Annotated in this window: 39 protein-coding genes (2 of these 39 only partly in view); 19 read left to right on the top strand and 20 right to left on the bottom strand. The window is 44.5% G+C overall.

From position 1 onward, the window contains the following. From AC0J5Y_RS06600 to AC0J5Y_RS06585, 4 genes are all read right to left on the bottom strand, one after another. Window positions 1-466: the 5' portion of an MFS transporter gene (locus tag AC0J5Y_RS06600; protein WP_475129951.1), read on the bottom strand. Its footprint begins 953 nt before the window's first position; 466 of the gene's 1419 nt are visible here — the first part of the coding sequence; its start codon is at window positions 464-466; the stop codon falls past the left edge of the window. Window positions 467-475: 9 nt separating this feature from the next. Beyond that, window positions 476-2647 carry a Fe(3+)-hydroxamate ABC transporter permease FhuB gene (gene fhuB / locus AC0J5Y_RS06595; RefSeq protein WP_475129950.1) on the bottom strand — a complete coding sequence of 724 codons (2172 nt, stop codon included), beginning with the start codon at window positions 2645-2647 and terminating at the stop codon, window positions 476-478. Continuing rightward, window positions 2644-3651: a TroA family protein gene (locus AC0J5Y_RS06590; protein WP_475129949.1), complete on the bottom strand. Its 1008-nt coding sequence runs from the start codon at window positions 3649-3651 to the stop codon at window positions 2644-2646. Before AC0J5Y_RS06590 ends, fhuB begins: the two co-directional genes overlap by 4 nt. A gap of 68 nt (window positions 3652-3719) precedes the next feature. Next, complete coding sequence (locus AC0J5Y_RS06585; RefSeq protein ID WP_475129948.1) at window positions 3720-4484, bottom strand: ABC transporter ATP-binding protein; 765 nt, start codon at window positions 4482-4484, stop codon at window positions 3720-3722. A 149-nt stretch (window positions 4485-4633) separates the two neighbouring features. Between AC0J5Y_RS06585 and AC0J5Y_RS06580 the strand changes: the two genes are divergently transcribed. Continuing rightward, on the top strand, window positions 4634-5860 hold the full coding sequence (locus AC0J5Y_RS06580; protein WP_475129947.1) for an SIP domain-containing protein: 1227 nt from the start codon (window positions 4634-4636) through the stop codon (window positions 5858-5860). A 37-nt stretch (window positions 5861-5897) separates the two neighbouring features. Here the strand turns inward: AC0J5Y_RS06580 and cobA are convergent, their stop codons facing one another. The 5 genes from cobA to AC0J5Y_RS06555 all read right to left on the bottom strand — a co-directional run bounded on the left by cobA (window position 5898) and on the right by AC0J5Y_RS06555 (window position 15722). Further along, a complete protein-coding gene (cobA, locus tag AC0J5Y_RS06575) occupies window positions 5898-6716 on the bottom strand; it encodes a uroporphyrinogen-III C-methyltransferase (protein WP_475132114.1) in 819 nt (272 codons plus the stop codon). Between the two features lie 189 nt (window positions 6717-6905). Beyond that, window positions 6906-10319 carry a molybdopterin-dependent oxidoreductase gene (locus tag AC0J5Y_RS06570; protein WP_475129946.1) on the bottom strand — a complete coding sequence of 1138 codons (3414 nt, stop codon included), beginning with the start codon at window positions 10317-10319 and terminating at the stop codon, window positions 6906-6908. Further along, on the bottom strand, window positions 10316-11914 hold the full coding sequence (locus AC0J5Y_RS06565) for an NAD(P)/FAD-dependent oxidoreductase (RefSeq protein ID WP_475129945.1): 1599 nt from the start codon (window positions 11912-11914) through the stop codon (window positions 10316-10318). Before AC0J5Y_RS06565 ends, AC0J5Y_RS06570 begins: the two co-directional genes overlap by 4 nt. A gap of 68 nt (window positions 11915-11982) precedes the next feature. Next, window positions 11983-13944, bottom strand: coding sequence for a bifunctional protein-serine/threonine kinase/phosphatase (locus AC0J5Y_RS06560; RefSeq protein WP_475132113.1), 1962 nt, complete (start codon window positions 13942-13944; stop codon window positions 11983-11985). A gap of 260 nt (window positions 13945-14204) precedes the next feature. Then, window positions 14205-15722 (bottom strand): NarK family nitrate/nitrite MFS transporter, encoded by a 1518-nt coding sequence (locus tag AC0J5Y_RS06555; protein WP_475129944.1) that lies wholly within the window; start codon window positions 15720-15722, stop codon window positions 14205-14207. A gap of 559 nt (window positions 15723-16281) precedes the next feature. Here AC0J5Y_RS06555 and nirB point away from each other — a divergent pair. The 5 genes from nirB to AC0J5Y_RS06530 all read left to right on the top strand — a co-directional run bounded on the left by nirB (window position 16282) and on the right by AC0J5Y_RS06530 (window position 21807). Next, window positions 16282-18885, top strand: coding sequence for a nitrite reductase large subunit NirB (gene nirB, locus AC0J5Y_RS06550; RefSeq protein WP_475129943.1), 2604 nt, complete (start codon window positions 16282-16284; stop codon window positions 18883-18885). A 45-nt stretch (window positions 18886-18930) separates the two neighbouring features. Beyond that, window positions 18931-19338 (top strand): nitrite reductase small subunit NirD, encoded by a 408-nt coding sequence (gene nirD, locus AC0J5Y_RS06545; RefSeq protein WP_475129942.1) that lies wholly within the window; start codon window positions 18931-18933, stop codon window positions 19336-19338. 126 nt (window positions 19339-19464) lie between these two features. After that, a complete protein-coding gene (locus AC0J5Y_RS06540; protein WP_475129941.1) occupies window positions 19465-20151 on the top strand; it encodes a hypothetical protein in 687 nt (228 codons plus the stop codon). A 176-nt stretch (window positions 20152-20327) separates the two neighbouring features. After that, a complete protein-coding gene (locus tag AC0J5Y_RS06535; RefSeq protein ID WP_475129940.1) occupies window positions 20328-21290 on the top strand; it encodes an acyltransferase in 963 nt (320 codons plus the stop codon). 175 nt (window positions 21291-21465) lie between these two features. Next, on the top strand, window positions 21466-21807 hold the full coding sequence (locus AC0J5Y_RS06530; RefSeq protein WP_149408271.1) for a DUF3817 domain-containing protein: 342 nt from the start codon (window positions 21466-21468) through the stop codon (window positions 21805-21807). A 19-nt stretch (window positions 21808-21826) separates the two neighbouring features. Here the strand turns inward: AC0J5Y_RS06530 and AC0J5Y_RS06525 are convergent, their stop codons facing one another. Then, entirely contained in the window at window positions 21827-22864 is a 1038-nt protein-coding gene (locus AC0J5Y_RS06525) for a hypothetical protein (RefSeq protein WP_475129939.1), read from the bottom strand. Window positions 22865-23089: 225 nt separating this feature from the next. Here AC0J5Y_RS06525 and AC0J5Y_RS06520 point away from each other — a divergent pair, with 225 nt between their 5' ends. The 6 genes from AC0J5Y_RS06520 (at window position 23090) to AC0J5Y_RS06495 (ending at window position 31458) form a co-directional block, all read left to right on the top strand. Further along, window positions 23090-24115: a LysR family transcriptional regulator gene (locus AC0J5Y_RS06520; RefSeq protein WP_475129938.1), complete on the top strand. Its 1026-nt coding sequence runs from the start codon at window positions 23090-23092 to the stop codon at window positions 24113-24115. Window positions 24116-24407: 292 nt separating this feature from the next. Next, the gene (locus AC0J5Y_RS06515) at window positions 24408-25685 is read left to right on the top strand and encodes an NRAMP family divalent metal transporter (protein WP_475129937.1); all 1278 of its coding nucleotides are present in this window, start codon (window positions 24408-24410) and stop codon (window positions 25683-25685) included. A 372-nt stretch (window positions 25686-26057) separates the two neighbouring features. Continuing rightward, window positions 26058-26948, top strand: coding sequence for a methylisocitrate lyase (prpB, locus tag AC0J5Y_RS06510; protein ID WP_475129936.1), 891 nt, complete (start codon window positions 26058-26060; stop codon window positions 26946-26948). A 115-nt stretch (window positions 26949-27063) separates the two neighbouring features. Continuing rightward, window positions 27064-28191 (top strand): bifunctional 2-methylcitrate synthase/citrate synthase, encoded by a 1128-nt coding sequence (gene prpC, locus AC0J5Y_RS06505; RefSeq protein ID WP_475129935.1) that lies wholly within the window; start codon window positions 27064-27066, stop codon window positions 28189-28191. Between the two features lie 233 nt (window positions 28192-28424). Continuing rightward, window positions 28425-31070: a Fe/S-dependent 2-methylisocitrate dehydratase AcnD gene (gene acnD / locus AC0J5Y_RS06500; RefSeq protein ID WP_475132111.1), complete on the top strand. Its 2646-nt coding sequence runs from the start codon at window positions 28425-28427 to the stop codon at window positions 31068-31070. 127 nt (window positions 31071-31197) lie between these two features. Continuing rightward, on the top strand, window positions 31198-31458 hold the full coding sequence (locus tag AC0J5Y_RS06495) for a type II toxin-antitoxin system Phd/YefM family antitoxin (RefSeq protein ID WP_475129934.1): 261 nt from the start codon (window positions 31198-31200) through the stop codon (window positions 31456-31458). Here the strand turns inward: AC0J5Y_RS06495 and AC0J5Y_RS06490 are convergent. Further along, entirely contained in the window at window positions 31442-31732 is a 291-nt protein-coding gene (locus AC0J5Y_RS06490) for a type II toxin-antitoxin system RelE/ParE family toxin (protein ID WP_475129933.1), read from the bottom strand. The genes AC0J5Y_RS06495 and AC0J5Y_RS06490 overlap by 17 nt on opposite strands. A 17-nt stretch (window positions 31733-31749) precedes the next feature. Further along, complete coding sequence (locus AC0J5Y_RS06485) at window positions 31750-31971, bottom strand: TA system antitoxin ParD family protein (protein ID WP_475129932.1); 222 nt, start codon at window positions 31969-31971, stop codon at window positions 31750-31752. 112 nt (window positions 31972-32083) lie between these two features. Here AC0J5Y_RS06485 and prpF point away from each other — a divergent pair, with 112 nt between their 5' ends. The 3 genes from prpF to AC0J5Y_RS06470 all read left to right on the top strand — a co-directional run bounded on the left by prpF (window position 32084) and on the right by AC0J5Y_RS06470 (window position 35870). Next, window positions 32084-33325: a 2-methylaconitate cis-trans isomerase PrpF gene (prpF, locus tag AC0J5Y_RS06480; protein ID WP_475129931.1), complete on the top strand. Its 1242-nt coding sequence runs from the start codon at window positions 32084-32086 to the stop codon at window positions 33323-33325. A gap of 17 nt (window positions 33326-33342) precedes the next feature. Continuing rightward, on the top strand, window positions 33343-35196 hold the full coding sequence (locus AC0J5Y_RS06475; protein ID WP_475129930.1) for an ABC transporter ATP-binding protein: 1854 nt from the start codon (window positions 33343-33345) through the stop codon (window positions 35194-35196). 83 nt (window positions 35197-35279) lie between these two features. Then, a complete protein-coding gene (locus tag AC0J5Y_RS06470) occupies window positions 35280-35870 on the top strand; it encodes a GNAT family N-acetyltransferase (RefSeq protein WP_475129929.1) in 591 nt (196 codons plus the stop codon). Window positions 35871-35961: 91 nt separating this feature from the next. On the opposite strand, the gene AC0J5Y_RS06465 is transcribed toward AC0J5Y_RS06470, so the two are convergent. Both AC0J5Y_RS06465 and AC0J5Y_RS06460 read right to left on the bottom strand, forming a co-directional pair. Continuing rightward, entirely contained in the window at window positions 35962-36753 is a 792-nt protein-coding gene (locus AC0J5Y_RS06465) for an SDR family oxidoreductase (RefSeq protein ID WP_475129928.1), read from the bottom strand. 127 nt (window positions 36754-36880) lie between these two features. After that, window positions 36881-38362: a nucleobase:cation symporter-2 family protein gene (locus AC0J5Y_RS06460; protein ID WP_475129927.1), complete on the bottom strand. Its 1482-nt coding sequence runs from the start codon at window positions 38360-38362 to the stop codon at window positions 36881-36883. 446 nt (window positions 38363-38808) lie between these two features. On the opposite strand from AC0J5Y_RS06460, the gene AC0J5Y_RS06455 reads away from it, so the two are divergent. Together AC0J5Y_RS06455 and AC0J5Y_RS06450 are read left to right on the top strand one after the other, a co-directional pair. After that, window positions 38809-40215, top strand: coding sequence for a DUF2868 domain-containing protein (locus AC0J5Y_RS06455; RefSeq protein ID WP_475129926.1), 1407 nt, complete (start codon window positions 38809-38811; stop codon window positions 40213-40215). A 128-nt stretch (window positions 40216-40343) separates the two neighbouring features. Next, window positions 40344-41963 carry a DUF3482 domain-containing protein gene (locus tag AC0J5Y_RS06450; protein WP_475129925.1) on the top strand — a complete coding sequence of 540 codons (1620 nt, stop codon included), beginning with the start codon at window positions 40344-40346 and terminating at the stop codon, window positions 41961-41963. Between the two features lie 41 nt (window positions 41964-42004). Here AC0J5Y_RS06450 and AC0J5Y_RS06445 read toward each other — a convergent pair whose 3' ends face one another. From AC0J5Y_RS06445 to AC0J5Y_RS06435, 3 genes are all read right to left on the bottom strand, one after another. Further along, window positions 42005-43021: an ArsA family ATPase gene (locus AC0J5Y_RS06445; RefSeq protein ID WP_475129924.1), complete on the bottom strand. Its 1017-nt coding sequence runs from the start codon at window positions 43019-43021 to the stop codon at window positions 42005-42007. Between the two features lie 33 nt (window positions 43022-43054). Next, the gene (locus AC0J5Y_RS06440; protein WP_475129923.1) at window positions 43055-43348 is read right to left on the bottom strand and encodes a cory-CC-star protein; all 294 of its coding nucleotides are present in this window, start codon (window positions 43346-43348) and stop codon (window positions 43055-43057) included. A gap of 124 nt (window positions 43349-43472) precedes the next feature. Further along, entirely contained in the window at window positions 43473-45152 is a 1680-nt protein-coding gene (locus tag AC0J5Y_RS06435) for a carbon starvation CstA family protein (RefSeq protein WP_011513628.1), read from the bottom strand. Window positions 45153-45460: 308 nt separating this feature from the next. On the opposite strand from AC0J5Y_RS06435, the gene AC0J5Y_RS06430 reads away from it, so the two are divergent. Further along, window positions 45461-46129, top strand: a complete 669-nt coding sequence (locus tag AC0J5Y_RS06430; protein ID WP_475129922.1) for a hypothetical protein — start codon at window positions 45461-45463, stop codon at window positions 46127-46129. A gap of 102 nt (window positions 46130-46231) precedes the next feature. Further along, a complete protein-coding gene (locus AC0J5Y_RS06425) occupies window positions 46232-46795 on the top strand; it encodes a hypoxanthine-guanine phosphoribosyltransferase (RefSeq protein ID WP_475129921.1) in 564 nt (187 codons plus the stop codon). 118 nt (window positions 46796-46913) lie between these two features. On the opposite strand, the gene recD is transcribed toward AC0J5Y_RS06425, so the two are convergent. The 3 genes from recD to AC0J5Y_RS06410 form a co-directional block, all read right to left on the bottom strand. After that, the gene (gene recD / locus AC0J5Y_RS06420; RefSeq protein WP_475129920.1) at window positions 46914-49109 is read right to left on the bottom strand and encodes an exodeoxyribonuclease V subunit alpha; all 2196 of its coding nucleotides are present in this window, start codon (window positions 49107-49109) and stop codon (window positions 46914-46916) included. A gap of 76 nt (window positions 49110-49185) precedes the next feature. After that, window positions 49186-53664 (bottom strand): UvrD-helicase domain-containing protein, encoded by a 4479-nt coding sequence (locus AC0J5Y_RS06415; RefSeq protein WP_475129919.1) that lies wholly within the window; start codon window positions 53662-53664, stop codon window positions 49186-49188. 64 nt (window positions 53665-53728) lie between these two features. Beyond that, window positions 53729-57671: the 3' portion of an exodeoxyribonuclease V subunit gamma gene (locus AC0J5Y_RS06410; RefSeq protein ID WP_475129918.1), read on the bottom strand. The gene runs 557 nt beyond the window's last position; 3943 of the gene's 4500 nt are visible here — the last part of the coding sequence; the start codon falls outside the window, past its right edge; the stop codon is at window positions 53729-53731.

The following is a 57671-nucleotide window of genomic DNA, read 5'->3' as shown; positions in this document are numbered from 1 at the left end:
CCAATGACATCATAATCACGATGCCCCATAGCGCCATCACTCTGCCATGTCTGTGCTTCGGGTAAATTTGATAAAGCATACCAATAGACAAAGGGATAATCAGACCACCACTCATTCCTTGTACAGCGCGCGCCACAATCACCATCGTCATGCTAGGCGCTAGCATACCAATCAACGAACCCAACATAAACCCTATGATAGCGAGCGAATACAAAGTCTTAAAAGCAAACTGTTTATGCAGATAACCACTAAGCATCAGCCCCACGCTCATAGACAATATATAGGCATTTAACACCCAGCCGCCCATAACAATATCGACGGCGAACACCGACATAAAAACTGGAATAGCAGGGTTGAGGGCACTATTGCTAAAGCTGACCACTGTACCGCCGAGCAGCAGCGTCAACAGTACCTGACGCACTTGCTTTTCTGTCAGTCCGTGACTGCTATCCAGTGAAGGCCTCATCTAAAAAATCTATCGACTCACAGCGACTGGGACTTTACGAATCAGCCATAAGAAATACGCGCCGCCAATAATGGCTGCAATCGTACCAGCAGGTAGCTCATAAGGGAAAATAACATAACGCCCAATCCAATCTGCCAGCACCATCACGCCTGCGCCCAGTAAAGCCGCTAAAGGCAATTGGCGTTCAAGCCGCACCGCGCCAAGCGAGGTTGCCAAATGCGGCACCATCAAGCCAATAAAACTGAGTGGCCCTACGGCAAGCGTGCTGGCAGTGCTAAGCGCTGCCACCAGTGCCAGCAATGCAATTGTGACGGGCGTTACTGCCACGCCTAGATTACGAGCGACACCTGTGCCCAAACCGAGGACGCGCAGAGGTTTGATAAGTAGCAGACTTAATAGCAATAAGATCATAGCAATACCCATGAGATACCACACGGTATTAGGCTGCGCGCTATAAGTAGTTCCAGACAACCAGCTAAGCATCGCCTCTAGACGCGGGTCACCAGAGAGCTTGACCATGTGCATGACCCCATCCATCATGGCGGCAATACCAATACCGACCAACAGTAGATAGCCTGAGCTTACCCTACGCGCCAGCCAAACAATCAATAGCAGTACAGCGACAGCGCCAGACAACCCTGACAGCAGCAATGTGCCTGAGCCTGCGGACAACCCCAAGCTTGGTAGTAATAAAAACCCCAAGATAACGCCAAGCGCTGCCCCTGAGCTCACCCCCAATACCTCTGGACTGGCCATCGGATTGCGCGTGAGCGTTTGCAGTAGGACGCCAGCGACCGCCAACATAAGACCCGTTGCAGCCGCACTCAAACTGCGAGGCAGTCGATACTGCTCAGTAATTGCCCAATCCGTGCTCAGCCCCCAGCCATTGACATCTTGCACCAAAAGGCAAGCCAGTATAATCATGACAATGACGCCAATGCCCCAGCGCCAAAACGCGACAGGTGTGTGCGTGCCCGTGAGCATGGGCGTCACGGTTTCTATGCGCTCACGGCGCTGACGCAAAATCAGCCAAATAATAAGTGGTGCGCCAAGAATACCCGTCATCGCCCCTGCTGGGATTTGCATGTTCAGCACCGGCTCAAGTAACAAGGCCAAATTGCTGGTCAGCCATAACAGTAATGCGCCTAGACCAAAGGCCGCAGCCAAGCGTTTGCTAATTGATGACACGCCCAGCGCATTGACTAAACTGGCAGCACCTAGACCGATAAAGCCAATCAGACCGACTTCACTAACCACCAAGGCTGTGACGACAGCCACAATAAGCACCACCAATGCGCGGATACCGTTAATCGGCACGCCCAAACGTTTGGCTTGCGAATCATCCAAACTCATTAGTGTCAGTGGTTTTAACAATGGCAAGCACACGACTGCCATTACGACCGCCGTTATCGACAGCATCATACTGGTGTGCCAGCTGTTTTGGGCCAAAAACCCTGCCGCCCACGACAACATACCATTACTACGCTCAGCGAAAAACAACACCAAGACGTTGGCAACGGCAGCGAGTAAAATATTGACCACCAAGCCTGCTAATATTAAGATCAAAGGGTTAAATCGGCTGGGCGCTGACAACGCAAAGACCAGCCCCATACTGATAATCGCCCCGACAAAGGCCACATAAATACCGCCATAAATCGCCAAACTCGGCAAAAACAAGGTCACGATTAGCATGGCCAACTGTGCGCCCACACCCACGCCCAACGTGGTGTCTGAGGCCAAAGGATTTTTGACCAACTGCTGTAGCAAGATGCTGACCACGCCCAGCAGACCACCTGCCAATAGCGCCACGACACTGGTCGCCACCACATGTAGCTGCGTCGCCATACTAGCGATATCTAACTGCGCGCTTGGGAGAAACAAATCCCCAATAGGCCTCGTCCACTCTTGATTGATCAACGCCCAACTGCTCCACAAGCACAAGCTTACAAGGACAATAAGCATTGCCCATAATCGCCATGACGTAGCAGCGCGGCGCGTACTGTGCGGTTGAGGTGAGTTTGGTGGTGGGCTTGATGGTTTTTGTTTTGGCGAATCGGAGTGCTTTGAGATATCGACCGTTTCGGAAGAAGAAAGTGACGTCATAGGCTTGGCATCATTAGTTATGTTATTGGCAGGCGTGTGATGGGGCTGACTGGTATTAACATTGGTATTAGCGGTCATGATGCGCTCCCGCCTTTTAACTCAACAGTGGATAAATTGTTTGCCAAGTCGACCAATGATGACATGCCACCATAAATCCATACTGGCGGCATCTCGCCCACACAGCGGTTATTGCCGTAGCTTAAGCGCTGCCAAACCAGACTGTCCTTAATCTCAGCTCGGGTTATTGGACTCAAAGGATCGATGATTAATAAGCAAACGTCATCATCCAATTGCGCCAAATCGCCCATTCGTATCGGCACAAAGCCATAACTATTGCCTTTACCCAATACCATCAGCTCTTTTTGCATTTGGGTGAGCGCTGGTTTGAACAAACTGTTTGCGACATACATGCGCATATTATTGGCATCCGCAAACTGTACAACGGCGAATTTTTTTACATTTGGATAACGCTGCTGAAGGCGCTCACTGGCTACCTCTATGTCTTTTCGGCTTTTTGCAATGTAGTCTTCTGCCAATTTTGGCTCATCAATCAGTTGACCTAACTGTCGAGTCGGCTGAACATAATCTGCCCAAGTCGCGGTATCGCCTTTAGCGGCAAACATAACAGACTCTGCGGGCACGTCTCCATAAAGGTTGCGGGCATGTTCATAAAAAAAGTTATCCACCACCATATCGACAGGTAGCTGGGCGATCAGTTCAGCGTTAGGCTGATAGCGAATACCCAAATCAATCGTTGAAGTCGGCAATTTAGGCGTGCTCACCCATCTGTCCCATACTCTGATATCGCCTGTCGCAATCGGTGGATAGCCCATAGCCGTTAACGTTGCTGCATTGCCCCAGTCAGGAGAAACAATATTGATATCTACGTTATTGGGACTGTCTACCTGAGTGATTTGTTGCTCAGTTATTGGTTTATGACAGGCAGTCAGTGCGGTGGCGAGCGCCAAAGTTGCTACGATAGGTCGCCGCTTTATCTTTACAAAAGCGGTGCCGATACGATCAGTCAGTAAAGGTTTTGCGACCCGTTTAGAGGCGATATATTGATACAGTACGGAAAACATAGCAGTCTATCTTTTTTAAGCGGATAAGATGAGATAAGTAAATGAGCAATAACGGGGAAAGCCTGATATCAAGCAACGGCAACCGGCTGTCCTGTTATAGGATGCTGAAGCAACTGCATATCGACATTAAAGATGTCACGCAATATGTCAGGCTGCATGGTGCTTTTGATGTCACCATTATGGCAAACACGGCCATTTTTTAGCGCAATGACGCGATCGGCATACTGCGCGGCCAGATTGATATCATGGATAATAATGACCACACTCAAGCCCTGCTCATCGACCAAACGACGAATAAGCTGAATCACTTCTAGCTGATAATGCATATCAAGTGCCGCTAATGGCTCATCGAGCAGCAGATAGCGAGTGTCTTGCGCCAAACACATCGCCAACCAAACTCGGGCGCGCTCGCCACCTGAGAGTGTGGCTGTGATACGGTCAGCGAACGCCTCTGTTTGTGTGATACTCATCGCTTCTGCGACTTTGTCTTTGTCAATTTGGCTTGGTTTTTGCAGCCACTTTTGATGCGGATAGCGTCCCAGCATCACCAGCTCTCGCACCGTAAAGCCAGCAGCATCGGGCAATTGCTGCGGCAAATAAGCCATGTGCCGAGCCAGCTCTTTACTGCTGTAATCGCTGATACGGCGCTCATCTAAATTGACGCTACCGCCATTACTCATCATCTCGCCTGCCAACGCTTTAATCAAAGTGGATTTGCCCGAACCATTATGTCCAACCAAGGCCACCAATTCATTGGTGGCCATCTCACAGCTCACATTGTCTAGTAAGGTATTTCCTTGACGACTGACGATCAGTTGATCTGCACGTAACATATAGGTACTCGTTATTAATTAAAGTCGCGGTCTTTGTATCAAAAAGTCAATAAAAGCTGATTTTACTCGTAAATGAGAATAAAAACAATTATCATTAATGGCGATGCCGTTTTTTCCTCCTCCATTCACTGTTGTTCGTGAGTATATATATGACCCATTCTATCCCCTCTATTAAATACCATTCTCCTACTCAAGCAGACTCATATACTATCTTAACTTTCCCTGAGATTGCAGATGCCATGGCTCATATCAATGAAGAGCATGTCGATGAACTGCATGGATTTTTGCGTGCATTTATTTCGGTAAGCTCAGACGAGCTGGTGAACGCAAACGTAAAATTGACAACGGTCTATGCAGAAGCCATCGCTTTACAGGTACAGTTTGACGACACAAAAAAAACATCTACTCAGACACCTGAGCAGACGTTTTTTATCCCATTCATAGCGCCTATCACCCAAATGGGTGAGTTACACACCCAATATATTGCGCTCAAACAAAAAGCGGACAAAAAGCTCGGCAAAAAAACCATCAAATTGACCAAACAGCATTTTGTCGTACAGGACAGCCACATGGTCAGCAAAAACATGCTGCGTCTTATATTAACCGTCCCTCACTTAAATGCTATTGGTGATACCTCAAACCATCATCGCTCAAGTTCTGTACCAATCAATGAAGCTGGCTATGCGTATTTATTTGATTTAGAGCATAACCGCAGCGTGGCAAAAATCCCTGCTGAAGGCGCTAATAACAGCATTGATAAAAACGAGCCGCCTGCGCGTGCTCATTGCTATTACACATTAAGAAAAGCATGGCAAACCTCAGATGGCGTACAAGCATGGGTCGATGTTTTTTTGCATGGCGACACCTCAGGTGGTAATTGGGCACGCTCATTACAAGCAGGCGATAGCGTGATAAGCAAACGTGAATTCCCTGAAAAGATTGAGCATTTGCGTGAAGGTCAAGCATTGCTGATAGCTGATGAAACCTCGATGCCAACTGTTGCGCGCTTGCTGGAGCTTTGGGATAATTCTCAGCCACCATTAGTCCTTTGTGTCACAGAAGATGCTGCCGATCAAACGTATTTTGATACGGTTAAATTAGGCGCTGATAGCATAAATAGTAATGCGGCAAATCAGCAAGACAATCACTTTACGGTATTGCCTTTGGTGACGGATCAAGTCAATGCGGGACGAGCGCTGGCCGACTTAATCGATACGACATTGGCTGATTATTTGACCACACATTCCTTACACATTGATAAGGTTTGGGGCGCTTTAGAAGCAGGTACAGCCAAAACACTTCGAGGGCTGCTGCAACAAAGGCTCGGATTGGCGCGGGCTGACTCGGTTATTAAGGTTTATTGGCGTAAGGATTGATAGAACAATCGTTGTCCCCTTTTTTATTTAGAATCAACTATACACAGCTGGCTTCTATGGTTGGCGCTACTAGTGTGCCAAGATTGAACTCGGCAAACTCCGCATGCAGGGTAACCACATCGCCCATAATCAGTAGTGCAGGTGTGGGCAGATTGGCAGACGCTTGTTGTTCTGCGATATCTTTTACTGTGCCTATAAGTACTTGCTGCGTGGGTAAACTGGCATGACTGACGATAGCAAAGGGTGTCTCACTGTCGCGTCCTGCCGCAATCAACCCTTTTGTCATCTCGTCCAGACGGTGCAATCCCATATAAAAAACGACCGTCTGAGTGCTGTCAAGCAATTCACTATAGTCAGTATTCGGTTCGCCGAGTTTTTTGCAGGCAGTGACAAACTGCACCGATTGGGCATGATCGCGATGCGTCAGTGGAATACCTGCTCGACTTGCCGCAGCACTGGCGGCGGTGATACCGGGAATTGACTCAAAGTAGATGCCATGACGTACCACTTCTTGAATCTCTTCACCGCCGCGCCCAAAGATAAAGGGATCACCGCCTTTTAGCCTTACCACTACTTTATTGGCAAGCGCATGTTTGACCAAAAGCTCGTTGATACCCTCTTGCGGTAACGCATGATTGGCGCGGCGCTTACCGACAAATATCTTTTCGGCAGTGAGCGCACACATATCCAAAATATCTTCAGAGACTAAGCTGTCGTACAGCACCACATCGGCACGCTGCATCACTCTCAATGCTTTTAAGGTCAGCAGTTCAGGGTCACCAGATCCCGCACCCACCAAATATACAACGCCTTTCTTATGATAGGCTTTGGTCGTTTCTGCACAGTTTTGACCCATTAAGTCGTACGTTGAACGGTTTGACACAAAGGCAGATGAATGCGGCATGACGGTAGCTCCTGGTGACAGCATAAATGCAGTAAAGTGGATAACGAAAAGTAAAACCGTTAAAAAACTCAGTCTATGACTGACCCGTGATCAGTTTTACTCTATAAGCTATAGGTTGCAAACTGCGTGCCACATGAGCGATTAAGCTTGTACTAATTGACCATACTCCGCGATCAATTCATTGATCTGACCCACACAAGAGCCGCAATTGGTACCGGCTCGGCACTGTTTTCCGACTGCGGCCGCACTGGTACAGTTATGCGTAGTAATGGCCTCAATGATGATATTTTTTCCAACGGACATGCACGAACAAATTAACACCCCGGGATCGGTATAACCACTGGCAGGACGCCCTGCTAACAACCACTTATAACGCTGATTGAAGGGGATTTGGCTGGTATCGGCAAAACAGCTGTCGAGCCAATGTATACTCGGTAGCGCGTTGAACGTTGGGGCAAGATAGACAGCCATGATGAGCGCCTCACGAACCTCCTGATTGTCTGTTTTGATGTTGGCTATGTTGGCCGTCACGCTGCTATTTACCGCTGCTTCATCGATGGATTGGGTCATAATCAAGCGCAATTGCTGGTGCTCTTGGCTGACGGTGAACGCCGTATTCATAGCGCAAGCCTGTGAAACTGATGGCAATGAGGATTGCACAGCTTGGGCAAACTGCTGCCAAAACTCAGGGGTATTCAACCGATCACGTACTTTCATGCTTGGGCTGGCAACGTTGATTAATATGCTATTCGCTTGGCGACTGAGATTCCAAGTAAATGAGGGTAATTGAGCTGCCGAAGACGTATCAACACCTGCACTATTATTATTTTGCAATAACGCTTCTCGTCCTTTTTTTGCCTCAAGATTATCCAAAATGGTACGCAATTGCACTATAACGGCGTCTTGCCAGTCAAGATGCACCAAAATCTTGCCAAATGTGTACATAGGCACAGCCTTAACACTGATTGCTGAGTTTTTAAGCTCGGGCTGCCCCGAATGTGGATCGACAACTGTTGGAATCAGCGTACCCATACGAGCAAAGCTGGCAAAAGCATCGCTCCAGTGCATCGGCATAAACGCATCGCCAACTCGCATTGCATTGCTAATCGCCACTTGTACCAGTACGTTACTCGCGGCGACATCATCAGTCAGAGCAGATGTCACATTTTTTTCATATTGACGATAAATCTGCACAAAGTCATCGGCTGCCACACCCAATTGCTTGGCATCATCAGGATGTAGTGTCAGTGTGGGTACGGATTGGTGCTGGTTTAACTGCGGGGCTAAGCCTGTGCGAGTCATGGTATGCCATTGATCGCGCAGTCTGCCCGTGATAAGCCGTAAATCAATGCTTGGGTTATTCAATGTTGACGATAGATCCTCCTCTGTTTTCCTGACCGATTGAGGGGGCTGTTTAAAGGACGCTTGATTAAAAAGAGACGAATGCACATCAGTTTGCCGTCTTTTAGATTGTCGCTTTGGGCGGTGTCGATTGGGCACACTGGCATCATTAGAAGGAGTCACGGCGATCAGCTGTGCTTTGATGCAAGTTACTATTTGGTGAATAGCACTCTCTACCGACGGATCAGATACCTTGTCTTGAATCATAGAGATACGCGTGCCGCCCCACTGAAACGGTGGCATCATGTCATAATCTTCACGACTAAGCGCACTTGACTTACGGCTTTGATGAATAGGCTGACCGTTATGATCGGCCTCCGTCATAAACACAGACAAATCTTTGGCGAGATTGAAATAACGCGGCTGATTTTGGGGTGATACATCTTGATTTTGATCATTACCATAGGCTGTTAATGCCACATGCTCGTTGAATATCTCGCTGGGATCCTGATAGTCAAACCCTGCCAGCCCCATGCGTTTGGCGACTTGTGACAGTATCCACCAGTCTGGTTTTGCCACACCTGTCTCTGGCATTATTGAGCGTTGACGAGAGATGCGCCGTTCAGAATTGGTGACCGTTCCTGATTTTTCGCCCCACCCTTGCGCAGGCAGTACAATGTCAGCACATTTCACCGTGTCACTGTCTATTGAACAGTCAGACACGATCACCAAGTCGCATTCTGCCAGCGCTTGGCGAAATCTGTCCGCCTCTGGCAAACTGACCACTGGATTGGTCGCCATAATCCAAATAGCCTTGATTCGACCATCCAAAATAGCGTCTGCTGCATCGCACGCTTTGATGCCAGCCTCTGGAGCAATAGAGTGAGGTGCCTCCCAAAAGTCCGCCACCAACTGCCGATGATCGGCATTTGCCAAATCCAAGTGAGCAGCCAGCAAATTGGCCAGTGCGCCTACTTCTCGTCCGCCCATCGCGTTGGGCTGACCAGTGAGTGAAAAAGGACTTGCCCCCACTTTACCCACACGCCCCGTGTACAAATGAGTGTTGATAATGGCATTGACCTTGTCCGTGCCACTTTTGGATTGATTCACTCCCATACTGAACGCGGTCACTGTCTGCTCATTGGCCGCAACCAGCTCATAAAACTGACGAATACTATCACTTGGCACTTGGCAGGCGCTCGCCACTTTATCAATCGTCCATACTTTAGCTGCATTCAAAGCATCGTCGACACCCATAACTTTGCTGACATACTCTTCATCTTGGCAACCGTGCTGCTCAAGGTAATGCAATAAACCATTGTATAAATGCGTGTCAGTGCCAGCCGCAATGGGCAAATGCAAATCCGCAAACTCACAAGAATCTGTACGGCGTGGGTCGATGACGATTAGCTTTTTGTTTGGATTCAATTTCTTGGCCGCTAAAAAACGTCCAAAGAGAATAGGATGACACCACGCCATATTTGAGCCGACCATTACCAACAAATCACAGGCTTCCAGATCTGCATAATTGGCGGGCATCAGATCGGCACCAAACGCCCGCTTGTGCCCTGCTACCGCTGATGACATGCACAGCCGAGAATTGGAGTCGATATTATTATTACCGATAAAACCTTTGATGAACTTATTGGCAACGTAATAGTCTTCAGTCAATAGCTGACCTGAGACATAGAACATAATGCTGTCGCGTCCATATTTGGCGATGGTGTCGTTTAAACGCTTGGCAATATCTGCTAATACAGTGTCCCAGTCGATGTTGTTAATAAGTGGCTGTGTATCAAACATTTTTGTAGCATGAAGGCGATTACATATTTCTAGCGACATGGGCTGCTGCTGGTGCATGGATGCCAGCTTGTTTTGATAATAAGGCTGAGTCAATCGACGCTCAGCACCCAATGTTTGGGCAAGCGCGCTGCCTTTTGAACATAGTTTGCCAAAGTTAGCAGGGTGCTCAGGATCGCCTTTGACACTGACCGTGCCAGCCTCATCAATCTGAGCCAAAACACCGCAACCAACGCCGCAATAAGGACAGGTTGTACGGACAGTTTTGATCGAACCATGAGCGGTGTCTAGCGACCGCACTTGATTCATCGTGTCAGTCATACTGATATCGTGAGTAGCAATGGTCTGGCTCGCCACATTGTTAGGATGCCGAGATGATTGACCTGAGGTTTTATTGATTGCCACTTCACTCATGATACCTCCTCCACCAACTCAGTCATGGCCAATACATCATTTGTCCCATCAACGGCTCTATCGTTCAGATTCAATTTGTCCAAATCACAATAAGCACTACCAAAAATTAAGTCCTCTTTTATGAGCGATATATCGACGTTGTCGGTGATAAGTTGACTGTAAAAACTGCCATCATTGACGTCACCATAGAGTACAGCGCCGATGACTCTATTATTCTTAAGATAAAGGCAGTGATAATGGCTTAAAGTGGGCTGACGATAGATGAGCGTTTCAATAGCCTCAGCATCGTCATCCTCAAAGGCAATTTGACCAGCAGAAAACGCCGATACGCCAGATACTTTTAACTTTAAAGACAAGGGTTTGCTAACGAAAGGTATCCAGTGCTCTTGTGAGGACCCAGTGTCGTCTGATGGGGCTATGGGGTCTGATATTAGCGCATCTTTTAAGACCGTCACGAGCGTATCGACTTGCTGATTCACGGGAGCGACCATGCCAAACAGCTCCCCATTTAGTTCGATGCACTCGCCGATTGCATACACATGAGGACAACTGGTGTGCATGCAGTCATCCACAACGATGCCACGATTGACGGCAATACCACTGTCTTTCGTCAGGGCGGTATTGGGAATCACGCCCACTGCCATCACGATAAAATCTGCCTGCAAGATACGACCGTTTTTTAAGGCCAGTCCGCACACCTCGTCGGCGTCGTTTATGACGATGGCTTCAGTATTTGCAGACACTTCTAGACCAACGCCGCGTCGAATTAACTCGGCTTGCAAAAGCTCGGCAGCTGGCAAGTCAAGCTGGCGATTGAGCACATAATCGTCAACATGAATCACGGTCATGTTTGCCCCTTGCGCAGCCAACGCACATGCTGCCTCTAATCCCAATACACCGCCACCAATCACCATCCCTGTTTTGCCTTGACGGGCATACTCGGTTAACGTGGTGACATCTGCTAAGTCGCGAAAGACATGCACACCTTTGGCCGTATGATTGGGAAACGGTATCACTCGAGCCGTTGAACCAGTCGCAATCACCAATTTGGCATAATGAAGACTTTGCCCATTATTAAGCTTAATACACTGGTGTTCAGTATCAATCGTCTCAACGCCGACCCCAGCCAGTACCGTGATACCCAATTGCTCATACTCTGATTTATCATACAAATACGTGTCCTCAAACGCCGTATCTCCTGCCAGCACTGGCGACAACATGATGCGGTTGTAACCCACCTGTGGCTCTTTACTAATCAGAGTGATTGGTAGCGGTACAGCAGAGGTTTCTGCCTGCATACTGTCTGAGTGCGCGTTATTTGCCTGTATACCTTGCTGCCGCGCCCGTGCAAGCTCAATGGCAAAGCGGCTACCCGCCATGCCAGCGCCAATGATGATGACACCCGCACTGCCAGTTTGATCATTATGATGATTGGTCTTATGGCTATCAGCACTATGTTCGCCAGCACTAGCATTATCACTAGCACTAGCATTGTCACTAACACTGTCACTAGCGGCGTGATAGGCAGACCTTTCGATAAATTCTGTCGTATAAATATTAGACTTTTCGGCAGTTTTTGACCTATGAAGCAACATAAAGCGACGTTCCTTAGCAGCATAGTGCAATGTTAAACAAGCGATAACATGTCATTGAACGTGGGCGATCATGACAGATAGACCCACAACAATAAGACGATGATGACCGTTTGTATGAAGCAAATGCCATGCCATACCAATAAGGGATTGCGTTTAATTAGTGGTTCAGGGTCGCGACTGCGTGCTCGATTGTCAGGATTGAAGTCTTGTAAAAACTCACCGATGGCCTGATAGCGAACATTGATATTGGGGTGTAGCGCCCGCATGAGCGCTTGCTGAATAACGGACGGTACATTGTGTTGCCGTAACGGCTGCGCTGGCATGACGAGAGTCTGCTGTGGATTCATCAAATCTTGCGAGCCAAATGGCAGTTGCCCTGTCAATAGCTCATAACCGATCACGGCAATGGAGAATAGGTCAGAATGTACCCCTTTTGGTGCATCAGTGTAATACTCTGGTGCAGCGTAATGTAGATCACCATTGGGTGGTCGCGTACTGTCTTTTAATATTGATGAGCTGGCAGAGCCAAAATCGATTAGCTTCACTGCCCCTGATTGGGTTAAGAGGATGTTCTCAGGTTTAATATCTTGATGCAGGAGATAATTGCGGTGCATCACGCGAGCGGCCATACCGATTTTGGTCAGCAAATCATAAGTTTGCCATACATCGCAGGGCGCATGGCGTTCGATGAAGTCGCGTAAGCTCTCGCCTTCGATATACTCGGTCAAGTGATATAAATAGTTGGTGCTAGCAGGCACTGGGTAGTAACGCAGCAGCCCTGAGGCGTGCAATCCCGACCCCATATTGTGGCTAGTGTTTTTATTTGCGTCAGTCGTCTGCAAGAGATTGGGATCCGCTTGATTATAAGCAGACTCGCCAGCACGGCGGTGTTTTGAGAGGCTCAGACCAATTTTGCGTTCTTGTAAAAAATCACGCAGATAATGACCATCAGCAATGGTATCAAGGCTTGGCGACTTCAGCACAAAGTCATTTTGATCAGCATCTTGCACCTGATACACATGACTGCGGGCAGTACAGGCAATAATACTGATCACGGTAAAACCATCGATACAATCCCCCACTTCTAAATCTGTGGGCAACTGATAGCGATGAATGTCGTGAGACGTTGCGCTATTACTTTCAGGCAAATCAACCGCACTAGAACTATCTATCAAGGTCGATTCATTTGATATCGCCTTCATACTCAGCATGATCATACTCAAGTTATCGTGACTGCCCTCTGTAAAAGCGTGCTCACATATGGTCTGACTGGCTTGAAACCCTGTTGGTAGTTTATGCGTGGTAGCCAGTGCCTGACACATATTTGTCGCTGCCGTACATAGCTCAAACGTTAATTCGACCTCATCGATATGCTCATAAATACCATCGGTCATGATTGCCAAGCATTCGTTTTGATGCAGCGTAAATACCAATTGTTGTAAATCCACTTGTCCATCAGCGCCAATAGCTGCCGACAGCGCTCCTTTGTCTTCGCCTCGATGAATGCGGTGATCGTCACTAAGTACCGTCAGACTGTCTATTCCAACACGGTAAATTCGTGAATCGCCCGTATGGAACAGATGAATACGATCACCAATACACAATAAGCCTGACAGCGTCGACAACAAAGGTGGCACTCGCTGGTATGCTTGCGGAAAATACAACACATCATTGGCTTTATTGACTGCCGTTCTAATGATGCTAGCCACTTGATCCTCATCCAAACTGGCAGGCATGGCTTGAGGCTGATCCTCAGACTCATACTGCACTTGCACCAATTTTGCCAATGCAAGTGTGATTTTTTCGGCAACGGTGTTGATGACCAGCTGACTTGCCTGTTTTGGAAACTGGCAAGCACTGACGCCATCTGCCATGAGCACAAGCAGTGGCGCTGTTAGCCTTGTCGCTTGTTTAGGCACATAATTTTGGGTTAAGTCGGCAGATTCGGTCGCTACAGCATCCCCAAAATAATGCGGCAGACAAGTGGTTATTAGTAGGCTGTCTTGATTTTCCACTTTACGGCCTTTCATAGTAAAAAAGTCCAGCCACCATAAGGCAGAGTCTGCATTAGAATGGCTGGATTCAATGGCAGATGACTGACTACAAATGTGACTGTGACTATCCGAGTCAGCAGGAATATCAATGGTCATGTCGATAGCCATATTAATAGTCAAGTCCGCACTGACTTTATCACCCTTACGTGGCGGGCTGTTGTGAGTGTCTTTTGGACTGCTCTGTTGGCAAGCTTTTGTCATCGTGGTCACAGTCATCCCCATTAATATTTCTTGTGCTACCGATGGCTGACTTGAATTTCGGCAAACGTTCCATCTGGCATCTCTTCTATGATGACACCTTCAGGTTCTTTGAGTAAAAATAGCGCAAAGAAACCAATCACGGCTGTCGCGGCGATCACAAAGAAAAACACCTGATACGACACCAGACTAAGTATCGTTAAATAGACCACTGAGCCGACGTTACCGTATGCGCCCGTCATGCCTGCAAATTGCCCTGTCATACTGCGCTTGATGAGTGGAATCACCGCAAAGACTGCACCCTCTCCTGCTTGTACAAAAAACGAGCAAAACATAGTAATCAATAACGCCAGCGCCAGCGGCCATGTTGAGTCAAGAAAGCCCATCAATAGATAGCCGACGGCCAGCCCAGCAGTTAAAATCAACAAGGTAATTTTACGACCGAATTTATCACTGAGCCAACCGCCGCCAGGACGCGACATAAGGTTCATAAAGGCATAACTTGATGCCAGCACACCCGCCATCACGATCGATAAGCTAAAGGTCTCTTGATAAAACAACGGTAACATCGAGACGACGGCAAGCTCTGAACCAAAAGTTGCAAAATAGAGAATATTGAGGATGCCAACCTGCTTAAAATCATAACGATGCGCCTCAGGTACAGGCGTGGTAAAGACCTCTTTATTAAAGCGGTAGCTACTAATGAATTCGTAGATATACAGCACAGCAAGACCAATATAAACCATAGTGACACTAGATTGACTAAGCAAACTCACGCCAGCAGGTGACAACTTCCATGCCAATAACGCCAATGCCAAATACATCGGCAATTTAAACACCATCATCAGCCAAAAATCACCCGATGACGTCACCATCATGGCGCCCGACTTTTTGGGTTTAAAGTAAGTGGCACCTTTGGGGGTGTTGCGCGCCATTTTATAAAAAACCACGCTATAAAGTGCCATGACGACACCTGATACGGCAGTGGCATAACGCCAGCCCTCATCGCCGCCAAAGACAGCCGCTGCACCAATCGCCACGGTTGGCAATAACAGTGCCGCTGCGGCTGAGCCAAAATTGCCCCAGCCGCCATAAATGCCTTCTGCCGTGCCCAGCTCATTGGTCGGAAACCAATCACTCATCAAGCGAATACCAACCACGAAGCCTGCACCCACAAAACCCAGTAAAAAACGAGACAAGGCCAAGGTGTTGTAATCTTGTGCAAAGGCAAAGGTAAAGCACGGAATCGCACCGATGGCCAAAATCGCTGTATAGACAAGACGTGGGCCAAAACGATCGGTCAACATGCCGATGATGACACGGGCGGGGATCGTCAATGCCACGTTCAAAATCAGTAGCGTTTTGACTTGGTCTTTAGTCAGATTCAGCGTCTCACCAATTGCTGATAAAAACGGTGCATGGTTGAACCACACAAAAAAAGTCAGAAAAAACGCCATCCAACCTAAATGAAGGATTTTATTTTTGCCAGTAAAAGATAGGATGTTAAGCTTGTTTTTATTTGGTGCAGTGGGGCTTGATGATGGCGATGAAGACATAAGCGGTTTCCTTAAATAGTAAAATTCAGGGCTAACAGGGAAAGCCGTAAGAATACGTTATATTGAGCGAACTGATCTGTCAGAGCAATTAAGGTGGTGCAATGGCTGTGCCAGCTGCCGCTATGAGCCTCGTTATACAGATAAAACCTCAGCTTTGATAAAATCGTTCATGCTTTACTGTAGATGGCTTCCAAGGAGATGTTGCAAGGTCATTCATAATTTAACAGCCATATACAAACGCTAATTTTATCGAGATGAATGAGAAACCCTGACTGCCACGAATACAATCAAATTGGTGCATGGTTTTATCTATTTTGGTGCATCCATTTTTTATATTCTGATCTGTAAAGAGCGATAACGGTTTTATTTACTATTGCTATTCATACCCTCGAAAATACCGCGCTATCTTAGAGATACATTGTCATTGTCATCGCTTTTTGTCTGCAGTTTTGAGCCTCACGCTTAGAGATATGGCGCTATATAACGGTTTTTGGCACAGTTATTGAAGGTGTCTTGCTGTAAGCACTATTTAGACAAACCCATGACTAAGGATAATCACATGAGTAGCACTATAGTGAGTAAGGCAGGTAAAGCTAAGTTGGTGGTGATTGGGAACGGTATGGTTGGACATCATTTTATTGAGCGGGCCATAGAAAAAGGGTTACATGAGCAGTTTGAGATTCATGTGTTTGCTGAAGAAGACCGTCCTGCTTATGACCGTGTGTATTTGTCCAGTTATTTTGAGCACAAGGATGCCAGTAAGCTGAACCTCGTCGACCTCACCACTTATGAGTCGTCGCAAATTAATTTGCATTTGAACCAGCGAATTGTAGATATCGATTCGACCAATCGCTCTATCACCACTGAAGCTGGCGAGCAGATTGAATATAGTGAGTTGGTGCTAGCGACAGGCTCATATCCGTTTGTGCCACCAATTGCTGGTCGTGAGCATCCGCACTGTCATGTGTATCGTACCATTGCTGATTTGGATGAGATTTTGGCCATTGCTGAGTTACCCACAGTCAAAAAAGGCGTGGTGGTGGGCGGCGGTCTACTTGGACTTGAAGCAGCAAAAGCCTTGGTTACATTAGGTCTCGATACCTATGTGGTCGAGTTTGCCCCGCAGCTAATGGGCGTGCAGCTTGATGCAGCGGGTGGCGAGATTTTGAAGCGCAAAATTGAGGCGCTGGGCGTAAAAGTCCTGACAGGCAAAAACACTCAGGAGATTTTTTCTCATCCTGATAGTACAGACCCTAATAGTACAGACAGTAATGCCAACTATCTCACCATGCAATTCACCGATGGCACCTCGCTTGATACCGATATGATTGTGTTTAGCGCAGGTATTAGACCACAAGATGGCATTATCAAAAACAATCCAACATGCGGTATCGAGATAGGCGCACGCGGTGGCATTTTAATCAATGAGCAATGCCGTACCAATGCCGATCATGTCTATGCGGTTGGCGAGTGCGCCGTTTGGGACAATAAAGTGTTTGGCTTAGTAGCACCCGGCTATAACATGGCGAGTATTTGTGCGGCGCAAATTGCAGGAGATAAAACACAAACCTTTACGGGCGCTGATATGAGCACCAAGCTCAAACTGATGGGTGTTGATGTAGGTAGTATTGGCGACGCACATGGCAAAAGCGCCGACAGCTTGAGCTATTTATATCAAAATCCTGCGACAGGTATCTATAAGAAACTGGTCACAACGCCTGATAACAAACGCTTGCTTGGTGCTGTATTGGTGGGCGATACCGAAGACTATAATAATTTATTACAACTGTATCTCAATGACATTGACCTGCCAGCGCATCCTGAAAGCCTGATCCTACCCAATGTCGAAAAACCTGTAATGGGCATCGCCAATCTGCCAGATACCGCCACGATTTGCTCCTGTTATAACGTGTCCAAAGGCGCAATTTGCTCAGCGGTCGAAAACGGCGCGTACTCGATTGCTGATGTAAAAGCAGTGACAAGTGCAGGCACCGGCTGCGGCGGTTGTGCGCCCATGGTGAAAGACACCCTGAGCCATCAGCTAACCACGCTTGGTTTTGAGGTCAATAACGACTTGTGCGAGCATTTTGCTTACTCTCGTCAAGACTTGTACAGCTTGATTCGGGTGCATGGCATCAGAACCTTTGATGAACTGCTGACTGAACATGGTCGCGGTCATGGCTGTGAGATTTGCAAACCAACCGTCGCCTCTATTTTGGCATCGTGCTGGAATGATTATGTGCTAAAACCTGAACTGACGCCATTACAGGACAGCAACGATTACTATTTAGGAAATATCCAAAAAGATGGTACGTATTCCGTCGTGCCGCGAGTACCGGGTGGCGAGATCACTGCCGACAAACTCATCATCCTTGGACAAGTCGCAAAAGAATTTAACTTGTATACCAAAATCACTGGCGGGCAGCGTGTTGATCTGTTTGGTGCACGTCTGGAGCAGTTGCCTGATATCTGGACACAACTGGTGCAAGCAGGGTTTGAAACTGGGCATGCTTACGGCAAATCGCTACGTACCGTCAAGTCTTGTGTGGGTAATGACTGGTGCCGATACGGGGTTGACGACAGTATGGGTCTCGCTTTGAGGTTAGAGGATCGTTACAAAGGCGTGCGTTCGCCGCACAAGATTAAAATGGGTGTGTCAGGCTGTATGAGAGAGTGTGCTGAGGCGCAAAGTAAAGACTTTGGCATGATCGCAACCGAAAACGGCTGGAATTTATTCGTCTGCGGCAACGGCGGTATCACCCCGCGCCACGGCGAGCTGTTCGCAACCGACCTCGATACTGAGACCTTAGTCAGATATATCGACCGCATCATTATGTTCTACATCAAAACGGCCGACAAACTCCAGCGCACCTCAAAATGGCGCGAAAGTCTAGACGGCGGCCTTGAATATCTACAAGCGGTCATCATCGAGGACAGTCTAGGCATCGCTGATGAGCTAGAAGCACAAATGCAGCTGTTAATTGATAATTATGTGTGTGAGTGGAAAGCCACCATCACCGATAGCGAAAAGCTCAAACGCTTCCGTCACTTCGTCAATAGTGAACAAGGAGATGACAATGTGGTCTTTGTCACCGAGCGCGAGCAAATTCGCCCCGCGACCGATATTGAAAAAGCTAAAATCTTAGTGACTGAGTTGGCTTAATTAGCGCTTAATACCATCCGATAATATAGCAATAAGGATAACCCAATGAACCAGTATACCGTTTGCAAATTAGAAGATATCCTCCCTGAGACTGGTGTTTGTGCACTGATAGAGGACAAACAAGTGGCAATTTTTCGTACCAAAGGCAATAAGCTGTTCGCACTTGATAACTATGATCCCTTTAGTCAGGCCAACGTATTATCTAGAGGGTTAATTGGTGGTACTACTGTTATTAACGAGTCTGGAATTGATGAAGCTGTGCTGTATGTGGCCTCACCTATTTATAAGCAGCGCTTTAACCTTGCCACCGGTCAATGCTTGGATGATACAAGTGTCACTCTTACTACTTACCATGTTGAGCTTGATACCAGTCTTGAAAGTAATAATGTGGTGATAAAGTATGATCGGTTAGAAATGTCATCTGCAACACTATTAGAAATGGAAGTTGTTTGAGGTGTAGCCGTCTTTTTAGCAAATTGAAACATGTAATTTACATTAAGATACTGAATAAAAAATTGTACTGGCATAATATTGGCGGTAAATATATTTTACCTAATGCCATTAAAAGGATCATAAATCATGTCTGACAAGTCTACCAATACCAATAATGATAATATTAAAAATGCCTTAGAGTCTCTGGAGAGTGCAGCGACAACGCCTTCAAATGATGCAGTAACAGGCGTAGAAGTAGTAAAAGGCGATACTGTCGTTTATGAAGACGGTGATTTTGAAGATTACAATGCTGAAAAAGACTATGAGGTTGATGAAGAAACTATGGCTAGTAAGGATGATGAGTCCAATAAAGACGATCAAGATGATAGTTCTGATAAAGAAAACAAGTCGACTGAAGAAGACAAGCACGGCACGACGATAGCTAACATCTATCAATGGGCTGCTAAGCTCAAAGATGACTTTATTTCTGATAAAAAAGAAGTGAAATCTGACGAAGAGGATAAATCTGATTCTGAAAATGAGGACAAGCATGATGACAAGCATAGTGCGACGATAGCTAATATCTATCAATGGGCTGCTAAGCTTAAAGATGATTTTACGTCTGAAGCTTCCAATATGACACTTGACGTTTCTGAAAAAGCAGTTGCTATCATGCTTAATAGACTTTTAGATGCCAAAACTGCCGAGTTAGAAGCTTTCGATAAGAAAGTGGCAGACTCTGAAGGAGCGGTAGACAATGCAGAAGAAGAGCGTAGTAAGATTGCTGAGAAAAAAGACAAATATCAAGGTATGATTGATCAACTACAGGGCTAGTTAGTACTTTGAGTGATTGGTCTTATTGATCCAGTGTTAAGTATTTAACACTGGATTTTTTGTTTTTGGCTTGTCGTAAGCTCAACCAATTACGTAAACACGCCTATCGATTTCTGCTAGTATTATGCCACTACGTTACTAACCACTTATAATATGTAAGGTTAAGAGGATTTAACATGCGATTCAAATCATTCGTTCAAAAACTACATGAACGCAATCCTAAACTTGGCAAAGTCGCTTCGCTGACCACAGCAACAGGCGTTATTACTTTTAATAGTATGTTGGCAGGTCCTCCTGTATGGATTATGGGTGCAGCCAAAGCTGTTACTGGTGCAGCGATTGCTGATAAAGCGGTCATTGATGTGACCAATTATTGGATTAACAGCAATAACGCGATGATCGATAACATTCTGCCGGATAAAGACTGGCGTATCAGCCTACCTGACGATATCCATACCAAAGGCAAGTATCTACTGGTAAGCAATCACCAATCGTGGGTTGATACCAGTATCGTGCAATATATTAGTGAAAAGCGTTTGCCATTGACGCGATTTTTTACCAAGTTTGAGCTGATATATATTCCGGTCATTGGTCAAGCTTTCTATTTTCTCGATTTTCCAATGATGCGTCGACATTCTAAAGAGGCGATTGCGAAAAATCCTGCCTTAAAAGGCAAAGATATCGAAGAAGCAAAACGTGCCTGCGCACTCCTAAAAGACAAGCCTTTTACACTGTTAAATTATCTAGAAGGCACACGTTTTACCACCGAAAAACGGGACAAGCAGCACTCGCCCTATACGCATTTGCTTAAACCAAGAGCTGGTGGTTTATCGCTAGCGATTAGTGCGCTTGGTGAAGACATCGATGGTATTTTAGATATGACCATCGTCTATCCTGACGGTGTGCCGACATATGGCGACTTATGGAAAGGCAATATCAAGCGTTTGGGCGTCGATGTCAGACATATTAAGATGCCTGATGGCTTATTTGCCAGTGTCCAAAATGGCGGCTATGAGACTGATGAGGCGACAAAAGCAGAAATGTTTGATTGGGTTGAGCAAGTTTGGCAGCAAAAAGACCAGCTCATTACTAACATGCTGGCGGAATTTGAAAGTAAGCCCCCTGCCCTTGATGCTTAGCTAGCAAGCTTCTTAACTTAGTCTGTTTTATTTGCACATATATTGATCGTTCTATTGGTTTTTTAGCGCAAGCCAATAATAGCAGCCGTAAGTTGCTATTATTGTTTACCTCGTTAAACGACCATACCTTATATGTCGATAACAAAAGGAAAAGACAGTGCCACAAGCTCAGCCAATGTTTGAACCCGCCTCTAATCTTACAACAGAACAAAATACAGCACTAAAAACGCTTACGATGATAGGTTATCTAGAAGGCACCTCGTTTTTACTGTTGCTCTGCATCGCTATGCCACTAAAGTATATGATGGACATTCCAGAAGGCGTAAAATATATCGGTATGGCTCACGGCGGCTTATTCATCGCCTATATTGTTGTACTCATGGGCACGGCCGTCAAGATAAAAATGCCTATATGGGCGATCCCTGCCGGCGTGCTTGGCTCGTTCTTACCATTTGGTCCGTTCATATTTGACCATTGGTTAAAAAAGAGCCTAAAGAAAAGCAAGAAAGTTATTTAAGGCAAAGGTTTTCATGACGTTAATCATCTGTTTCACGATATAGCGTGTTTTGTGATTCTTCTCTAAAATCTTCGTATGTGATGGCAGGCTTTGATGTTGACGTACTAGCAGCTGCCTCATTATTCATCACGTTCGTTTCAGGCTTGGATATTGATGATTTGGCAGGGTAAGAATCACTGGGCACTTCAATAATAGCAGGTGGCGTATTAGCCTCTACCACAACATTTTTCTCAGTGGTGTTCATTTCAGTGTCAGTAGCTGTTTGTTTGGCGACCGGGCTTGTCTGAGTCGCGTTTTCATTAATAGGCTTGCCAGCTTCATTTAACGCTGTAGACGTAGTACCCGTGGACAAGAAACCAGTCGCAATTAACGTGAATACAGCACCAGAAATCATGAGTGAGCCAAGCACCATACCGATAATGAGCGGATTTTTACCACTCTTCTGCTTTTGTATTGATTTTACCGCTTTCTTTTTTTTCGATTTTTTGATGGGTAAGGTTATTAAAGATGCAGTGCTGATAGGTTCATCAATATAAGCGCTATCATTTACCTCAGTATCTTCATCTTTAACTGTAGAAGCTGCGTCATCAGTCGCCTCAGTTGTCATTAAAGAGTATATAACCTTCTCATCTTCATCAGAGAAGTCCAAATTTACCGATGTGCTCGCGTTATCAGATATCTGTAACCCTGCTATATTTTCCACATTATCTTGCTCTTGGCTGCCAAATAACTCCAGTTCTGCTGCACTTAGTGGCTCATAGGATGACAGCTTGTCAGCGTTTTTAAGCGGTTGTAATATGTACGGTTGAACAGGACTGTCCAGTAGACTTGCCCTAAGACCGGCATCAGTCTCATCATAAACATCAGTGGTGACAGATGGCTCGCTCTCATTTTCTGTACTTTCAATAGTACTTTCGATAGTCTCTGCACTTTCAACACGAGTGATATAACGCTCATAGATATTATGTTTACGATTACGCAGTCGGGGCTTCGTATTAGCGATTTTTGCTAAGTTTGCCTCTAGATCGGCGCTTTGCTTGTCTTTTTTGTCGCTCATGAAGTGATACCAAACCAGTTTATGCCACGAAACCGTGGATGACTGCTAGAATGAAGGAAAAAGTTTTTTAGTTTGCTAAAGTGTAACGCTATCGTTAACAAACAATATAGAGTGTCAACTCGTATGCTTCAAGCATAATTTTATAGTGCTGCGGTTATTGATATAAAATACAGTAGTATCCGCTTCATCAATCGACATGATATTACAGATAAATGAGCATAAAACATGGATTTAAAGCAGCTCAATGCGTTTATTGCCGTTGCCGAGCTTCGGAGCTTTAGCGCAGCCGCTACCAAAATCGGATTGTCACAGCCCAGTCTAAGCCGTTTGCTCAAGCAACTTGAGACAGACATGGGCGTGATGTTGGTTGATCGTTATCACAGACCGCTACATCTAACAGAAGCTGGCACATTCTTTTACGATAAAATCAGTACCATACTGACAGAGGTCGATACGGTTGTTGGTATGACTCAGCGCTTATCCACCCCGAGCAGCGCATTAAATATCGGTTTTGTACCCTCTATACTGTATGGGTTGCTACCTGAGATTATTGCCAGACTGAAGCAGTCCAATCCTGAGATTGACGTCAATCTAAAGGACATTAGCTCCTATCAGCAAATGGATGCGCTCAAATCTGGTGACATCGATATTGGTTTTGGACGCTTTGCCCATCAAGACCCTTGGATTCAGCAAATACTATTACGTCATGAGCGTTATGTCGTCGCCCTCCCCAAAGCCCATCCGCTTGCCAATGTACGCGAGCAACGCTTGATCGATTTGGCAAATAACCGCCTGATTCTCTATCATCAAACCCACTTGCCTGTATCTACGATGCCACAAACGGTATCAACCAAAGGGGTTCTTAAAACCTTGGGGCAGAATAAGAAAAATAATACGAGCCATCATCAGGTCTCTACTGTTGAGCAGATAACAGAGCCTTTACTATATTTATTTGCACAGTACGGCATCTCTCCATTTATGACCACCACCGTCAGTGACTTGCAAGTGGCACTCGGGTTAGTAGCGGCGGGCGAAGGCATCACCTTAGTACCTGCCAGCTTAAAAACGGTGCGTACGGAGCAGATCAGCTATCAGCGCCTCATTCACGAAAACGTCACCTCACCTATTTATCTGCATACACTTAAGGATTTTGTGCATCCTCATATTCCTGACTTATTGCGTGCGACTTATCATGTCTACGAGCAGCGCGGCATCACTTATCGCCGGCAAAAATTTGAATCTCAGCGCTAAATTATCATATATTGAGTCATTATTGTGGTATAAAGAAGCCCGAAAAATAGCCATGATAAATCTTGATATTTATATTTAATTATGCTAACTATCAGGAATAGCTATGCAAAAAATAAGTAATAATCATGTGAATAATCATTCTACTAAACCAGATTGGTGTGTTAAAGTCGATACAAGACAAATCGTTTTAAGAAACAGTACTCATAAACAGTATTAAGCGATGCGCTCATGATCATTGGCAAACTGACACAGGTAAGTGATGATTTGCTGTTTTAACCATTTCGAGGTAAGCATGACCACACAACCACTCAATAACCCAAGCGATACTCTCCCCGCGCAGCAAGAAGGCTTTAGCTGGCGAATCTTTGGTCCCGGTATTCTGATGGCGACTGCTGCTATTGGCGGCTCGCACCTGATTTCATCAACACAGGCTGGCGCGTTATATGGCTGGCAGCTGGCGATTATGATTATATTAGCCAACGTCTTTAAGTATCCGTTCTTCCGATTTGCCACCGATTATGTCTATGACACGGGCGAGAGCTTAATCGCAGGCTATGCCAAACGCTCAAAAACCTATCTCTGGATTTATTTTATCCTATCTATTTTATCGGCGGTAATTAGTACGGGGGCTGTGACCTTGCTTGCAGCAGTAATATTGGGCTTTATGCTGCCCGCATCTGTAGGACTATCAAGTATTGCCTTAGCTGTCATCATCGTTGCGGTATGTTGGTTTTTTCTAATTGCGGGTCACTACAAGTTGCTTGACGGCGTGACTAAGTGGATTATGATTGCGCTCGTATCCGCAACCGTGTTAGCGGTGATGATTGCTGCTGGTAAGCCGACTGTTATGGTTGCTGATTTTGTCCCTGCCTCTCCTTGGAACTTGGCGACTTTAGGATTTATTGTTGCATTGATGGGTTGGATGCCAGCCCCACTTGAGTTCGCTGCCATCACCTCGATGTGGACATCAGCGAAAAGAAAAGCTGACAATACCACTCATCGTCAGGGGTTACTGGATTTTAATGTAGGTTTCTTAGTCTCTGCTATTTTAGCCTTGTTCTTTTTAGCGTTGGGCGTTTTCGTACAATACGGCTCAGGTCAAGAGATTCAAACCGCAGGTGTCGCTTATATTGATCAGCTTATCAATATGTATACCGCCACTATCGGTGAATGGTCAAGATTACTGGTCGCCTTTGTCGCCTTTATGTGTATGTTTGGCACGACGATTACTTGTGCAGACGGTTACGGACGTGCCAATGCCGAATGCTGGCGCTTGCTAAAAGGTGAAGACGAGATTAACAAAAAGCAAATCGCCTTTTGGACCACTTATGCTATCGGTGGCGGCCTTTTGATTATTAGCTTCTTTGCAGGTCAATTAGGTACTATGCTGAAGTTTGCGATGATATCGGCATTTATATCCGCGCCTATATTTGGTTGGTTAAACTATTCGCTTGTGAAAAACCATACAAAACTATCAGCCGGTATGAACGCCTATTCGATTGCAAGTCTTATATTTTTAGGTGGCTTTACCTTATTATTCTTAGCCAACCTAGCTGGTATCCTTGGTTAAAAATAGCGGCTAGCTAGTCTAGATAATCATAGGTTCGATAAAGTAAAAGCCCTTTTAGCCCAACTAAGAGGGCTTTTTTGTGGACAACAATAAAACACTGATAGAAATAATTGTAACCAGATGTAAATATTTAATCGGAAGCAATGCAGTGTTTGATGCGTTATGAATACTAATAGACGCAAACCTCTAATTAATGGATACCATTATCCATAAAATGAATAATATTAATATTATTAACTTATGAATTTAATTTATATTAATAATTAAAGAAAAATCCTGCTTTGCAGCCAAGTATAATTGGGTATAATCAAGCACAACGATTGAATCGTGCATGACAACGACAAGATCCTCCCTCTACGTAAGGAATACGACATGACACCATCAGCTGGCGCTCGCTTTCGCAGTGCAATGAAACAAAAAAATCATAACAACCAACCGCTACAGATTGCAGGCGCGATTAACGCTTATACCGCTATGATGGCAACCCAAGTCGGTCATCAAGCCTTGTATCTCTCTGGTGCTGGCGTGGCCAATGCCTCATTTGGCTTGCCAGATTTGGGTATGACTAGCCTTGATAACGTCTTAGAAGATGCACGCCGTATTACCGATGCGGTTGATACGCCATTACTCGTCGATATTGATACCGGTTTCGGTGGTGCATTTAATATCGCTCAAACCATCCGTAAAATGGAAAAAGCCGGTGTGGCGGCGGTACATATTGAAGACCAAGTCGCCCAAAAGCGCTGTGGTCATCGTCCAAATAAAGAAATCGTTAGTATCTCAGAAATGGTTGATCGCCTAAAAGCGGCACTTGATGCCAAAGTAGATAGTGATTTCGTCGTTATGGCGCGTACCGATGCCCTATCTGTTGAAGGTCTTGATGCGGCGGTTGAGCGCGCGGTTGCGTTTCAAGAAGCGGGCGCTGATATGATTTTTGCAGAAGCACTAACGGATATTGAGATGTACCGTAAGTTTACCGACGTGCTTGATATCCCAGTCCTCGCCAACATGACTGAATTTGGTCAGACTGACCTTTATACTACTGAGCAGTTGTATGCGGTAGGTGTTGATATGGTGCTTTATCCATTATCAGCTTTCCGTGCGATGAACAAAGCAGCATTAAACGTTTATCAGCATCTACTCAATGATGGCACGCAAGACAAAGTCGTCGACACCATGCAGACCCGTATGGAGCTGTATGACTTCTTAAACTATCATGAGTTTGAACAAACGCTAGACAAGTTATTTGCAGATAGTAAGTAGTTTTAGCGGTTAAAAGCGTTGGTTTTCCTATCAATGAGGATGTCAACGCAGTATTTGATATTTGCAGTACCTTTATATTTTATCAACCAAAAGCTACCAACAAAAGGAATTTATCATGGCAGCACAGAAAGAACTTTCAGGCGCAGGTCTACGTGGTCAAGTCGCAGGCAAAACGTCATTATCAACGGTCGGTAAGTCAGGCTCAGGTTTGACTTATCGCGGCTATGACGTCTCAGAATTGGCGGACAAATGCATCTTTGAGGAAGTGGCTTATATGTTGCTATACGGCAACTTGCCGACCCAAAGCGAGCTTGATGCTTATCAAACTAAATTGAAAGGTTTACGTGGCTTACCACAAGCATTAAAAGATGTCCTTGAGCGTATTCCTGCCAGCGCGCACCCAATGGATGTCTTACGTACCGGTTGCTCGATGCTTGGTAACCTTGAGATGGAAACTGACTTCTCACAAGAGAACGATAAAACCGACCGTATGCTGGCGGTTTTCCCATCAATCATCAATTACTGGTATCGCTTTAGCCACGACAATGTGCGCATCGAAACTGAAACCGATGATGACACCATTGGTGGTCATTTCTTACATCTACTAAAAGGTGAAAAACCAAACGAGCTCCATACCAAAGTAATGAACGTATCATTAATCTTGTATGCAGAGCATGAGTTTAATGCTTCGACCTTTACCGCTCGCGTGTGTGCCTCTACCTTATCTGATATCCATTCTTGTATCACTGGCGCAATTGGCTCGCTACGCGGTCATTTACATGGCGGTGCGAACGAGGCAGCAATGGATATGATTGAAGGCTTTAGCTCTCCTGATGAAGCTGAAACTGAGATGATGGCCATGCTGGCACGTAAAGACAAAATCATGGGCTTTGGTCATGCTATCTACAGTGAGTCTGATCCACGTAACGTGGTTATTAAAGAGTGGGCTGAAAAACTGGCCGCTGATGTGGGCGACACCGTACTCTACCCTGTGTCAGTACGCTGTGAAGAAGTGATGTGGCGCGAGAAAAAACTGTTCTGTAATGCTGATTTTTTCCATGCCTCAGCCTATCACTTCATGGGTATTCCGACCAAACTGTTCACGCCAATTTTTGTCTGCTCACGCCTTACAGGCTGGGCGTCACACGTATTTGAGCAACGTGCGAATAACCGCATCATTCGCCCAAGTGCTGAATATACTGGCGAAGAGTTGCGTTCAGTACCAGAGATGAGCGCGCGTTAACCTCTCTTACTCGTTATCGAGCATAAGCGCTTATGCTCGATAACAGATTTAACTGCTAAATTTTGAATATAGTTAGCAGTTAAATCTTTCCTTAATAACCTCAATTTTTTTAGCAAAGCCTACTTCTCATATCAGTGATGATTTTGCTAAAAGAATACTTTCTTTGCAACTAAATCAAACTCCAACCAGCCAACCGCCAAAGGTGACTTATGGACAACGCCCTCGTACAACCCATGAACGATAACTTCAAAAAACCGCTTCCCGATACAGAGCTTTATTACTTTGACACACGCGCAGCCATTGAAAATATTAAAGCGGGCGCGTATGACAAACTACCGTTTTGCTCAAAAGTATTGTGTGAAAACTTGGTACGTCGTTGCCCACCTGAGGATTTGACCGCAGCGCTAAAACAGCATATCGAAGGCAAGCAAGATCTTGACTTTCCTTGGTATCCTGCCCGCGTCGTATGTCATGATATCTTGGGTCAGACTGCCTTTGTTGATTTGGCAGGCTTGCGTGATGCCATCGCCGAGCAAGGCGGCGATCCGTCTAAAGTCAATCCTATCGTACCAACCCAGCTCATTGTTGACCATTCACTAGCCGTTGAACACGCAGGCTTTGAAGAAAACGCCTTTGAGAAAAACCGTGCCATCGAAGAGCGCCGTAACGATGACCGTTTTCACTTTATCAACTGGTGTCAGTATGCCTTTGATAACGTCAACGTCGTACCGCCTGGTAACGGCATCATGCATCAAATTAACCTAGAGAAAATGTCACCTGTTGTGCAAGTAGTAAAGAATAAAGCCGGTGAACAAGTCGCTTTTGCTGATACCTTGGTTGGTACCGATAGCCATACGCCAATGGTTGATGCCTTGGGTGTTATCTCAATCGGTGTGGGCGGGCTTGAAGCCGAAAGCGTCATGTTAGGCAATCCCTCTTATATGCGCTTACCGGATTATGTTGGGGTAAAGCTTACCGGAAAATTGCAAAAAGGCATTACCGGCACCGATTTAGTGCTCGCTATGACCGAGTTCTTACGTAATGCTGGTGTGGTATCCACTTATATAGAATTCTTTGGTGAAGGTGCGCGCCAATTAAGTGTCGGTGACCGTGCGTCTATCTCAAACATGACGCCAGAATATGGCGCAACCGCGGCGATGTTCTATATTGATGAGCAAACCATCGACTATCTACGCCTCACCGGTCGTAGTGAAGCGCAAATAAAATTGGTTGAGCAATATGCCAAGCAGACAGGTCTATGGGCTGATGGCATGGAAAATGCGGAATACGCGCGGGTGCTTGAGTTTGATTTGTCTGCAGTCGTCCGTAATATGGCAGGCCCATCGCGCCCCCATGCGCGTGTCTCCACCACGGATTTGGTTGCCAAAGGCATCGCTCATGGCGCTGATGAAAAGTTGCCGGAACCAAAAGATGGCTTGATGCCAGATGGTGCAGTGATTATCGCGGCTATTACCAGTTGTACCAATACCTCAAACCCACGTAACATGGTAGCAGCAGGTCTCGTCGCTCGTAATGCCAATGCCAAAGGCTTATTGCGTAAGCCTTGGGTAAAATCCTCACTCGCACCAGGTTCGAAAACCGTAAAAATGTACCTAGAAGAAGCAGGACTCATGCCTGAGCTACAAGAAATCGGCTTTGATGTGGTTGGCTTTGCTTGTACTACGTGTAATGGCATGAGCGGTGCGCTCGACCCTGATATTGAAAAAGAAATCATCGACCGTGATTTATTTACCACGGCGGTATTATCTGGCAACCGTAACTTTGACGGTCGTATCCATCCGTATGCCAAGCAAGCATTTTTGGCATCGCCGCCACTGGTTATTGCTTATGCTATCGCTGGTAATATCCGTTTTGATATTGAAAAAGATTCGTTGGGCAAAGACCAAAACGGTAATGATGTTTATCTAAAAGACATCTGGTTCGATGATGACGAAGTTGATGCCATTGTTGCCAAAGCGGTGAAGCCTGAGCAGTTTAATGCCGTGTATATCCCGATGTTTGATGAAGCGAAAAAAGACACCGGAAAAGCGCTAAGTCCACTATATAACTGGCGCGAGCAGACCACTTATATCCGTCGTCCGCCGTATTGGGAAGGCAAAATGGCAGCGATGAATAAGCTAAAAGGTATGCGTCCACTGGCGGTATTGGGTGATAACATCACTACTGACCATTTATCACCATCTAATGCGATTTTGGGTGACTCTGCTGCTGGCGAGTACCTTGATACCATGGGTTTACCAAGCGAGGACTATAACTCTTATGCAACCCATCGCGGCGACCATTTAACGGCTCAGCGTGCGACCTTTGCCAATCCGAAGTTACTCAACGAGATGGTACGCGATGGCATTGATAGTAAAAGCGGCGAAATCATTCAAGGCTCGCTGGCTCGTGTGGAGCCACAAGGTCAAGTCATGCGTATGTGGGAAGCCATCGAAACCTATATGAACCGCGAACAGCCACTTATCATCATCGCAGGTGATGGCTATGGTCAAGGCTCAAGCCGTGACTGGGCTGCCAAAGGCGTTCGTCTTGCTGGCGTGGAAGTGGTCGTCGCAGAAGACTTTGAACGGATTCATCGTCAAAACTTAGTCGGTATGGGTGCGCTACCTTTGCAGTTTGAAAAAGGTACGACTCGTAACACACTAAATATAGATGGCACAGAAGTCTTTGATGTCACAGGCGAAGTTTCTGCTGGCGGCATGATGACGCTGGTGATTAACCGTGCTGATGGTACCACGACTGAGACGCCTATCATCTGCCGTTTAGATACCGCTGATGAGGTGAAAATGTACAACGCTGGCGGTATGCTACAGCGCTTTGCCAAAGAGTTTATCGATGGCACGTTGGATATCGCGTAGGTGTGATGATTTTTGAATAATGAAAGAGCCGATGTTGTATAGAGTGTCTATATGACATCGGCTCTTTTGTTGATAGTGACGGATATTTGTATGATAATTTATAGAAGTTATTATTAAGAGAAAGTCTATGAAAACTCTCTATTTTTCAGAAACTAAAAAGAATTTTAGAGCAGTCTTAGATGCCGTTATTGACGATGCTGATGTGGTAATTATCAGTCGTAAAAATGACAGGGGCGCGGTGATCATGTCGCTTGCTCATTATAACGGTTTGATGGAAACGCTTTATTTGTTAAAGTCGCCTGCTAATGTAGCTCATCTAGAGACGTCTATCGCACAGTATCGAAATGATCAGATTCAGAAGAATATCCATGCTAAAGTATCAATTTAACATCACGATAAAAGTTTTCGTGTGCCCCTATCATCAATAAAGTCAAAACCAGCTCACCATCATCAATTTGATAGGCTAATAGGGTTAACTGCTTTACCATCTTAAACTTGTAAACACGTACAGAAGATAAATCACCAGCTTTTTGTATACCTAGAGTAGGATTGTCAGCAATGGCACGTACAGCGTCATCTAAATCAGATTTTTGATTTTTGTGTAATTTTTTAACGGCCTTTTTGAAGCTATGTGATTGGACGATACTTAAAGATGATTTCATTATTTTCTCAACACAAACTATCCAAATTCGAAAGGCTCAACCATAGCAGCATCGGCTTCTGCTTTGGCAATTAATAACTGGCGCACAAATTCGTAGGATAGGTCAGGATTATCTTCCATAATTTGGCCGATAGTTGCCCAATGTTCAATTTGCTTCGGCGGGGTACGATGTTGGGCTTTTGCAATTGCATGTGCTTTATCAACTAACGATTGATCAAGTCGGATACTGGCTGTTGCCATGATATTCTCCTAAATAGGTTAAAACTCAATAAGTTATACTGTTGTGGCATTTTACCACAATTATTAAATATCGTCGAATTTCATTCTAATAATTTTAAAAGGACTTTCTATAATGACCAAATCAAATCAACCTTTCGCCCCGCAAATCTCCATTCCCGCCACCTATATGCGTGGTGGCACATCAAAAGGTACTTTCTTTAAATTATCCGACTTACCAGAGCGTTGCCAAGTTGCAGGGGATGCGCGGGATAACTTTCTACTACGTGTGATCGGTAGCCCTGACCCTTATGGTAAGCAAATCGATGGTTTAGGCAATGGCAGCTCTAGCACCTCTAAGACAGTGATTCTTTCAAAGTCTGACAAGGCAGATCACGATGTCAATTATCTGTTTGGGCAGGTCAATATCGCTAAGCCAATGATTGACTGGGCGGGCAACTGTGGCAACTTAACCGCTGCCGTTGGTGCCTGTGCCATTAATATGGGTCTAGTTGATGCTAACAAGATTGCTAATAGTATCGATGAAGATACTGAAAGCGGTATTTGTGAAGTACGCATTTGGCAAGAGAATATCAGTAAAACCATTATTGCCCATGTGCCTGTGTATCAAGATGTGCAAGGTAAGGTACAAGTGCAAGAAACCGGTGATTTTGAATTAGACGGTGTGACCTTCCCCGCCGCTGAGGTCAAAATTGAATTTATTGATCCGGTTGATTCCTCAAGCGATATGTTCCCCACTGGCAATTTAATCGATGACTTTGATGTGACAGGCTGTGGTCTAAAAACCGATAGTATCAAGGCCACCTTTATTAGCGCAGGCATTCCCACTATTTTTATGCGGTCAGAAGATTTGGGCTTTACCGGTATCGAGCTACAAGGTGATATCAATAGCGATAGCGAGCTACTTACCAAGCTTGAGACAATCCGTGCCAAAGGTGGCGTTGCGATGGGCGTGTTCCAAGATATAGCTGAGGCACAAACCAGCCAACACATTCCTAAGCTTGCTTGGGTCGCGCCTGCGCAAAGCTATACTGCTTCTAGTGGCAAGTCAGTTGAGGCAGCAGACATTGATTTGGTCGTGCGTGCCATGAGCATGGGACAATTGCATCACGCCATGATGGGCACAGCAGCCGTCGCCATTGCCGCAGCCGCAACGACTCAAGGAACGCTTGTGAATCAAGCGGCTGGTGGTCAGGCATTAAATGAAGTACGTTTCGGTCATCCATCTGGCACATTGCTAGTAGGCGGAAAGACAGAACTGATTGATGGGCGCTGGCAAGCCAAAAAAGTCTCGATGAGTCGCTCAGCACGTCGTATCATGATAGGTGAGGTTTTTATACCCGCAGATGCCTTTTAAACTTCAAATAGGTTTTTATGCCAACGTCTCCCCAACCCCGCCGCGTACAGTTAGACAAAAAGTCTCCCGTCGAAAAAAAAGAGCGGCGGGCCTTGCTGTGGAATATTTTAAAAAAGCTGGCAGTATTTGCCGCGCCTTATAAAACCTTAATTGTCGCCACTTTAATATTAACAGTGCTTGGTTCCTTTACCGCTCAGGTCAACGCCTTTGTACTGCGTTATACCGTTGATACCTTGACTGAAATTGCTACGCTTGCCGAGCCTTGGGAAGCAGGTCTACGTATGCTCGGCATTATCAGTGCGGTACTCTTAAGCAAAGAGATATTGTCGATATTCATCTCTTTTGGACAGCGCTTCTTTGGTGAAAAAATTCGTATCAATCTCTCTCGTGATTTATCACAAAAAATCATTGAGCGCATCTTAACCTATCGCATGGCGTTTTATACCAGTAGTGAAAACGACAGCGGCAAGCTGCAAACTCGTATCGATTACGGTGTGAGCAGTCTGACGACCTTGGTGCAAAACTTCTTTATCGATATGCTACCGCTATTTGCCAGTGCGCTTGTCTCGCTGATTATTATGTTTTCGACCAATTTTTGGATAGGCTTGGTTGGTCTGATCATCATCCCGATTTACTTTTTTATCAGTCAAAAACAAGCAAGGCGATTACAAGGGTTCCGCCGGCAGATGCGTGGCTTTAGAGAAGCCAAAAGCGGGATGGTTATCTCGCTGATTAATTCTATCAGTGTGGTAAAGTCCTTTGTCCGTGAGTCTATCGAGGCGGAGAAGCATTTACAGATTCAAAAAGGCATGACCGATAATCAGCTGCGTATTCGTAGCATTGGTTTTATTTATGACGCGGTAAAAACCTTTATCGAGCAAATCGGCGTGGTGGTGATTATTTTACTGACCGCCTACTTTGTATTAAAAGGTCAAATGACCATTGGTATGATTTTATTCCACGTCATGCTGTTTCAGAATGTCGCCGCTCCTATCCGCCAATTACATCGTATTTATGATCAAATCAACAATGCGCTAACCTATGCCGAAGGATTTTTTGAGATTTTAGAAGATGAAAGCCAAGTTGAAAACATCACTGGCAGAAGCAGTAAAGATTTAAAAGGTCACATTGAATTAAAAAACGTTGACTTCACTTATCCCAATGGCACCCAAGCGCTAAAGGATGTCAGCTTTACCATCAAACCCAATCGTATTACTGCACTGGTGGGCCTCTCTGGTGCAGGAAAGAGTACCATTATCAGCTTATTGGTAAAATTTTACGCGCCAGATAGCGGCAAGATATATTTAGATGGGCATAATTTAGCCGATTGTGATACTCATGAGTTACGTCAAAATATCGGGCTGGTACTACAAAGCAATCATATTTTCTCAGGTACAATTGGCGAAAATATCCGTTATGGTGATATGAGTGCTAGTGACGATGATATTGTGATTGCAGCAAAAAAAGCCTCTATTCATGAGCAAATCATGTCATTATCCAAAGGCTATGAGAGTACCGCAAAATCCCTATCAGGTGGACAGCAGCAACGTATTGCGCTGGCAAGAATGTTTTTAAAGGATCCGCCTATTGTGTTTTTGGATGAACCAACGGCCAGCCTTGATGCTATTGCCAGTCAACAGGTCAAAAAAAGCTTAGATCTGATTAAGAAAGACCGTACTGTGATTATGGTGTCGCACAATATTGCCCAAATCATTGATGCCGATGACTTAGTGGTGATAGAAAATGGACGTGTGGTTGAGACAGGCACACACGAAGCGCTATATGAACAGCGCGGCAAGTACTTTGAGATATTCAGCGCCATGTCAGATAGTCTGAACTTAGATAAAATCAGTCAAACCTTGAATAGTTAATGTGGGGCGAAATCGTTATAATGCTCATTCTTTAATGCATCCTATTTTTGATTATCCTTTCAATCGTTAGAAGCTGTGTGATTATGACTTGTGAAATTTCGATAAAAACCTTTGATGAATTAACCTCCGTTGATCTGTATCATATTTTAAAAGCGCGCTCGCAAGTGTTTGTGGTTGAGCAAAATTGCCCTTATCAAGACATGGATGAGGTAGACTTTGATTGCTTACATCTGGTTGCGCACCAAAACGAGCAGCTGATTGGCTATTGCCGCATCATTCCGCCTGTTTTTAATACCAAAAAATCCGCCGTCACCCCGTCAGGTCCTATCCCATCGATTGGTAGAGTGCTTGTATTAGCAGCACATCGCGGTGACGGTATCGCCCGCCAAATGATGCTAGAGGCTATCAAATATTGCCGTAAAAAATACGGTAAAAAACCCATTATCATCTCAGCCCAGACTTATCTACTAAACTTTTACCAATCTCTTGGATTTATCCCTGAAGGCGAGCATTATTTTGAAGACGGTATCGAGCATGTCATCATGGTGCTACCTATTATTAAAAAGGTAAAAGCAAAAAGAGAAAGCTCAGGGACGACAGGCAGTATTCTTAGCTTTTTGCTATTGATATTAGCAGTGTTGTTTATTATTGGTTTGCTGTATTTGATGGTCTAAACCATGGTTCCCTGCAAGGCAAGTCTTACACTATTCACTGTGGTTCGATTGTGAGTATGATATTTTTGATAGCAGGTTTATTGACTAAAACCTACCACGGTATCGATTCCCCTGCCCAATCTACAAAACTGCCCGATTGGGTCGCATTCATCTTACTAAGTACCTCAAGCAAGCATTCAGCACTGTAGGCTGGCGAGAACAACTGCCCATCAGCCACATTCGCTTGGAACGGTTCTGATAGCTGGGTATTGACGGTGCCCGGCTGCATCACCACCACACAGACGTCTTTAAGAGAGCGACTCCATTCAATACTCAGATTTTTCATACCCATATTAAGTGCCGCCTTGCTCATGCGGTAGCTGTACCAACCGCCAAGCTGATTATCACCGATACTACCTACCCTTGCCGATATGGTCGCAAAAATTGCTGGCTTGTCATTACTGCGCTCAGCTTTTGCTAATAGCGGTTTGATATGTTTGGCAATGAGCAGGCTTGCCAACGCATTAACCTGCATATTCTCCAAAAAAAACTCACTTTCAATCTGCTGTAGTGATTTTTCTGGCTGACGCGTCTTGGTATGCAGTAGTCCAGCGCAATTAATCACCCAATCTATATGTGTGGTTTGCTGCTTGATCGTATCAGCTGCTTGTTTGATACTTTGCTCGTAACAGATATCCATCGCTATCCAATATAGATTGTCTGCTTCAAAATCAGGCACGCTTTTATGATATGTGGCAAAGACACGGATGTCAGTATTGGTGTGCATATCATTATTCGTAAGGGTGCTGGCATGTTCATTGGTAGCAGTCTGTACCAGTTGCTCAATCATGGCTTTACCGATACCGCCTGTACCACCGATGATAAAATAATTTTTAGTATTCATAAGGCGTCCATCCTTGTGAGTATTTATAGGGGTTATAACGCAATATTAAAACTACTTTTACTATATTGATTCAATGTGAACCTATTGCTTTAATTGTCCAGCTTTCTCTAGCCTCTGATTTTAGCATCTAGTGATGCGCTGGTTCTTTTGATATAGGTATCTCTTTACCATCGCAATCAAACAATTTGCCTTCAGTAAAATAATCACCTTCATATAGATCAATCATCACTACAGGACGTACCGAGCGGTCTTCTGTACCAGCAACAAATACGGACTGTTGGTCTGAATTACCTACTTTTAAGTGGTTAAACAACAAGTTTAGGGCAATGGCCATAATAGCCGCAGAACTGATACCTGAATGAAAAATCGTTGCAAACCAGTCTGGAAATTGATCATAAAATGCTGGCGCGGCAATCGGTAGCATACCAAAACCGATGGAGGTCGCAACGATGATTAGATTCATATTATTGGTGTAATTGACTTGCGCAAGCGTGCGAATACCACTGGCTGCAACCGTACCAAACAAGACGATACCGGCGCCGCCAAGTACGGCGGTAGGAACGGTAGCGATAACACGACCCATAATCGGCATCAAGCCCAAAATAACCAAAATAATACCGGCGTAAGCGACTACAAAACGGCTTTTAACACCCGTTACAGCAACTAGGCCTACGTTTTGTGCGAAAGCACTTTGAGTAAATGAGCTAAATATCGGTGCAATCATACTGGCTGCCATGTCGGCTCGTAGTCCATTACCCAGACGTTTTGAATCGATATCCGTCTCAATAATATCGCCAACCGCCAAAATATCTGCTGACGTTTCAACCAAAATAACCAATACCACGATAAACATAGAGATAATTGCCGCAATCTCAAAGGTTGGCATACCAAAATGGAACGGTGCTGGAAAAGCAAAAATAGAGCCTGTCGTAATACCAGAGAAATCAACCAGTCCTAACGCCCAAGCAGCAAAAGTACCAATGACCATCGCCAATAGAATCGATAAGCGACTGATCGCAGCATTGCCAAGCTTACTTAGTAATAACACCATTGCTAGCGTGAAGCCAGCAAGACCAATATTGGTCATACTACCAAAGGTAGGTAAGTTGCTGTTGCCGCCCATTGCCCAGCGGGCAGCGACTGGCATCAAGGTTAAACCAATGGTGGTAATGACCGTACCTGTGACTAATGGCGGAAAGAATTTGATAATTTGGGAGAAAATAGGCGTGATCAAAAAGCCCAAAGCAGAGGCGGCAATGACAGCACCAAACACAGAAGAGAGTCCGCCCCCCGTTGTCACAATCGCAACCACGGTTGCCACACTCGCAAATGATACACCTTGTACGAGTGGCAGCTGACAGCCAAAGAATGGCACACCAATCGTTTGCAATAAAGTCGCAAGACCACCGATAAATAATGAGGCAGCAATTAATAAGCCGATTTCAGCGGGCAATAACCCAGCCGCCTGCCCTACAATCAAGGGAACCGCAATAATTCCACCGTACATGGTCAGTACGTGTTGAAAGCCATAAGCAATATTGGCGCCAACACCCAAGTTTTCATCTTCTGGGCGGGCAACTGCCGATTGAGAAGTAGATTTAATATCCATATTAAATAGCCGTCCTTCGTGTTCTGTTGTTTCTGTTGGTGATATGTTCTAGGCTTGTTCTTCGATAACTCCTAGAATGGGACTCAAGATTGTTATTCATTTTTAGTTGTCAATCTTTATCTTTGTCAGCTATAACACCACTTTTTTATAGCGGCAGATAGCGCTGTGTATAAACTGAATTTGACATTAGAATAGAGATGAATACTGCATAAAATATTTGAATCAGGATTCTGATGCGTTTTTAGCATACCGCTTATTTATCATAACTGCTAGCTATTATTGACCAAATGGTCAGGTTTTTTTGTTAGCAAGACAAATATAGCCAAAATTGATACCCATAACCATCAGAAATAAAGCCATGATTGCATCAACAAAAACGGTTTAATGACTAAAATTTCCAATATATTTAACCTATTAATTCACATTGATTAAACGGACATCAGACCATGCTATTACCCCAAGACCAATTGACTGAGCTGGTACGGACACTTGAAACCCAGCAACATGTCTTTGCTACTGATCCGCTACTTATCACCGAAAAATTACAAGGCGAGGATGGAAAGCCCATCCAAAAACTGCACCGCCGCGCCTCACGTATTGATAGTAACGGTGCGTTGGCAAGGGTATTAGGTAAGATAGACGGACGCATAAAGAGCATCATGGTAATCATGAGTGTGGTGTGGTGTCTCTCTGGATTTTTGGGATTGTTTACGCTGCTCCAAACCAATGTGGTTAATTTCTTTTACGTCTTGGTATGCTTATTGGGTTTTCATAGTCTTATGCTTCTGGGCTGGCTAGTCATGACGCTTATCAATCAAGGCAAGCAGTCTTCAAATTGGTTTGCTAATTTTGTCAGTCCCAGTTATTTGATACGTGGTAAAGATGATGTGACTAAGGCGGCAGTTGAGCTATACGAGCGTCAATTGCAGCATAGCGGTATGCGTTGGTATTTGGGCAGATTTAGTCATCAGTTATGGCTTGCCACACTGACTGGTATGCTGCTTGCGATTATTTTTCTGTTGATTGTGCGTCAATACAGCTTTAGCTGGGAGTCAACGCTGCTGTCAGATCAGGCGCTAATTACTTTGACGCAAGTACTTGGATGGTTACCAAGTATGGTTGGATTCGATGTTCCGGACAGTACGGCTATCGTACAGAGCCGATTGGTAACTGATGCTATGCCTTTGTCTGTCGCACGGCAATGGGCAGGCTTGTTGGTTGGTAGTTTGCTCATGTATGGGATTGTTCCACGCGCAATTGCATGGGCATTTTGCGCCTTGATGTTCCGCCGTAAAAAGATGCGTTTGGATATCAAGCTGCCTTATTATCAAAAGATTTTGAATTTTTGGCAGCGCCATGTGGTTGATGCTGATGATTTTAAGGAAGCCCCCGCGCCTATCGCCCCAAAAGCCCAAGTCAGTGCTGGCAAAAAACTGGTTGCGCTATTAGAGTATCCAGCGGAGCAAAACCAATGGTGGCAGTCGGGTTTCGATACAGGCATTACTGATACGACTGATATTGAGAATTTTGGTATTCTTGATGACCGTGAAGATATGGTACGGCTAAAGGCTTACCTAGATTCAAATCCGGTACAGGTATTGCTTGGTATTCATTTTAAAGCGCTGCCTGACCGTGGTACCTTGCGTAAACTTGATCAGATCGCCAATCATGCCAAACATGGGTTGATTGTACAATTGTTAAAGGACGATAGCCTGAGTCTGACAGATCACCATAATACGGACAATGATATTGTAAATGCTGGTTCAGACTCGAATTTAGAAAAACAACATATTCGTTATCAGCAATGGCAAACCGCCCTATCTGCTCGAAAAATCGGTTTGATTAATAACTGATTTTAGACGATGGATTATTGAACTCATAACTCATACCGAAAGATAGATCAATTTGTTCTACAATAAATGGCTATGATGTTTTTGGATACTACCAATCAATATAAGATTCTACAATATAAGACTCTATTATGAATAACGACAATAATAATCAGGGAAATAATGCGCAGAACAGCCTGCAAAAAACTGATAAGCCTGCAGGGCTTTTTGCTGATAAAGCGTATGACGTTGATCCTCAAGCATCTGGATTAGCCACACAGTCATCAAGTGAACCAGAGACTAGCTACAGGACAGCTAAAAAAACCATCGCTAGTGGTGAGGCATTAAAGCTTGCGGTCGTTGGTCATACCAATACGGGTAAGACCTCTATATTGCGTACCCTATTGCGTGACGTTTATTTCGGTGAAGTAAAAAACGAAGCCGCAACCACACGCCATGTAGAACGTGCCCAACTGACGGATAGTCAAACGGGTGAAGTGTTGGTGGCTCTATATGACACGCCAGGTTTGGAGGACGCATCAGGGCTGATGGATTGGCTTGAGGATAATACCGCCAGTCGCCGTGATGGTATTGAGCGCTTACAGCAATTCTTGGCAGCAGACATTGCCCAAGCTGATGATGCCTTAAGTAATAATGATGGTAATGAGGATTATAGCCAAGAAGCAAAAGTTATCCGGCAGCTGCTAGCAAGTGATATGGCCATTTATGTTGTCGATGCACGTGAGCCGGTACTTGGTAAATATAAAGATGAGCTGGCTATTTTATCGTGGGCCGCAATTCCTGTTATGCCGGTATTTAATTTTACTGATGCTCAGGATGCCAATATTGATGATTGGCAGACTATGCTGGCAAGACGTAACTTACATATCTCAACGCGCTTTGATTCTGTTGCCTTTGAATTTAACGATGAGATGCGTTTATGGCAGAATCTTGCGACTATGCTTACCCATTCTGAGATGCTTGAGCAATTAATGGCGCGCCGTACTGAAAACTGGGCACAGTTATATGATGAAGCCAATATTATCATTGCAGATTTTTTGTTAAACGTCGCGGCTTTTGTCCGAGAGATTGGCGAAGATGATGATCCCATGCCGGTATTACAGCAAATGCAAGAAGCGGTTAGACAGAGTGAACGTACAATGCAGCATAATTTGCTCAGTTTATATAAATTTTATGACAATGACGTAGCGGCAACGCCACTTGAGCTACAGGCCTATCAGCAAGACCCGTTCGACCCCGAGCTTCTCAAAAGTTATGGCATTCGCACCACATCAGGCGCGGCGGCTGGCGCGTTACTAGGATTGGGTATTGATGCGGCGGCTCTTGGTACAACCTTGGGGTTAGGTGCTGCCATCGGTGGCATCGCAGGTGGATTGCTATCCAATACTGGCAGTATCGCCGATAAAATATCAGGGGTTAAGCGGTTATATATTGACCCTGCAACATTGACTCTGCTAGCTATTCGAGCCATAGATTTGCTCACTGCGCTACGGCACCGTGGGCATGCAGCAACAGACGCGACCCAGCTAATATATAAGGGTGAGTCGTCAATTGATAGCGATGAGAATAGTAATACCATCACCATCACGCCATGGGCAACGCACAAACTGCCAAGTGAGCTAAAAAAAGCTCGTGGCAAACCGCAGTGGTCATCACTCAGTAGTAACAAGTCTGAGCAAGCACAGTTATTACGCGCAGATATGGCATGGTCGCTGGCAAGTAAGTTGTCGTCTTATCAGCGTCAGCCATAATGCATAAACGTGTTTAAGATAATATCTCTTACTGACAGGCTTTATGATGGTGGGCTTACTAATGCACTTAAGGCATCAGTACCGCGTACGTCGGTTTGCTGCAGATATATTGGGTATAGCGGATAATTGTGAAAAATTTGCTCAATATCTTGCATTAATTGCTGTTGGCGCTCAGCACGATGCCGCCAAAACGTATCGGACTGGGTCGGAGCTATCAACTGGTTGATAACAATCGCAGCTAGCATAAGCTTACTGTCTTCTAACTGCTCTATCGCTCGCTTTGTTTCAGCCAGTGGCAATACATCAGCCGTCATCACTAATACAATGGCGGTTTGTGTACGGTCATGAAGCAGTAACCCTGCCTGACGAAACAGCTGTTTGCGTTTTTCTAGTACGGATACCGCTTGCTCCCAGCGGTCAGTTTTTTTTTCGGCAAACGGATTAGCCAAGTCATTTTTATTATTATCTTGTTTGTGACTGCCTAAATGATTCGCCACTGACCGCAGTTTTGCTTGCCTTCGTTGCTGAGCGAGCAGCCCATCTGTCCACGCGCCCATCATCTCAGGCAGCACTAATAATCGCAGTGTATGCCCTGTCGGTGCGGTATCAAAAATAATATGTTCATAGCCAGCATCTGCTGCTGCAACCAAGTGTTGGCACATAGATTCGAGCATCGCGGCTTCTTGTGCACCAGGTGCTGATTTTGATAGCCGTAGATGCTCGCGAATTTTTGGCATCATATCTGGGTTTGCATATGAGCTAATGGTGCGTTCAACTTGGGCAAAATGCTCATCAACGATGATGTCAGGGTTTAGTTCAATAGCGTCCAAATAAGGAGTTACGACTGTTTTTTGATTTTTCAGCGGGACTTTTAACACATCACCCAAGCTATGTGCCGGATCAGTTGAGACAATCAGCGTCTTTTTACCTTGATTGGCATAGCAGCTGGCAAGTGCAGCGGCAGTGGTGGTCTTACCTACTCCGCCTTTGCCACCGATAAATATAATCGGCTGTGTCATTAATTGCTCTACCAATGCAGGCAATGGATGTAATGCCATACTTTTATCTCGTTTTAATTAATTCAAAGGAAACTAACAACAACCAACATGATCAAAGGGACATCTGTCCATGCCCATGCGTGTATGCCATTCATGGAAATTCTCTAAAAACAAAGGCTGCAATTCTAGTGTATAGAAACTGGCAGGATTATCGATACCTAAGCTTTCCGAAAACATCAGTAGCATAAAAAAATCTTCCTCATCACGCGCGGCGCGTGCCATCGTCTGGCGATACGGCGCATGATAGAACTCGTTCAGTCCTGCCGCAAACCGTTGCCACCATGGCTCAATATTTTTTATAGGTTTTGTCATATTTGTCGTTTCCATAAAGACTTTTATTTTGCGTATGCTTATTATCTATCATGCCTATATGAGACAAAAAACGCCAGCAATTGCTGCTAGCGTTTTAATTGACATCTCGTTAATTACTTAACTAGGCATAAAACATGGCTTAAAGGTTGCTTTTACCTCTGTGTATTGACCATTCTTTACGGAGTACTGATAGACTCTCAAACGTCACTAAGATTGTGGCTATCAAGATAATGATATCCATAATAATAAGCAGCCAATTACCGTCATTGAAAAAGGTTTTAAGCTGAATCAATAATGCAAAGACAGTCATGACTAGTAAGAACGACAATGGTCCTAAGGTATACCATACTGGTCTGCCTTTACGTAACAAGATGACCGTGACAATCATCAAGGTTAATGCTGCCATTAGCTGATTTGTCGTGCCAAATAGCGGCCAAATAATCATACCACCAGCACCATCAATGCCACCAGCACCAAAGGCTAATAACAAACAGCTGCCAACAGCAAGCAATGTTGCCACCACACTTTTATTTAGAACAGGCAGTTTATAAATTTCACCAAACTCTTGGAAAATATAGCGCTGCAAACGTACCCCAGTATCCATCGTGGTGCCAGCGAACAAGGCTGCCATTACCGTTAGCATCGTCTGTGATAAAACCATATCAATGCCGACGCCTGCATTCAGTATGGTGGCACCGCCATCAATAAAGGCACCAATCGAGCCGTCACCAAATTTTTGATAAACGGCTTGCCAGTCGCCAAGGGTTGCAAAGCCTGCGGTTGCCGCGAGTATCGCACCAAGTGCTAGCATGCCCTCACCCATGGCACCGAAGTAACCAACGAATCGTACATCTTCTTCTTTATCAATCTGCTTAGACGTCGTACCCGTCGCTACCAAACCATGAAAGCCTGAGATTGCACCACAAGCAATGGTCACAAATAATAAAGGCAACATAGATGGTGTACCGATTGGCAATGCTGTGTTGATCGCTGGCGCGACAATATTGGGAGTTGCAATAAAGATAGCGGCATATAATAAAATCAGACCGACAAATAACTGCAAGCCATTGATGTAATCGCGCGGCTGCAACAGCATCCAGACTGGTAACAAAGACGCGATTGCCGCATAGACAAACAAAATAATAATCCAAACAGCATTGTCAGGTAAGCCTAAGAACGTCTCAGGTAACACAATGGGGAACATAGGACCAAGATAAATAAGTCCATATAAAGCCGTGACTCCAATGATTGATACCCAAACCAGATTCATCTTATAGCGATAAATGCACTGACCGATGATAAAGGCGACTATCAAAGCACCCCAAACTGGCAGCACAGCGGATGGGGTCTTTATCATCATATTAGCAATAGCGACGCCGAATACCGCATTTACCATGAGTAATAATAAAAAGATGACAATCATCATCAAGCTACGTACACGTGTACCCATGACCGTACCGGCAATCGAGCCAATCGATTGACCTCGATTGCGCATGCTTGCCCAAATGGCAGACATGTCATGGACACCCGCCATAAAAATAGTACCTAATACCACCCAAATGATAGCAGGTACCCAGCCCCAAATAACCGCAATGGCAGGACCAATAATCGGCGCTGCCCCTGCGACTGAAGTAAAATGGTGTCCCCACAACACATATTTATTAGTGGGAATATAATCTACCCCATCCTTCATGGTATGCGCTGGCGTGGGGATACTATTATCCAATGCCAAGATTTTAGTGGCAATAAATTTTGAATAAAACAGATAACCGCAAAGCATAGCGGCAACAGCAAACAATAGCACGATTGCACTATTCATCTTATCTCTCCTTAGACAAGTAATGGGTAGCCTTATAAGTTCAAGCTTTTTAATTTAGAATATAAAAAATATGTTAAATTAGTCTTCGGCGGGTGAATCAGAGCACCTGACCCTACGCAATTAAGCAGTTGATAGAAGTTTTATCATATCATCATCCATTAATACGGCTGAAATTTATAGTTAGCAGACGTCATCAGTCAGTATATGATATGGTGAATCTTTGGTTGGTAACCCATTTAAATACTAACCGATTTAACGAAGAATGTAACGCTAGTTAAACCTCGAAAACAACAAATAAAGGAAGCACAATGGCGCATTATTTTGGATTTGTACCTTCAGATAAATTAAAAGCATTAATCGTTGAAGCTGAGCAAATCGTTGCATCGAATGAGGAAGTACCATACTACCCATATCGCGATGCTTTAACGCATCAGACTGCGCGTGATCTTATTGATAATTTATTGGTTGGTCTGGTTGACATTATCCCAAATCCTGAACGCCAAGCGTCCATGCGTAAAGTGGTTGTCACTGTTGAACGTGCGACCGATACCTTGCTTAATATTTTGCTGGGTAAAGAAAATAACGAAGAAGTATTGCCAAGCTTCCATTTTCTAAGAGATCGAGCAACCTTTATCGATAATGACGGTCTAAAACGTGTGGGTTTTAAGCTCACAGAACAACATACTGCCATCATTCAAAAAGGTTTTGCAGCCATTACTCCTGAACATGTCGATACCAAGGCATTTAAAACCGCACTTGAAACCATGAACGAGGAAACTTTAAATCACTTTATTAGCCGTTTTGCTGAAACCTTAAAATTGGGTATGATTAAACGCAAATCTGTGCCTGTTGCCAAAGCAGCTATCGATAAAGGCATGAATATGGCACTTAATAAGTTGTTACCTGATTTGCCAAACAGCTCATTGAATCGCTTGGCGAACTATTACCGCCCTTTTATCGTAGAAAAGCCAGAATAAGTGCCAATATTTGATTAATTTTGCCCCAAAAGCCAGTTGGCATTGGGCATATTCACTAAAATTTGCTAAAATAAGCGGCACTTTTTACCAAAGGCACGTCCGATGACCCAAATCAGCAATCAAGAAATTGAAAAAACATTACGTAACTCAGAATGCCTAATCAGCAGTATAGAAGTTGCTGCTGCTTATGAGCGTTTAGCCGCACAGCTCAATCTGCATTATGCTGGTCTAAATCCGATTATTATGGTCGTTATGAATGGCGGGCTTATCCCAGCCGGTCAATTACTGACTCACCTTACTTTTTATCATCGTATGCATTATATCCATGCATCGCGCTATCGTGATAACGAAGGAACCAATGAGCTTGATTGGAAATTTAAGCCTGATGTTAACATTGAGGGCGAGCATGTCTTATTGATCGATGATATTTTTGATGAAGGCATCACCTTAAAAGCAGTGGTTGAAGAATTGAGCAAGGAAAAGCCTTTATCAATTGAATCATGTGTTCTCCTCAATAAAGAGCATGATCGTAAAGTTAAAGGTTTCGATGTTGATTTCGTTGGTATTAATGTTGCAGATCGCTATGTTTATGGCTGTGGTATGGACTTCCATGGTTACTTACGTCATCTGCCTGGTATCTACGCTATTAAAGAAGACAAGATTTAACCAGTTTTTGGCTGACTTGATAGCATACTAAAAAAGCGCCCAATGGGTGCTTTTTTATTGCTTATTGATAAGTATATGTATTTGAATATTTTTTGATAATGCATGCGATAAACAGTAATTAAAACTGCAATGCTAGACCTGTATGGCGCTCAGTCGGCATCTGAACGGCTTTTTCAAAAGCATGTTTCGTACTATATATGGTCACCTGTTTTTTAGCACGGGTTACCGCCGTATAAATAAGCTCTTTGCTCAAAAGCCTTGCATGACTATTATCGAAAGTAATGGCCACATGATCAAACTCAGATCCTTGCGATTTGTGAATGGTCATTGCATATGCTGTGGCTATAACGTCTTCATTTAGCAGATTGACAGCAATTCCCTGTGTTTTATTCTCAAAAAAAACTTCAAGTCGGCTTCTCTCATCTCCTGTATACAAGCAAAAACCGATATCGCCATTGAACAAACCAAGTTCATAGTTGTTTTGTAAAATCATAACGGGACGACCATGGAACCATGTATTTTGTCCTAGCGGTAGCTTTAGTTCAGTAAGATGCCATTGAGTGATATGGTTATTAATGTAGTGATCACCCCACTCGCCATTATGACCAGCACTCAAGACTCTAAACTGGTTAAACGTTTGCATTAATGAAGCAATTGTACTTTTTATTGATTCTGGCACGGATTTTTCTATTGGATTCTTTAGGAATGATTTAATTTTGCTTAGGTACGGATAATAATTTAGAGTTAGGTTTGAAATAATTTTATGATTGCTTAGGCTATTTTGTATCTTATTATCTATAACTGTCTCTATTTGTAACGTATTTACATATTGAAAACTCAGTGCCTTGTCCTGCCTTAACAACTGCCAAATAGCTTGAGTATCTGCCTCTGTCTTATTAATTTGATTGGCAAGCTTCCCAATGCCTGAGTCTGCGCTAAATCGGCGACTCTCAGTTAGCTTTGCATGTATAGGTTGTAATAATGGAATGCGGCATAAGTCAGCCAATACTGCTCCAGCATCTACTGCGGCTAGCTGGTTCGCATCTCCTAACAATATAAGCCTTGCGCCCGGTTTTACCGCACTCACAAGGTAATTAGCCAGTTCTACCCCTAGCATAGATGCCTCATCGACAATGATAATATCTTCGCCGAGTGGATTATTTGCATTGTAACGAGGTCTACCTGTTCGACCAATGCCTAACAAGCGATGAATGGTCTTGGCTTCTTGCAGTTGTAGCTCCACATTCGCTCCATCTAGAGCCGCTTGTAAAGACTCTTGCATTCGCTGGGCAGCCTTACCAGTCGGTGCCGCTAAGGCTAGGCTGGCACTGTCCGTACTGAACCGAATCTTTCCATGCTCATCATCCCCACTCTCTGAAGCTTGTTGCAGCGCTATTACTAATTGAGCAACCGTATAAGTCTTACCTGTACCTGGGCCACCAGTAATAATACTAAAGGCATTGTTATTAGCGACATTAATAGCCATTACCTGCTGCTCATGTAGGTTTTCCGGTATCGCTATCTCTAAAGGGGTTATCTGTTGGTTCAATATAGTATTAATGTGCTGTGCTAAGTTAAATTCTGCTTGCCAAGCTCGATGTAACCAAAAAGTGATCTTAATATTTTGTGTATCAGCTTCTGGTTTATTAATATGCTGATACACAATAGGTCGATTATTTTTGCTTAGGCTATTTTTATTATTGACGTTAGAATTAGCGTCAGCGAACAAAGTATGCTCATGAATGGACTGAATAAAGGAATTTAGATTCGTGTTTTTTACTATCTGATAAAGTGCAGCAACCACATCAAAGCGTCTGCTTAGCATCTCTTTTTCACGATTGGTGAGTGCCAGCTGTGCCCATAGCTGAGCTCGCTTACCAAACATGATGTCTAGCAGAATAAATAAGGACATCTCAGCTGTAGAATCATCCTCTTGCTGAGTAACTATTTGAATGTCAATCAGTGCTAGGATTGGTGTTGCTAGCATCTCTAATAATTGCTGCTGCCAAGCATACAGGGTGACTAGCTCGCCATTGATTTGACCGCTGAGCGGCATTTCATGCTCAGCTGCCTCAATGGTTAATACGGTATGCCCCTCTTCTAAATGAGTGGCCAACATAACAAATAAAGCAGTAAATAAGCCATTTTGTTCCGTCTTATCTATTTGCTTACTATCAGTATTAACCTTTGCCTCAGTGACGTTATACGCTAAGTGCGTTTGCTGACGGCGCAGCAATATATAATCACTGATGTTACTAGCCCAGCTTTCTTGTAAGCTAACGCCCACTCTGCTCTTATTGTTATTATTACTCATAGTATGCTTGTCTCTATTTTTATCCAGTTAGTCGCTATCATGATTGTTTTTTATTTAATTCGCTATTTATGACCCACTAATTTGGCATGCCAAATAACGCATCTAAGGCCTTAATGAACTCAATTGGAATATCCCACGTGATTAATCCATAGCGGTCGTTGTGCATTGAGTGGCTATTATCAGCCTCTTTAACATCTTGGGATAGATCATCAGCTATTTGAGAATGTGAGCTATACACGCCCCGTAAAAAAACATATTCGACAGCGCCAAGATACTTTTCTTCATTACCTGCGTAATCACTAATTCTCATTGCAAGGAAGCGATGTAATGCCACTTGATAAATCGCGGCCTGTAGCCAATATCCTGCCTTTGACATGGCTTGTTTGAGTGTACTTTCGTTATAATCGCTTAGGCTATTTCCTAAAAAATTACTTTTGTAATCGACAACGTAATACTTGCCAGCATACTCATATACCAAGTCGATTTCACCTCGTAGATAACGATACAAATGCGTTTTGTGTTGTGGAACAAGATTGACATGCTTGTCCACCTCGTCCGGCAGATACTGCTGAAATAAGCTATTAATATCTTGAGCTTTAAAACGCTCTGACAGCCCCATATTAAACTCTAATTCAGCAAACCTTTGACTTGCATCAATAGAGCGTAACGGTTGATTGGACGCTAATAACGGCACCTGTAGCACCTCTTCGATCCAAGCAATTAATGCCTCATGCTTTGTAGCATCAATTGAGTCTACATTAACTGGACGACTGTCTTCTTTCTTCTTCGCCTGTAATAGTCGGTTTTGCTGTTCAGCGCTACTATAAACCAGAGGCAGCTGATAACTACTGACGGCTCTATCAATTACCTGAGACCACTGCGATTTATTATTGAAATCAATTTTTTCAAATATCTCATGCAAAAACGTACCGGCATTGGCGCCTTTGACAAAAGTAAAACGGATATCATCCTCTGATTTGAAGCTCAACTCACTGATTGGTTCCAAAGACTTATTATTACTGGACGATACTATTGACTCTGTTATATCAATGTCTAAGGCATCATCCATACGTTCATCCACCACAGCCAGCGCCTGTGTGGATTCATCTAGCTGACGGGCCAAAGCCGTAAAACTGGTCTTAGCCCAACCATAAAAGTAATCTTGTTTCATTACATCTTTGAAGGCATTGTAGATGATAGGCTCTGTTGTGTATTTAGTAGTGGCAAGCTGGATATTATCGTTTAAGTCTGTTGATTTAGCATAGTTATTGTCATAGAACTCATTGACGTTATGCCCTCTGATCATGCCTATGGTGCCTTTGAGCCTATCAGGCAAATCAAACTTTGCCTCTAGTGATTCCAACCAATAGAACGCTGGCTTTAATTCAAAACCTGTTTTGTTATTAGGATCTCGCAACACCACATATAGCTGCTCGCTGGCACGCGTAAATGCCACATAACCAAGCCTGCGAAGCTCATCAAAGCCCTCTTGTGTCTCGATATCAGTGTAATAGCCTTCGGTGGTCACAGAACCCTGCACAGGTGAGAAGCGGCGCTGGTTGCCTGTTGATTGATGCTCTGCCGATTGATGCATTAAAATCGACGGAGCTTGCTGGGCGTTGTATAGATACAGCCCATATTTTTCGTTGTTTCCTGACTTCCGACTAGCATCACCCATACCCAGTACATAGACAATGGGAAATTCAAGCCCTTTGGACTTGTGAATGGTCATCAGCTGCACGCCAGACTCTGTCGGTAGTGGATACTGCTTAGCCCAATCGCTGTTGGGCGCAGCCTCTATATTTTGTCTAAACCACGCCAATAGTTCGTGCTCACCCATGCCGATGCCATACTGCGCCAAGACATCCATCATATGACGCAAATCCATGATGTGACGAGCACCATCTGGATGAGACGCTAGCGCTTGCCAAACACCTTGCGGCTGCACGGGATTTTTATCTAATAAGTAATGTAATGCTGACAAGATACCAAAGTGCTGCCAGTTTTGAGCCCCTTGTTTTAGATAGGTAATAAAATCTTGATAGCTTTTTTTATTATTAACTGCTTTCGTACTAGCGCTACTTAAATGACTACCCTCTGTCACTCCTGATTCATGGTCAATCATCATGGCTTTGACTTCTTTAATACTCAGTCCATACAGATGGCTGGTCAGCACCCGATTGATCATGTCATGACGATATGGGTATAGCATGGCACTCAGTAGCGCCGCCACATCCTCTGCCATGATGGTTTCAAAAATACTAACATCACTAGTAGTCAAGGTCGGTACATTGAGTTTTACCAGCTCATCCTCAACCCGTTTTAAATCTTTTTTGGTACGTGCCAGCACACCGATATCACTGGGCTGAATCGGTTTGCCTTTTAATGTCTCATCACTACTGAGTAAAGTCGCTATATGACGGGCGGTAATTTCAAACTCATCATACTCAAGCTCTTTATCATAAGGTAGGTGCAACAAGCTCACTGGTTGAGCAGAAAGGACTTCTGTCACTAAAGCACTGTTTTGAGTCGTTGGCTCATTAAACCAAGACAGCTGGTTTTCTGGTTTCGCAGCTTTGATATGCTGATAATAAATACTGCTACCTAGCTGTGCTAATTTATTCTCATGAGTCGTTATCGTTGGCATGCCAAACCAGCAATTAAGTGCATCAATCACACCAGCGTTTGAGCGGCGATTGATATCGAGCGTCCAAAGGGCACTTTTATCAAACTGGGCTTTCATATAGTTATAGTTGGCTACATCGCCGCCACGAAACCCATAAATAGCCTGCTTAGGGTCTCCAACCAATAATAAAAACTCATGGCTTGTCTTCTTGGTAGCTGACTTTCCATCATTATCAGCAACCTTGCCCTTTTTCTTTGGTAAATAGATACTTTCAATCATAATGGCTTGCTCGCCATTGATATCTTGCGACTCATCAATCAGAGCAACCGGATAATGATGACGAATATAACGTGCCAGCTTCTCTCCTTGCCGACCCGTTAACGCTTGATTTAAGCGCACCATTTGCAAACTAAAAGTGGTTTCACCGCGCTCTTCTAAAATGACTGGCAGCCTATCACGAACTGCCAGCACGATATGGCGATTAAGGTTGGCTGACACCAACAAAATATGCTGATTTAAACTGTCCAGTATATCTAAGATAACCATTAACCTACTAATAGTCTCTAGCGCAAAAAGCGTCTGATGCTCTTTTTCTTTATTCTTATTGAAATTCTTGATTTTGCCATCTTCATTTGGATATCTAGCATCTTGTAGCGATGTCAGAATCTTATTTTGACGCTCATTTAAATAGCTATTAAATGAGAGTTGATATTCAGCTATCTTTTGATGCACCTCAATAATGGCATCAAAATGATTCATTAAATTAGAGCGCCCATTAAACCCTTGAGACTTTCGATAGTCGGGGTTTAAATACGGCTGAATATCTGCTAAATCCAACTGAGAAAACTCATTAATTAGCTTTTCGTATGCATCAAAGTCAAAACGCTGCTCCAGCTTTATCTCATCAATCGGCGCTGAAATAAAATTAAGCGACCGAGTCACATACTTTTTATGATTGCTAACCGCAGTCAGCTTGCCTTGCTGATCCATTAGCGCATATAGTTTAGGCTCGTCGTGATACAGTCTGCTTTGGAACTGTCTCAGCTCATCATGAATGATACTGTCAGTAACCTGCTCAATACTGCTGTCTTCAATAATAGCCATACCTTGCTGATGACCGGTCTCGCTACTGTATTCAATCAACCACTTTTGCGCCAAACTGTCGAGTGTGCCTACAAACAGCTTATCCAACGTGGTTAGTACTAGCGCAGTGCGTCGAATGGCCTCCGCCATTGGATAGCTATGGACATGATCAAGTAAAAACCCAGTCAAATGCAAATTAATGGGATCGTCCATAATGGCGTCTAAGCGTGCATATTTAGCCTGTTCTACTAGCCATTTTTTACGCTTTTCTTTTGCCTGTGCACGTTTTGTAGCAGCAGCCTGCTTATCAGAGACAAAGTCTTGATTGAACTCATCAGCGCCTATTTCAGCATTTAAATTCGTACTTGATTTTTTGCCATCTTGTTTATCCTTATTACTTTCAGGTGTTACCTGTAGTACATCAGGATACAAAGCCTCCTTGTTATTGGGTTCAGCACTGAGGCTATTCACCCATTGTAATAGCTGATAAAAATCTACCAAACGATCATGAATACGCTGACGCATCTCAGCAGCGGCAGCTCGAGTAAAGGTAGTGGCAATGATCTGCTCTGGCGCACGGCGTGCTTCAATGAGCAGTCGTAGCATAATGCCTGTGAGTGTCCAAGTCTTGCCTGTACCAGCCGAGGCTTCAATAAGATGCCGACCCATCAGTGCAACATCTACCGCCGGTATCACATCCGCCTTTTGCTCAATCATATCATCACTCATGGCGTCACTCTCAGATGTATGAGTCAGCGTATCAAATCGGTTATGTGACTCATCTAGGTACTCATTGGGTAAGTACGGCTGTATAGATATATCAGCTATATCAGTAAAATTAGTCATAGGAGCCTATACTTTTTATTATTAACAATTAAACCAAAGGGCAAAAATCAACCATTCGAAATAGCTAGCCATCTATACCTTCTAGTGCAGCAAACATTGGCTCATACAGTGGCTGCGCTAATGTAATTAATGCTGCTGATAGCGCTTTAAACGCATCTTGGTCACGCAGTACATATTGCCAAATGGCATGTTGCGAACAGGTATCGTAGACCGTATCTGAATAATAGCTGGGTCTTAACCAATCCGAGAAATCTGCTCGTTTTGGCCAATATCTACCGTTCTCACTCTCTTCAGATTTTAGGCACTTATCAAGATAACTGAGTGCATATTCTGGCAAGAGTGTAATGGGTACTTGACCTGATAGCTTGGCAAAAACTGCCCATTTTATCAGCTCAATCACAGCATCTTCATAGACAATCGGGCTGAGTTTAAATGCAATGACTTTGTCATACCTTTTGACTTGCGAATTAGGCTTATTAAAGCGCCAAATGCTCACACCATCATTTTCTGCTGCTTGTTCGGTAGTGGTGCGTCTGGCAACTTGCCAATACAAATGCGACAGCCAAAATTTGAGTAAATGCCTTGGACTGGCAGAATTGGGCAATATATTTAACCACTGCTTGGGTGATTGCTTAGCATAGGGCACGCCCGCCTGAATATGAGAGTGGCTGTTAAGCCCATTTATCGGCACTGATGTCGGTAATGATACGGCTGCTGATATAGGCACTAAGCCTTTTATCTTAATAATTTTAGGTAGCAACTTAATTAGTGACTCGTTGTCAGTGCGATTTAGTATAGCCACCAGCTCTATCTGAACGGGGTGCTCAGAGGTTGGAGTCAGCAACTGTAAACCACCTGCGCTATCTTCTTCAGCCTCATCAAAGCCATTAGCAACTAACTGCTCTTTGAACTCTAGACATTGCTGTTGCAGTTTTTGTTGTTGATTGGGCAACGTGGTTTGACGAGCCACACCTGCTGGCATGATTTTTTGATACATCAAGATTTGACTGTCTTGTTTAGACTTCCCATCACTATTCTTATTGGTGGCATTGTTGCCCAACTCATTTATCAAATGCTTTTTAATCTGATAGGTGGTCAAACTGTCTAGAAACAATGGCTCTTGATGCGCCACCGCTTCCTCGCTTTGCGCTACATGCACCTTTTGAGTACGCAAAAAAGCCTTGGCAGGATGACGCACTTGATAGGCCAATACTCCCTCAACGTCTATCTCTCCAATGCTAAATATAGTGTCAAGCAGGGTCTTGATGAGTGCTTCATTCATATCGCTACTATCACTGGCATCAGCAGTATTATCTAGCGCTAGCATCTCAATCAATGCAGAGAATATTTGATTATCTACTTGTCCCAATTGACCCAAACCTTGACCGAGAATCTGAGCAATAGATTCATATTGCCCTTTTGTAGGTAAGCCTACTAGCTGTGGATGCTCGCTAGATACTCGACCCTTCAAAGTATCAAACACAGCTTGCCAAAGCGGCGCAGGCGGGAACTGCTTTTTTTGCGCTAATTTGGTTTTGCGCATGGCTTTATTTAAGATAGCGTCTAATTCATCAGTCATACCTAAAGGACTGTTATTTTGAATATTGATATCTTCATTCTGATTGGATTTAGAAGTGTGATTTGAAATATCAGCATGTTCAATTGCAGTTTCAAACAAACTCTCATGAAAAGGCAGTGCGGGATGCTCAGTCAGCAGCCATTGCTTAATTAGTTTAGGAAAATATCGCTTGAGGCTCTCGGTAGTTTGGTCAATATTTTTAAGTGTTTCAAATACTTCAAGCGAGTTTACCTGCCATTGTATCTCACCTTGCAAAAACTGTAATAGCTCACTGACTGGGTTGGCGGGCAAGTGCTCATGAGTGTCCGTCAGGCTTTGACCGTTATAGAATATCCAACAAGCACTCCGCGCGCACAGCAGCGCATCCAAAAACGCCCCATTATCATCATCTTCACTGACTCTATCACCTCGACGGGCGTTAGTGGCTTTCATCAAATCATATCGGTTGTCACGGTCACGCCCAGGAAACTCAGAGAGGTTCATATTAAGCATTACCACCAACTCAAAGGGCACGTTTCTTAATGCACCAAATTTACCAAAAGTAATCACACCAGTAGGCTCAGCACTGACCTGCTGGCTTTCAAGCTCTGCTTCGATACTGTCTAGCATAAAGCTTAGCTTTAGCGGTAACTGCTCAACGCCTGCCAGCCTTTGTTCTACTTCTCTGTTGTCGACATCACCACTAGAATACTGTCTATAATGGCGATTGGCACGCAAACTTGATTTAAAGCCATTCATGGCGTTATAGATAGCACGCATGGTACGTGTTTGATCGACATCGCCAAAGTAACAATGAATGACTTGTGTCTCAATCTGATCGAGCCAATCTTCCGCTTTCATTTTTTGCGTATGATCATCACGGCGTGCGACTAGGCCGTTATAAATACGGCAAAGCGCCTCAACAATCATCGCATCGTTTAGGCTCACCTGTGGCAGCGGCAAGCTCATTTCCGGTAATGCAGTGCTCGGCCAATCATCCTGAGCTAAGGGATATAAGCAGTCGCTCAGGCTGGCCTCCGGCATCACTAAACCTAACGTTAGTCTATCTAGCGCTTGAGCGAAGCTAAATCGATAATCAAAGTCGTGACTGTCTAGAGTTTGTTTAAGATGTAGCTCATCAAAACCGCGGATAAAGCCAGCCTCTACCAACAAGTCACAACCACGATTCATTTGTTCATGGGTCAGCCCAAAACTTTCAAATAAGGGAGTTAACATTAGCCAATCTAAGACTTCAGCCGCTTCAAAACGGGCGCTTTGACTGCCTAACAGCTTATAAAAACCAATAATGGCTTCCCATAGCTGACGAATATCCGCATCGACAACACCAGTCACCTTAGCAGGCAGAGTTAAACCATCTTGACCTTTACCACTGACAAAAATAGAGCTGATCAGTGCATGGTGCCGCTCAACATCAGGTAGCAGAACAACAATGTCAGATATATGGCGCTTTTTCTCACCAGTTTTGATGGGTTCATTCAGCCAGCGCCCAACCATAATACGTAGGACTTCGAGCTGACGTTGTAAACTATGGCACGAATGGATGCTTAGGCTATTATCTTGCGCAGACATTGCCCAAAAGCGGTCTTTTTCAAAGCGCTTATTCTCTAACGCCTCATCCTCATACCAAGGCGTTTCTTGCTGCTCTTGATCAAAGCTCAGCTCTATTCGCTTACTTACCTCTTGCGAAACTTGTGCAGCCGTCGCTTGCTGGGTAGATTGCTCATCAAGCATCAACACATCATTCTGCAAACGTCTAAGTAAGCTTAGACTGTTTTGCGCAGTTTGAGAATTGCCGCTTACATCAGCATCATAGACGCTGTCATCAAAGCCGAATTCATCATACAAATCATCATCGCCATTTTCGCCAATACCAAAGCTATCGTGCCACTCGACAAGTGCGTCTTGGTATTGCTCATTACCTGATAAGTTGGCAAGCATGGCAAAGGTATCGCGCGATTGTTTACCCAAACGAGACAGCAGACTGTGTCCATAGTCACGCAAGAACACGCTTTCAGGATTAATAATCTGTTGGCGCTGTAACCATGATTTATCAACAATATCCGCCCAAAACAGCCTTGATGGATTGTAATGCAACAGTGTGATATCCATGTATTGCGATAAACGCTGCAAAAAGTCCAGCTCAGTCTGTGGCAACTGCTGAATGGTAAAAATACGCAGCACTTTGGGTAACTGTCTCTGCTCGCCAGCCTCATTTGACTTTAGTGCTTGCCAAAACACCTCTTCCAGTACAACACGGTGCTGATGCACATCAGCAAACAGGTGCGACCATAAGAAGCGTTGAGCAATTTCTAGCTCAACATAATGCTCCACTAACCACTCAGGCGTGCCACGCGCATACTTATCAAAGCGCAGTGACAAGGCATCTTTATCTGCAATCAGCTCATCTACATTCAGCGGCTTGTTGTGC

The organism is Psychrobacter sp. TS_SC_6, from assembly GCF_056156305.1.
This window is presented reverse-complemented; position numbering and strand designations above follow the sequence as displayed.

Excerpts from the sequence above, each read along its gene's own strand:
- AC0J5Y_RS06425 (WP_475129921.1), top strand. The coding sequence starts at position 46,232 with ATGACCCAAATCAGCAATCAAGAAATTGAAAAAACATTACGTAACTCA.
- AC0J5Y_RS06535 (WP_475129940.1), top strand. The coding sequence starts at position 20,328 with ATGCGATTCAAATCATTCGTTCAAAAACTACATGAACGCAATCCTAAA.
- AC0J5Y_RS06520 (WP_475129938.1), top strand. The coding sequence starts at position 23,090 with ATGGATTTAAAGCAGCTCAATGCGTTTATTGCCGTTGCCGAGCTTCGG.
- AC0J5Y_RS06435 (WP_011513628.1), bottom strand. The coding sequence starts at position 45,152 with ATGAATAGTGCAATCGTGCTATTGTTTGCTGTTGCCGCTATGCTTTGC.
- nirB (WP_475129943.1), top strand. The coding sequence starts at position 16,282 with ATGAGTAGCACTATAGTGAGTAAGGCAGGTAAAGCTAAGTTGGTGGTG.
- AC0J5Y_RS06540 (WP_475129941.1), top strand. The coding sequence starts at position 19,465 with ATGTCTGACAAGTCTACCAATACCAATAATGATAATATTAAAAATGCC.
- AC0J5Y_RS06475 (WP_475129930.1), top strand. The coding sequence starts at position 33,343 with ATGCCAACGTCTCCCCAACCCCGCCGCGTACAGTTAGACAAAAAGTCT.
- AC0J5Y_RS06585 (WP_475129948.1), bottom strand. The coding sequence starts at position 4,484 with ATGTTACGTGCAGATCAACTGATCGTCAGTCGTCAAGGAAATACCTTA.
- AC0J5Y_RS06580 (WP_475129947.1), top strand. The coding sequence starts at position 4,634 with ATGACCCATTCTATCCCCTCTATTAAATACCATTCTCCTACTCAAGCA.
- acnD (WP_475132111.1), top strand. The coding sequence starts at position 28,425 with ATGAACGATAACTTCAAAAAACCGCTTCCCGATACAGAGCTTTATTAC.
- AC0J5Y_RS06525 (WP_475129939.1), bottom strand. The coding sequence starts at position 22,864 with ATGAGCGACAAAAAAGACAAGCAAAGCGCCGATCTAGAGGCAAACTTA.
- AC0J5Y_RS06470 (WP_475129929.1), top strand. The coding sequence starts at position 35,280 with ATGACTTGTGAAATTTCGATAAAAACCTTTGATGAATTAACCTCCGTT.
- prpC (WP_475129935.1), top strand. The coding sequence starts at position 27,064 with ATGGCAGCACAGAAAGAACTTTCAGGCGCAGGTCTACGTGGTCAAGTC.
- AC0J5Y_RS06450 (WP_475129925.1), top strand. The coding sequence starts at position 40,344 with ATGAATAACGACAATAATAATCAGGGAAATAATGCGCAGAACAGCCTG.
- AC0J5Y_RS06485 (WP_475129932.1), bottom strand. The coding sequence starts at position 31,971 with ATGGCAACAGCCAGTATCCGACTTGATCAATCGTTAGTTGATAAAGCA.
- AC0J5Y_RS06565 (WP_475129945.1), bottom strand. The coding sequence starts at position 11,914 with ATGTTGCTTCATAGGTCAAAAACTGCCGAAAAGTCTAATATTTATACG.
- AC0J5Y_RS06465 (WP_475129928.1), bottom strand. The coding sequence starts at position 36,753 with ATGAATACTAAAAATTATTTTATCATCGGTGGTACAGGCGGTATCGGT.
- AC0J5Y_RS06415 (WP_475129919.1), bottom strand. The coding sequence starts at position 53,664 with ATGACTAATTTTACTGATATAGCTGATATATCTATACAGCCGTACTTA.
- fhuB (WP_475129950.1), bottom strand. The coding sequence starts at position 2,647 with ATGACCGCTAATACCAATGTTAATACCAGTCAGCCCCATCACACGCCT.
- prpB (WP_475129936.1), top strand. The coding sequence starts at position 26,058 with ATGACACCATCAGCTGGCGCTCGCTTTCGCAGTGCAATGAAACAAAAA.
- AC0J5Y_RS06455 (WP_475129926.1), top strand. The coding sequence starts at position 38,809 with ATGCTATTACCCCAAGACCAATTGACTGAGCTGGTACGGACACTTGAA.
- cobA (WP_475132114.1), bottom strand. The coding sequence starts at position 6,716 with ATGGGTCAAAACTGTGCAGAAACGACCAAAGCCTATCATAAGAAAGGC.
- AC0J5Y_RS06570 (WP_475129946.1), bottom strand. The coding sequence starts at position 10,319 with ATGAGTGAAGTGGCAATCAATAAAACCTCAGGTCAATCATCTCGGCAT.
- AC0J5Y_RS06515 (WP_475129937.1), top strand. The coding sequence starts at position 24,408 with ATGACCACACAACCACTCAATAACCCAAGCGATACTCTCCCCGCGCAG.
- nirD (WP_475129942.1), top strand. The coding sequence starts at position 18,931 with ATGAACCAGTATACCGTTTGCAAATTAGAAGATATCCTCCCTGAGACT.
- recD (WP_475129920.1), bottom strand. The coding sequence starts at position 49,109 with ATGAGTAATAATAACAATAAGAGCAGAGTGGGCGTTAGCTTACAAGAA.
- AC0J5Y_RS06445 (WP_475129924.1), bottom strand. The coding sequence starts at position 43,021 with ATGGCATTACATCCATTGCCTGCATTGGTAGAGCAATTAATGACACAG.
- AC0J5Y_RS06590 (WP_475129949.1), bottom strand. The coding sequence starts at position 3,651 with ATGTTTTCCGTACTGTATCAATATATCGCCTCTAAACGGGTCGCAAAA.
- AC0J5Y_RS06490 (WP_475129933.1), bottom strand. The coding sequence starts at position 31,732 with ATGAAATCATCTTTAAGTATCGTCCAATCACATAGCTTCAAAAAGGCC.
- AC0J5Y_RS06560 (WP_475132113.1), bottom strand. The coding sequence starts at position 13,944 with ATGAAAGGCCGTAAAGTGGAAAATCAAGACAGCCTACTAATAACCACT.
- AC0J5Y_RS06460 (WP_475129927.1), bottom strand. The coding sequence starts at position 38,362 with ATGGATATTAAATCTACTTCTCAATCGGCAGTTGCCCGCCCAGAAGAT.
- AC0J5Y_RS06430 (WP_475129922.1), top strand. The coding sequence starts at position 45,461 with ATGGCGCATTATTTTGGATTTGTACCTTCAGATAAATTAAAAGCATTA.
- AC0J5Y_RS06555 (WP_475129944.1), bottom strand. The coding sequence starts at position 15,722 with ATGTCTTCATCGCCATCATCAAGCCCCACTGCACCAAATAAAAACAAG.
- prpF (WP_475129931.1), top strand. The coding sequence starts at position 32,084 with ATGACCAAATCAAATCAACCTTTCGCCCCGCAAATCTCCATTCCCGCC.
- AC0J5Y_RS06495 (WP_475129934.1), top strand. The coding sequence starts at position 31,198 with ATGAAAACTCTCTATTTTTCAGAAACTAAAAAGAATTTTAGAGCAGTC.
- AC0J5Y_RS06440 (WP_475129923.1), bottom strand. The coding sequence starts at position 43,348 with ATGGAAACGACAAATATGACAAAACCTATAAAAAATATTGAGCCATGG.
- AC0J5Y_RS06530 (WP_149408271.1), top strand. The coding sequence starts at position 21,466 with ATGTTTGAACCCGCCTCTAATCTTACAACAGAACAAAATACAGCACTA.